At 74.9% G+C, this 55,599-nt stretch carries 52 protein-coding genes (1 of these 52 only partly in view); 31 read left to right on the top strand and 21 right to left on the bottom strand.

Annotated elements, in window-relative coordinates:
- Nucleotides 1-376, top strand: the 3' portion of a protein-coding gene (locus tag AB0P03_RS23455) for a hypothetical protein (RefSeq protein ID WP_363586591.1). Its footprint begins 446 nt before the window's first position; only the last 376 of its 822 coding nucleotides appear in the window; its start codon lies beyond the left edge, outside the window; the stop codon is at nt 374-376.
- 184 nt (nt 377-560) lie between these two features.
- Here AB0P03_RS23455 and AB0P03_RS23450 read toward each other — a convergent pair whose 3' ends face one another.
- Nucleotides 561-914: a DUF6401 family natural product biosynthesis protein gene (locus AB0P03_RS23450; RefSeq protein ID WP_363588504.1), complete on the bottom strand. Its 354-nt coding sequence runs from the start codon at nt 912-914 to the stop codon at nt 561-563.
- A gap of 142 nt (nt 915-1,056) precedes the next feature.
- Between AB0P03_RS23450 and AB0P03_RS23445 the strand changes: the two genes are divergently transcribed.
- The 5 genes from AB0P03_RS23445 (at nt 1,057) to AB0P03_RS23425 (ending at nt 5,422) form a co-directional block, all read left to right on the top strand.
- Nucleotides 1,057-1,983, top strand: a complete 927-nt coding sequence (locus AB0P03_RS23445; protein ID WP_363617569.1) for an LLM class F420-dependent oxidoreductase — start codon at nt 1,057-1,059, stop codon at nt 1,981-1,983.
- A gap of 119 nt (nt 1,984-2,102) precedes the next feature.
- Complete coding sequence (locus AB0P03_RS23440) at nt 2,103-2,771, top strand: AAA family ATPase (protein ID WP_363617567.1); 669 nt, start codon at nt 2,103-2,105, stop codon at nt 2,769-2,771.
- A gap of 77 nt (nt 2,772-2,848) precedes the next feature.
- A complete protein-coding gene (locus AB0P03_RS23435; RefSeq protein ID WP_363630589.1) occupies nt 2,849-3,829 on the top strand; it encodes a zinc metalloprotease in 981 nt (326 codons plus the stop codon).
- A gap of 237 nt (nt 3,830-4,066) precedes the next feature.
- Nucleotides 4,067-4,522 (top strand): universal stress protein, encoded by a 456-nt coding sequence (locus tag AB0P03_RS23430; protein WP_363617563.1) that lies wholly within the window; start codon nt 4,067-4,069, stop codon nt 4,520-4,522.
- Nucleotides 4,523-4,564: 42 nt separating this feature from the next.
- Nucleotides 4,565-5,422 (top strand): DNA-formamidopyrimidine glycosylase family protein, encoded by an 858-nt coding sequence (locus AB0P03_RS23425; RefSeq protein WP_363630588.1) that lies wholly within the window; start codon nt 4,565-4,567, stop codon nt 5,420-5,422.
- Here AB0P03_RS23425 and AB0P03_RS23420 read toward each other — a convergent pair.
- Together AB0P03_RS23420 and AB0P03_RS23415 are read right to left on the bottom strand one after the other, a co-directional pair.
- On the bottom strand, nt 5,370-6,005 hold the full coding sequence (locus AB0P03_RS23420; protein WP_363630587.1) for a uridine kinase: 636 nt from the start codon (nt 6,003-6,005) through the stop codon (nt 5,370-5,372). The two genes, AB0P03_RS23425 and AB0P03_RS23420, sit on opposite strands and share 53 nt — an antisense overlap.
- Before the next feature lie 33 nt (nt 6,006-6,038).
- Nucleotides 6,039-7,337 (bottom strand): PQQ-binding-like beta-propeller repeat protein, encoded by a 1,299-nt coding sequence (locus AB0P03_RS23415; RefSeq protein ID WP_363588490.1) that lies wholly within the window; start codon nt 7,335-7,337, stop codon nt 6,039-6,041.
- Between the two features lie 151 nt (nt 7,338-7,488).
- Here AB0P03_RS23415 and AB0P03_RS23410 point away from each other — a divergent pair, with 151 nt between their 5' ends.
- Entirely contained in the window at nt 7,489-8,055 is a 567-nt protein-coding gene (locus tag AB0P03_RS23410) for a Uma2 family endonuclease (RefSeq protein WP_363588488.1), read from the top strand.
- A 12-nt stretch (nt 8,056-8,067) separates the two neighbouring features.
- On the opposite strand, the gene AB0P03_RS23405 is transcribed toward AB0P03_RS23410, so the two are convergent.
- On the bottom strand, nt 8,068-8,442 hold the full coding sequence (locus AB0P03_RS23405) for a DUF4326 domain-containing protein (RefSeq protein WP_363630586.1): 375 nt from the start codon (nt 8,440-8,442) through the stop codon (nt 8,068-8,070).
- A gap of 93 nt (nt 8,443-8,535) precedes the next feature.
- Between AB0P03_RS23405 and AB0P03_RS23400 the strand changes: the two genes are divergently transcribed.
- The 10 genes from AB0P03_RS23400 (at nt 8,536) to AB0P03_RS23355 (ending at nt 20,884) form a co-directional block, all read left to right on the top strand.
- Nucleotides 8,536-11,118 (top strand): SpoIIE family protein phosphatase, encoded by a 2,583-nt coding sequence (locus AB0P03_RS23400; RefSeq protein ID WP_363588485.1) that lies wholly within the window; start codon nt 8,536-8,538, stop codon nt 11,116-11,118.
- Between the two features lie 84 nt (nt 11,119-11,202).
- Nucleotides 11,203-12,852, top strand: a complete 1,650-nt coding sequence (locus AB0P03_RS23395) for a sensor histidine kinase (protein ID WP_363588510.1) — start codon at nt 11,203-11,205, stop codon at nt 12,850-12,852.
- Nucleotides 12,853-12,974: 122 nt separating this feature from the next.
- The gene (locus AB0P03_RS23390) at nt 12,975-13,643 is read left to right on the top strand and encodes a response regulator transcription factor (protein WP_363588483.1); all 669 of its coding nucleotides are present in this window, start codon (nt 12,975-12,977) and stop codon (nt 13,641-13,643) included.
- Nucleotides 13,644-14,195: 552 nt separating this feature from the next.
- The gene (locus AB0P03_RS23385; protein ID WP_363588481.1) at nt 14,196-14,951 is read left to right on the top strand and encodes a transglycosylase family protein; all 756 of its coding nucleotides are present in this window, start codon (nt 14,196-14,198) and stop codon (nt 14,949-14,951) included.
- Nucleotides 14,952-15,251: 300 nt separating this feature from the next.
- Entirely contained in the window at nt 15,252-16,001 is a 750-nt protein-coding gene (locus AB0P03_RS23380) for an SDR family oxidoreductase (RefSeq protein ID WP_363630609.1), read from the top strand.
- A 195-nt stretch (nt 16,002-16,196) separates the two neighbouring features.
- On the top strand, nt 16,197-16,799 hold the full coding sequence (locus AB0P03_RS23375; RefSeq protein ID WP_363588479.1) for a TIGR03086 family metal-binding protein: 603 nt from the start codon (nt 16,197-16,199) through the stop codon (nt 16,797-16,799).
- A 161-nt stretch (nt 16,800-16,960) separates the two neighbouring features.
- Nucleotides 16,961-18,352 (top strand): DUF2079 domain-containing protein, encoded by a 1,392-nt coding sequence (locus AB0P03_RS23370; protein ID WP_363630584.1) that lies wholly within the window; start codon nt 16,961-16,963, stop codon nt 18,350-18,352.
- A gap of 93 nt (nt 18,353-18,445) precedes the next feature.
- On the top strand, nt 18,446-18,853 hold the full coding sequence (locus AB0P03_RS23365; RefSeq protein WP_063350485.1) for a GntR family transcriptional regulator: 408 nt from the start codon (nt 18,446-18,448) through the stop codon (nt 18,851-18,853).
- A gap of 31 nt (nt 18,854-18,884) precedes the next feature.
- A complete protein-coding gene (locus tag AB0P03_RS23360) occupies nt 18,885-19,841 on the top strand; it encodes an ABC transporter ATP-binding protein (RefSeq protein WP_363588475.1) in 957 nt (318 codons plus the stop codon).
- Entirely contained in the window at nt 19,838-20,884 is a 1,047-nt protein-coding gene (locus AB0P03_RS23355) for a hypothetical protein (RefSeq protein ID WP_363588473.1), read from the top strand. The genes AB0P03_RS23360 and AB0P03_RS23355 overlap by 4 nt, the downstream gene beginning before the upstream one ends.
- A gap of 28 nt (nt 20,885-20,912) precedes the next feature.
- Here the strand turns inward: AB0P03_RS23355 and AB0P03_RS23350 are convergent, their stop codons facing one another.
- A complete protein-coding gene (locus tag AB0P03_RS23350) occupies nt 20,913-22,076 on the bottom strand; it encodes an alpha/beta hydrolase (protein WP_363588471.1) in 1,164 nt (387 codons plus the stop codon).
- Nucleotides 22,077-22,167: 91 nt separating this feature from the next.
- Nucleotides 22,168-23,424 (bottom strand): hypothetical protein, encoded by a 1,257-nt coding sequence (locus tag AB0P03_RS23345; protein WP_363588469.1) that lies wholly within the window; start codon nt 23,422-23,424, stop codon nt 22,168-22,170.
- Nucleotides 23,425-23,689: 265 nt separating this feature from the next.
- Between AB0P03_RS23345 and AB0P03_RS23340 the strand changes: the two genes are divergently transcribed.
- On the top strand, nt 23,690-24,082 hold the full coding sequence (locus AB0P03_RS23340) for a hypothetical protein (protein WP_363588467.1): 393 nt from the start codon (nt 23,690-23,692) through the stop codon (nt 24,080-24,082).
- Between the two features lie 53 nt (nt 24,083-24,135).
- Here the strand turns inward: AB0P03_RS23340 and AB0P03_RS23335 are convergent, their stop codons facing one another.
- Together AB0P03_RS23335 and AB0P03_RS23330 are read right to left on the bottom strand one after the other, a co-directional pair.
- A complete protein-coding gene (locus tag AB0P03_RS23335) occupies nt 24,136-24,600 on the bottom strand; it encodes a (2Fe-2S)-binding protein (RefSeq protein ID WP_363588465.1) in 465 nt (154 codons plus the stop codon).
- A 29-nt stretch (nt 24,601-24,629) separates the two neighbouring features.
- Nucleotides 24,630-26,993 carry a molybdopterin cofactor-binding domain-containing protein gene (locus tag AB0P03_RS23330; protein ID WP_363630583.1) on the bottom strand — a complete coding sequence of 788 codons (2,364 nt, stop codon included), beginning with the start codon at nt 26,991-26,993 and terminating at the stop codon, nt 24,630-24,632.
- A gap of 328 nt (nt 26,994-27,321) precedes the next feature.
- Here AB0P03_RS23330 and AB0P03_RS23325 point away from each other — a divergent pair, with 328 nt between their 5' ends.
- The 4 genes from AB0P03_RS23325 (at nt 27,322) to AB0P03_RS23310 (ending at nt 32,015) form a co-directional block, all read left to right on the top strand.
- Nucleotides 27,322-28,587, top strand: a complete 1,266-nt coding sequence (locus AB0P03_RS23325; RefSeq protein WP_363617533.1) for an MFS transporter — start codon at nt 27,322-27,324, stop codon at nt 28,585-28,587.
- A gap of 237 nt (nt 28,588-28,824) precedes the next feature.
- On the top strand, nt 28,825-29,559 hold the full coding sequence (locus AB0P03_RS23320) for a Mut7-C RNAse domain-containing protein (protein WP_363588460.1): 735 nt from the start codon (nt 28,825-28,827) through the stop codon (nt 29,557-29,559).
- Between the two features lie 150 nt (nt 29,560-29,709).
- Nucleotides 29,710-30,135 (top strand): cupin domain-containing protein, encoded by a 426-nt coding sequence (locus tag AB0P03_RS23315; RefSeq protein ID WP_363588458.1) that lies wholly within the window; start codon nt 29,710-29,712, stop codon nt 30,133-30,135.
- On the top strand, nt 30,132-32,015 hold the full coding sequence (locus AB0P03_RS23310; protein WP_363630581.1) for a CocE/NonD family hydrolase: 1,884 nt from the start codon (nt 30,132-30,134) through the stop codon (nt 32,013-32,015). Before AB0P03_RS23315 ends, AB0P03_RS23310 begins: the two co-directional genes overlap by 4 nt.
- A gap of 57 nt (nt 32,016-32,072) precedes the next feature.
- Here AB0P03_RS23310 and AB0P03_RS23305 read toward each other — a convergent pair whose 3' ends face one another.
- The 4 genes from AB0P03_RS23305 to AB0P03_RS23290 form a co-directional block, all read right to left on the bottom strand.
- Nucleotides 32,073-33,290: a cytochrome P450 gene (locus tag AB0P03_RS23305; RefSeq protein ID WP_363630580.1), complete on the bottom strand. Its 1,218-nt coding sequence runs from the start codon at nt 33,288-33,290 to the stop codon at nt 32,073-32,075.
- Between the two features lie 93 nt (nt 33,291-33,383).
- Complete coding sequence (locus tag AB0P03_RS23300; protein WP_363617523.1) at nt 33,384-34,751, bottom strand: FAD-dependent oxidoreductase; 1,368 nt, start codon at nt 34,749-34,751, stop codon at nt 33,384-33,386.
- On the bottom strand, nt 34,741-34,950 hold the full coding sequence (locus tag AB0P03_RS23295) for a ferredoxin (RefSeq protein WP_363630578.1): 210 nt from the start codon (nt 34,948-34,950) through the stop codon (nt 34,741-34,743). The genes AB0P03_RS23300 and AB0P03_RS23295 overlap by 11 nt, the downstream gene beginning before the upstream one ends.
- Before the next feature lie 146 nt (nt 34,951-35,096).
- Nucleotides 35,097-35,915 carry a hypothetical protein gene (locus tag AB0P03_RS23290; RefSeq protein ID WP_363630576.1) on the bottom strand — a complete coding sequence of 273 codons (819 nt, stop codon included), beginning with the start codon at nt 35,913-35,915 and terminating at the stop codon, nt 35,097-35,099.
- Between the two features lie 107 nt (nt 35,916-36,022).
- On the opposite strand from AB0P03_RS23290, the gene AB0P03_RS23285 reads away from it, so the two are divergent.
- Complete coding sequence (locus AB0P03_RS23285; protein ID WP_363589614.1) at nt 36,023-36,523, top strand: inorganic diphosphatase; 501 nt, start codon at nt 36,023-36,025, stop codon at nt 36,521-36,523.
- 50 nt (nt 36,524-36,573) lie between these two features.
- Here AB0P03_RS23285 and AB0P03_RS23280 read toward each other — a convergent pair whose 3' ends face one another.
- Nucleotides 36,574-37,833 carry a pyroglutamyl peptidase gene (locus AB0P03_RS23280; RefSeq protein WP_363589612.1) on the bottom strand — a complete coding sequence of 420 codons (1,260 nt, stop codon included), beginning with the start codon at nt 37,831-37,833 and terminating at the stop codon, nt 36,574-36,576.
- A 207-nt stretch (nt 37,834-38,040) separates the two neighbouring features.
- On the opposite strand from AB0P03_RS23280, the gene AB0P03_RS23275 reads away from it, so the two are divergent.
- Nucleotides 38,041-39,135, top strand: a complete 1,095-nt coding sequence (locus tag AB0P03_RS23275) for a TerD family protein (protein ID WP_363630574.1) — start codon at nt 38,041-38,043, stop codon at nt 39,133-39,135.
- Between the two features lie 100 nt (nt 39,136-39,235).
- On the opposite strand, the gene AB0P03_RS23270 is transcribed toward AB0P03_RS23275, so the two are convergent.
- Nucleotides 39,236-39,907, bottom strand: coding sequence for a TetR/AcrR family transcriptional regulator (locus tag AB0P03_RS23270; RefSeq protein ID WP_363630572.1), 672 nt, complete (start codon nt 39,905-39,907; stop codon nt 39,236-39,238).
- Between the two features lie 147 nt (nt 39,908-40,054).
- Between AB0P03_RS23270 and AB0P03_RS23265 the strand changes: the two genes are divergently transcribed.
- A complete protein-coding gene (locus tag AB0P03_RS23265; RefSeq protein WP_363589133.1) occupies nt 40,055-41,092 on the top strand; it encodes an aldo/keto reductase in 1,038 nt (345 codons plus the stop codon).
- 50 nt (nt 41,093-41,142) lie between these two features.
- Entirely contained in the window at nt 41,143-41,664 is a 522-nt protein-coding gene (locus tag AB0P03_RS23260) for a GNAT family N-acetyltransferase (protein WP_363630570.1), read from the top strand.
- Nucleotides 41,665-41,678: 14 nt separating this feature from the next.
- On the opposite strand, the gene AB0P03_RS23255 is transcribed toward AB0P03_RS23260, so the two are convergent.
- On the bottom strand, nt 41,679-43,745 hold the full coding sequence (locus AB0P03_RS23255; protein ID WP_363630568.1) for an MDR family MFS transporter: 2,067 nt from the start codon (nt 43,743-43,745) through the stop codon (nt 41,679-41,681).
- A 229-nt stretch (nt 43,746-43,974) separates the two neighbouring features.
- Here AB0P03_RS23255 and AB0P03_RS23250 point away from each other — a divergent pair, with 229 nt between their 5' ends.
- Nucleotides 43,975-45,444 (top strand): MFS transporter, encoded by a 1,470-nt coding sequence (locus AB0P03_RS23250; protein WP_363630566.1) that lies wholly within the window; start codon nt 43,975-43,977, stop codon nt 45,442-45,444.
- A 33-nt stretch (nt 45,445-45,477) separates the two neighbouring features.
- On the opposite strand, the gene AB0P03_RS23245 is transcribed toward AB0P03_RS23250, so the two are convergent.
- Nucleotides 45,478-46,329 carry an ABC transporter permease gene (locus AB0P03_RS23245; protein WP_363589107.1) on the bottom strand — a complete coding sequence of 284 codons (852 nt, stop codon included), beginning with the start codon at nt 46,327-46,329 and terminating at the stop codon, nt 45,478-45,480.
- Nucleotides 46,326-47,237 carry an ATP-binding cassette domain-containing protein gene (locus AB0P03_RS23240; RefSeq protein ID WP_363630564.1) on the bottom strand — a complete coding sequence of 304 codons (912 nt, stop codon included), beginning with the start codon at nt 47,235-47,237 and terminating at the stop codon, nt 46,326-46,328. The genes AB0P03_RS23245 and AB0P03_RS23240 overlap by 4 nt, the downstream gene beginning before the upstream one ends.
- A 132-nt stretch (nt 47,238-47,369) precedes the next feature.
- On the opposite strand from AB0P03_RS23240, the gene AB0P03_RS23235 reads away from it, so the two are divergent.
- Together AB0P03_RS23235 and AB0P03_RS23230 are read left to right on the top strand one after the other, a co-directional pair.
- The gene (locus tag AB0P03_RS23235; protein WP_363630562.1) at nt 47,370-48,584 is read left to right on the top strand and encodes a histidine kinase; all 1,215 of its coding nucleotides are present in this window, start codon (nt 47,370-47,372) and stop codon (nt 48,582-48,584) included.
- Complete coding sequence (locus tag AB0P03_RS23230) at nt 48,581-49,321, top strand: response regulator transcription factor (RefSeq protein ID WP_363630561.1); 741 nt, start codon at nt 48,581-48,583, stop codon at nt 49,319-49,321. The genes AB0P03_RS23235 and AB0P03_RS23230 overlap by 4 nt, the downstream gene beginning before the upstream one ends.
- An 11-nt stretch (nt 49,322-49,332) precedes the next feature.
- Here the strand turns inward: AB0P03_RS23230 and AB0P03_RS23225 are convergent, their stop codons facing one another.
- From AB0P03_RS23225 to AB0P03_RS23210, 4 genes are all read right to left on the bottom strand, one after another.
- Nucleotides 49,333-50,172, bottom strand: coding sequence for an SAM-dependent methyltransferase (locus AB0P03_RS23225; protein ID WP_363589115.1), 840 nt, complete (start codon nt 50,170-50,172; stop codon nt 49,333-49,335).
- Between the two features lie 129 nt (nt 50,173-50,301).
- On the bottom strand, nt 50,302-51,063 hold the full coding sequence (locus AB0P03_RS23220; protein WP_363630560.1) for a hypothetical protein: 762 nt from the start codon (nt 51,061-51,063) through the stop codon (nt 50,302-50,304).
- Nucleotides 51,064-51,182: 119 nt separating this feature from the next.
- Nucleotides 51,183-52,196: a DUF1648 domain-containing protein gene (locus tag AB0P03_RS23215; protein ID WP_363630558.1), complete on the bottom strand. Its 1,014-nt coding sequence runs from the start codon at nt 52,194-52,196 to the stop codon at nt 51,183-51,185.
- Entirely contained in the window at nt 52,193-52,540 is a 348-nt protein-coding gene (locus AB0P03_RS23210) for a GntR family transcriptional regulator (protein ID WP_363589121.1), read from the bottom strand. Before AB0P03_RS23210 ends, AB0P03_RS23215 begins: the two co-directional genes overlap by 4 nt.
- A gap of 136 nt (nt 52,541-52,676) precedes the next feature.
- On the opposite strand from AB0P03_RS23210, the gene AB0P03_RS23205 reads away from it, so the two are divergent.
- Both AB0P03_RS23205 and AB0P03_RS23200 read left to right on the top strand, forming a co-directional pair.
- Nucleotides 52,677-55,076 carry a DUF4118 domain-containing protein gene (locus AB0P03_RS23205; protein WP_363630557.1) on the top strand — a complete coding sequence of 800 codons (2,400 nt, stop codon included), beginning with the start codon at nt 52,677-52,679 and terminating at the stop codon, nt 55,074-55,076.
- A gap of 287 nt (nt 55,077-55,363) precedes the next feature.
- Nucleotides 55,364-55,599 (top strand): universal stress protein (locus tag AB0P03_RS23200; RefSeq protein WP_363630555.1); only part of this gene is annotated, 236 nt, incomplete at its 3' end.

The raw sequence follows: 55,599 nt of genomic DNA, 5'->3' as shown, positions 1-55,599 counted from the left end.
CGCCTCGTACGGCCGGACGGTCGCCACGATCGCCTGGGCATTCATCGTCGCGCTGGGCGTGATCGCGGCGCTCGGCCAGGCCGGGATCGCCACCGCGATCACCGGACCGGTGCTGATCGCGGCGCTCGCCACGATCGCCGGTGTGCTGGTGGTGGGTGTCGGCGGCGGCCTGATCCTGCCGATGCGCCAGCGCTGGGAGCGCTGGCTGGACCACGCCGAGCAGGAGAGCGCCAAACTGCGCGGCAGCGCCTACCAGGCGGGCCGGGCGGACGTGCTGGCCAACCAGCCGGCCCGGCCGACCACCCAGGCCGCTCCGGGCACCACCCCGCCGCCGCCCGGCATCGACCCGGGCCGCCCGGGCGACCGGCCGAGCTAGGGCGTGTTTCATAATTCCCGCCGGGCGCGCGACGCCGGGCATCCCGCCTGGACGCACCGGCGAAACGTCCAAGTACGGCCCAGTACGAGGACGCTTCGCCGGCACGCCCAGCCGGGCGCCCAACGCCGCGCGCTGATCCGACGCGAATTATGAAACACGCCCTAGGCAGCGACCCGCGGCGGGTTCAGGCCCGCAGCAGGCCCTGCTCGCGCACCAGCCAGCAGATCGCGGTCAGCCGGTGCACCGCGTAGTCGTACCCCACCGGCTCCCGCCAGCCGATCTCGGTGAGCGCGTCCAGGAAGCCGAGCGCGTAGTCCGACAGTTCCTCACGGTCCAGGGGCCGGGGCGCCAGCTCCGGCCCCTGTGCGTACAGCAGTTCGCGCAGCATCGCGACGTGCTGGTCGACCATCGCGACGAAGCCGGGCTCGAAGGCGAACTCGGCCAGCCGAGGCGTGAACGCGGCGACGATGCCGGGCAGCGGGCAGCCGGCCGGTTCGTCGGGGGAGCGCCGGAAGGACTCGTCGGGGGTGGCGAACATCCGTCCACGGTAGGCGAGCGGGTCGGCCGGACCGGCGACTCGTGACGGTTCCGTGCTGAGACCTTGGCCACCTTCGGGAGCTTCGGCGGCTTGGCCGGTTCTCTGCGCCGATCCGCGGGTGGTCTGTACCAGAATGGTCCGCATGGATCTCCGCATCTTCACCGAACCGCAGCAGGGCGCGAGCTACGACACCCTCCTGGCGGTCGCCCGGGCCGCCGAGGACCTGGGCGTCTTCAGTGCCTTCTTCCGCTCCGACCACTACCTGAAGATGGGCGACGTCGACGGCCTGCCCGGGCCGACCGACGCCTGGATCACCCTGGCTGGCCTCGCCCGCGACACCCGCACCATCCGCCTCGGCACCCTGATGACCGCCGCGACCTTCCGCCTGCCCGGCGTCACCGCGATCCAGGTCGCCCAGGTGGACGCGATGAGCGGCGGCCGGGTCGAGTTCGGCCTCGGCGCCGGCTGGTACGAGGCCGAGCACGCCGCCTACGGCATCCCCTTCCCGAAGGAGAAGTTCGGGCGGCTGGAGGAGCAGCTGGCGATCATCACCGGCCTGTGGAACACCAAGCTCGGCGACACCTTCGACTTCGCCGGCGAGTACTACACGCTGACCGGCTCGCCGGCGCTGCCCAAGCCGGCCCAGGACCGGATCCCGGTGCTGGTCGGCGGGCTCGGCCCGAAGCGGACCCCGGCGCTGGCCGCCCGCTTCGCCGACGAGTTCAACCTGCCGTTCGCCTCGGTGGAGGACAGCGCCGCCCAGTTCGGCCGGGTCAAGGCCGCCGTCGAGCAGGCCGGGCGCTCGGTCGGCGACCTGGTGTACTCCAACGCCCTGGTGGCCTGCGTCGGCCGCGACGACGCCGAGGTGGCCCGCCGGGCGGCCGTGATCGGCCGGGACGTGGACGAGCTGAAGGCCAACGGCCTGGCCGGCACCCCGGACGAGGTCGCCGAGAAGATCGGCCGGTACGCGGCCGTCGGCAGCGAGCGGGTCTACCTGCAGATCCTGGACCTGGACGACCTCGACCACCTGGAGCTCATCGCCTCCCGGGTCGCCCCCCAGCTCGGCTGACCCGCCCGCACGGCACGCCCTGATCCGGCACCGGCCGACCGGGCCCGGCGACCACCGCTCTTTACTCGCTCTTGGGAATGCGTAATGCTCCGAGGGAGGGAACGGCGCGGGGAGGACCGGTGACCAGGACGAGAACGGCGGAGGCGGCGGCACCCCGGGTGCCGCCGCCCCCTGGACGGGGCCTCGCCGCCGCCCGGCAGGCCTTACGGGTGCAGCCCGGCCTGCACGACCTGCGGGCCGGCCCCGCCCCGGTGGCGCTGCACTACCCTGCCGGCGACCTGCTGGTCGTCTCCGGCCTGCCCGGCAGCGGCAAGAGCACCCTGATGCGCCGCTGCGTGCGCGCCCCGCTGGTCGACTCCCAGCTGGTCCGCGAGGAGTACGCGGCCAGGCTGCCCGGCCGCCTCCCGTACGCCCTCTACCGCCCACTGGCGCGGATCGCGCACTACCGGCGGCTGCGGCGCGCGGTGCTGGCCGGCGGGCCGCTCGCCGTCCACGACTGCGGCTCGCTGTCCTGGGTGCGGTTCTGGCTGACCCGCGCCGCCGCCCGGCAGGGCCGCCGGGTGCACCTGCTGCTGCTGGACGCCGAACCGGCCGAGGCGCGGGAGGGCCAGCAGAGCCGGGGGCAGGGCGTCTCCCGCTACGCCTTCCTCCGGCACCGGGCCGCCGTCGACAGGCTGCGGCGCCGACTCACCGGGGCCGGGCGGCCGCCGGAGGGCTGTGCGTCGGCCGTGGTACTCGACCGGGCCGCCGCGCGCGCCCTGCGGGAGATCGTCTTCGCCGCGTCGTAGTCTCGGCGGGTCCGCGCCGAGCCGGGCGGGCCCGGGGCGCGGCCGACACTCCGTCAACTCCCTTGTCAGGAGCGCAGATGCGCCGTACTGCCCGGGTGCGCTCGCGTGCCCCCCGTCTGTTCCCCTGGGCCGCCGCGCTGGTCGCGGCCACCGGTCTCAGCCAGCTCGCCGCCCCGGCCCCGCACTCCGCCGCCGTGACCGCCGCGGCCGCCGTGACCGCGGCCTGTGCGGGCTCCGACTCCGACGCCGCCGCCCGCAAGCCGGCCGGCAGCCAGGCGGGGCGGGACCCGAACGCCGTCACCGCCGCCGAGGCCCGGGCGATGCAGGCGGACCTCGACGACCGGCTCGCCCAGCTCTCCTCCGCCCACGCCCGGATCGGCGCCCCGACGGCGGTGCCGGTCTTCGTCCACGTGATCCACGCCGGTGACGCCGGCCGGCTCGACGGGGGCGTCGTCGCCGCCCAGATCGACCACCTCAACGCGACCTACGGCGGCCAGGGCGACGGCAACACCCCCAGCCAGTTCCACTTCGAGCTGGCCGGCACCGACTACACGGACAACGCCTCCTGGTACGACGGCATCACTCCCGGCTCCGGGGCCGAGGCGGCGATGAAGAGCGCGCTGCGCAAGGGCGACGCGGGCACCCTCAACCTCTACACCGCCAAGCTCGGCCAGTCCCTGCTCGGCTGGTCGACCTTCCCGGGCGCCTACCGCTCGAACCCCGCCGACGACGGCGTGGTCGTCCTCGACGCCTCCCTGCCCGGCGGCGCCGCCGCCCACTACAACGAGGGCAGCAGCGCCACCCACGAGATCGGCCACTGGCTCGGCCTCTTCCACACCTTCCAGGGCGGCTGCCTGCCCCCGGGCGACTACGTGGACGACACCCCGCCCGAGCGCACCCCCGCCTACGGCTGCCCCGAGGGCCGCCACACCTGCACCGGGCCCGGCCTGGACCCGATCCACAACTTCATGGACTACAGCTACGACTCCTGCATGAGCCAGTTCACCCCTGGCCAGGTCCAGCGGATGGCCGACTCCTGGGCCGCTTACCGGAGTTGAGCCGTCAGGGATGGTCCGGTAAGCGGGCATCCTCGCAGAACCGCAGAACCGCAGAACCGCAGAACCGCAGAACCGCAGAACCGCAGAACCGCAGAACCGCAGATCGGTCAGGCCTATTGCCATCGATCTGAATGTAAAACGCCGATCGCGGCGTGGCAAATATCGACCACACGCCCGATTTGATCTATGTTCGGGGTGTCGGGACCGAGCAGGAACTGAGCGCCAAGGAGTAACGCCATGAGTGCCAACCCCCGGATCGTCGTCGGCGTGGACGGCTCGCCCGCCTCGGAGCAGGCGCTGCGCTGGGCGGTCGACTACGCGCGGGCCGTCGGCGGGACCATCACCGCGATCGCCGCCTGGGAGTACCCGGCGTTCTACGGCTGGGCCGCGCCGAGCGTGCCGTCCGCCGAGGTCTTCAACCCCGAGGAACTGGCCGGCAAGACCCTCTCCGACACCGTCGTCAGGGTCGTCGGCGACGACCCGGGCGTGCGGATCAGCGAGAGCGTGATGCCCGGCAACGCCGCCCAGGCCCTGCTGGAGGCCGCCAAGGGCGCCGCGCTGCTCGTCGTCGGCAGCCGCGGCCTCGGCGGCTTCTCCGGCGTGCTGCTGGGCTCGGTCAGCCGCCACCTCACCGAGCACGCGCCCTGCCCGGTCGTCGTCGTCCGGGAGGGCCAGGTGGCCGAGGCCGAGTAGCGCGCCGCCCCGCCGGGCCGCCGCGCGGTGGAGGATGGAGGCATGCCAGAAGGTGACTCCGTCTACCGCGCGGCGGCCCGGCTGCACGAGGCCCTCGCCGGGCAGGTGCTGACCAGCGCCGACCTGCGGGTGCCCGCGCACGCCACTGCCGTCCTCGCCGGCCGCCGGGTGCTGGAGGTCGCCCCGCGCGGCAAGCACCTGCTCACCCGCCTCGAAGGCGGCCTCACCCTGCACACCCACCTGCGGATGGACGGCCGCTGGGAGGTCTACCGGCCTGGCGAGCGCTGGTCCGGCGGCCCCGCCTGGCAGATCCGCGCCGTCCTCGGCACCGAGCGGGGCACCGCCGTCGGCTACCGGCTGCCCGTCGTCGACCTGCTGCGCACCGCCGACGAGCAACGCGCCGTCGGCCACCTCGGCCCCGACCTGCTCGGCCCCGACTGGGACCCGGTGGAGGCCGTCCGCCGGCTGCTCGCCCACCCCGGCCGCCCGCTCGCCGAGGCGCTGCTCGACCAGCGCAACCTCGCCGGCATCGGCAACGTCTACGCCGCCGAACTCTGCTACCTGGCCGGCGTCACCCCGTGGACCGAGGTCGGCCAACTCCCGCGCCCCGACCGGCTGGTGGAGTGGGCCCGGGAGATCCTCGACGCCAACCGGCTGCGCCCCGGCCACGTCACCACCGGCGACACCCGGCGCGGCCACCAGCACTGGGTCTACGGCCGGGCCGGCCGCCCCTGCCCGCGCTGCGGCACCCTCGTGCGGACCGCCCGCCAGGGCACGCCCCCGCAGGACCGGGTGGCGTACTGGTGCCCCTACTGCCAGCGCGGCCCGGCCCCGGCCGGTACGGGTGTCAGGTCCGCTCGACCAGGGCCGGATGACGCGGGTCGTCCACCCGGACGGTGACGTCGGCGGCCTCGGCCGGGCCGGTCTCCGCCTCGTAGCGGGCGAAGGCGGGCAGCGTCCACTGCTGGTCGGCGGGCGTGCGGCGGGCCAGGGCGGTCGGGGTGAGCGCGAGGTGGACGGCCAGCTCCAGCGGCAGCCACCGGCCGAGCAGCAGCGCGCCGTCCAGCAACAGCACGCCGCCGGGCGGCAGTTCGGCGTACGCGCCGCGGGTCGAGCGGTCCGTCACCGGGTCGCGCAGCGAGGGCAGGACGCGGCCGCTGGCACCGGGCTCCAGCGGGTCCAGTACCTCGCGCAGCAGGGCGCGGTCGTCCAGCCAGAGGTCGTGGAAGGCGTCCGCGTCCTGGTGGCCGTACTCCAGCCGGATCGAGGCCGGGCGCAGGAAGCCCGCCGCCGAGACCCGCAGCGCGGGGCGGCCGCGCAGCCGCAGCGGCTCCACCAGGGCGTCGGCGAGCACGTCGGGGCGGGCGGCGGGCGCGCCGTCCACCGCGACCCGCAGCCACCGGCCGCCGGGGTCGGACAGCGCGGCGATGCGGTCGGCGAGCACGTCGGCCAGCCGGTCGGGGGAGATCGGGTGCACCTGCATCAGGCCATCCTGTCGTGCTGTCGTGCCGGGCGGTCAGGTGAGCGGGAGGGCGTGCAGGACGTCGTCGTGGCCGACGTAGAGGTGGTTCGCGTCGACGGCGAGCGACCAGACGTCCTTGCCGGGGCCCGAGTCGAGGAACGTCCAGCGCGGCGTGCCGCTCGCGGTGTCGATCGCGCACACCCCGGCGGCCGCCGGGCCGGGGACGAACAGCGTGCCGCCGACCACCAGCGGATGGCTGCGGCGGTCCAGCAGGAACGGCAGCCGGTAGGCCCACTGCCGTGCGCCGGTGACCGCGTCGTGCCCGGTGACCAGGCCGTTGTCGCGGGTCAGGTAGACCCGCGGGCCGTCGGAGACCAGGGCCATCGCCCGCCACGACTCGCCCCGGGCGGGAGAGACCGTCCAGGCCGGCTCGCCGCCGGGGCGCAGCGCACGGACGCCGTCGGCGCCGTCGGGGACGTAGAGGTGCACCGGGCCGCAGACGCACCAGCTCAGGCCGCCGGTGTTGGGGGCCGTCCACAGCTCCCGGCCGTCGGCGGCGTCCCGGACCACCAGCTCGCTGCCGTCGCCCAGGTTGCGCAGGCACGGGAGGCGGCCGCCGGTCGCGGTGACCGGGGTGAACGGCCGCTCGTTGCGGTCGATGGAGAGGTGCCACAGCACCGAGCGGTCCGCGACCCGGACGGCGAAGAGCCGGCCGTTCGGCGTCGAGCTCTCCCGCGACCAGTCCCAGACGTACCCGTACAGGGTGCCGTCGTCGAAGCCGGACAACTGGACGGAGCCCTGTAGGTCGTCGGGCAGCGGCAGGCTCCAGTCGGCGGCGGGGTCGCCGAGGTGGCGGGCGTCCAGGTGGCCCGGGGAGGTGGTGAATACCCGGTCCGGCCCGAGCACCACCTGGCCCAGCACCTCCAGGTCGCTCGGCCAGTTCCCGCGCGGTGGGTCGACGGTGAGCAGCCGCGCCGCCTCGCCGGTGGCCGGGTCCAGGACCTGGAGCCCGGCCCGGGACAGGAACACCGGCCGGGTCGGCGGGCCGGTCAGCCGCTCCGGGGTCATCGCCTCCGGCCCCCGGTACGTCCACAGCGGGGTCGGCCCGGACAACGCGGTCGGCTGCGGCTTCGGCGGCGGAGCCGGCTGGTCCACACCCGAACGGCCGAACGCCCACACCGCCGCGCCCGCCGCCAGCACCCCGGCCCCCGCCAGCAGCCCGCGCCGGCTCAGCCGCGGCCCGTCCCCGCCCCCGCCGACCACGTCCACGGGCTCCCGCGCGGCGCCGTCCGCCTCCCCGTCCCACTGCCACGAGGCCTCGCGCACGGGCCCCTCGGACGACGGCGACTGCATACCGGCTCCCACCTCCCCCATGGCGCCCCACGCGCCACCACTCGCCCGGAGGATATCGAACAGCCCCCGAACCACCCGAAACCCCGACCGGGGCGTACTGGGCTGAGGCCCACAGCACAGGCCCGCCCAGCAGCCCCGGGGGAGGTACGGCGTGACGGCCGAGATGATCGCACCCGAGTGGATGCACCGGCAGATCGCCAGCGAGCAGTACGACTCCTGGACCGTGGAGCAGTGCGCGGGCATCGAGATCGTCGACGGGACGGTGGTCGTGAGCCCGAGCGCCTCCAAACGGCACAACCGGCTCGCACGGTTCCTGGCGAACGCCCTGGACGCGGCCGGCGGCGCCGAGTGGAATGCCGACACGGACTTCGACGTCAGGCTCCAGGACGTGCCGCTGAACAACCGTCGCCCGGACGTGGTGGTCTACCGGGCGGACACGATCGACGAGTCGCCCACCAGACCCGCGGACGTGCTGCTGCTCGTCGAGGTCGCCCCACCGGGTTCGGAGACCACCGACCGGGTGGTCAAGCCGGAGCAGTACGCCAAGGCGGGCATCCCGTTCCACTGGCGGGTCGAGCAGGTCTCCGGCGGTGTCCCGATCGTCCACACCTACGTGCTGGACGCGGCGAGCGGTTCGTACCGGGTGGGCGAGTTGTTCACCGGTCAGGTCGAGGCCGTGGTGCCGTACGCGGTGGAGGCCGATCTCTCCGGGCTGTGAGGCGCGCGCCCGTCAGTGCTGCGGTGGGTGGTCGGCGAGGTCGGCGAGGTCGGCGAGGTCGGCGAGGTCGGCGAGGTCGGCGAGGACGGCGAGGACGGCGGCGTGGCAGGGGAGCGGGGCGCACCAGCAGCCGAGGCGGTGGCCCCGCAGGGGCGGGACGAGGGCGAGCAGGTCGGGGCGGGCGAGGAGGTAGGCGCGGTAGTCGGCGACCATCTGCTCGCGGGTGAGGTCGGGGCCGGGGCGGTAGGGGCAGTGCAGCGGGGATTCGGACAGGTGCCAGCCGCCGCGGTGCATGGCGCGGCCGACGTAGACGACGTCGGCGCAGGAGGGGTCGTCGCGGTGGCCCTTGAGGTTGACCACGGTGGTGCGGCCGGAGGTGGTCGGCATGCCGTCCATGCTGGCGCAACCGGGGCCGACGGGCATCCGGGGTCCCGGAGGGCTCGCCTTGACACGCCCCGGGGCCCGGCGTAGCAAAAGAGCATGCGCCATCCGCACGCGGGCGGCCGTGACCGGGCGGCGCCGCCCGGCCCGCACCGGCCGCTGGAGCCCCACGCCGCCCCGGCGGCGGCCGAGCGGGACGACCTGCTGGCGGGCGCCGTCCGCCGGGCGCTCGGCGGCACCGGGGCGTACGGGGCGATGGTGTACCTGCGCTCGCGGGACGGCCGCTCGCTGGTGCTCTGCACGATCGCGGGCGTACCGCTGTCGATCATGAGCCCGTTCCGGCGGATCGCCGCCGCCGGCCCGCTGCCCGTCGCCGTCAGCTTCCGCACCGGGCGGACCGTCACCCTGGCCGACACCGAGGACACCATGCGGCGCTTCCCGCAGCTCGCGGTCGGCATGCCGTACGACTTCGCCTCCGCCTGCGTGCCGGTGGCGGGCGGCGAGGAGCGGTTCGGGGTGCTCAGCGTGTTCTGGCCGGCCTCCGACGATGGCGTCCCGGAGGACGCCCCGTCGCGGCTGGCGGAGGTGGCCGAGCGGCTGGCCGCCGGGCTGGCGGGCCTGGCGGCGGCCGGGCACCCCGTGGAGCCGGGCGGCGACGCGGCCGTGGTCGAGCTGCCGCCGCCGTCCGCGCCGACCTGCCGGGTCGGGATGTTCGACTGGAACGTCGCCACCGGGGCGCTGGCCGCCGACGAGCAGTTCCTCGCGATCTTCGGCCTCGAACCCGACGAGTTCGACGGCACGGTGGCCGCCCTCGGCAGCCGGATCGCCCCCGGTGACCTGCCCGAGTTCCGGGCCGCCGCCCGGACCGCCCTGGCCCGGGGCGAGGTGCTGGCGGCCAGGGTCCGGGTGCTCGGGCCGGACGGCCACCCGTACCCGGTGGAGCTCTGGGCGCGGGTGCCCGCGGCGATCTCGGACGGCCGCACCCATCTGGTCGGCGCCGTGCTGGACGCCCGCACCCTCACCGCGGCCGCGGCCGCCGTCGAGCGACTGCGCGAGGGCGTCTTCTCACTCGACCCGGACGGCCGGGTCAGCTACGCCAACCGCGCCACCGAGCCGCTGCTCCAGGCGCGCCGCGAGGACCTGGTCGGCCACCACCTGTGGGACGTGCTGCCCTGGCTCGCCGACCCCTTCTTCGAGAACCGCTACCGGGCCGCCCTGCTCTCCCAGCAGCCCACCGCCTTCCTGGCCGCCCGCCCGCCGGACGGCTGGCTCGCCTTCTCGCTCTACCCCGACACGCACGGCGTCACCGGCCGGGTGGTGGCCGCCGAAGCCCCGCCGGGCGCGGCCGAACCGAGGGCCGCGCCCCCGCCGTCCGCGGCCCGCGGCGCCACCCCGACCGGTGCCCCCGCCGGCATCGGCGGCACCTACCACCTGCTCCAGCTCGCCAGCGCGCTCACCGAGGCGGTCAGCGTGCGCGAGGTCTGCCGGGCCGTGGCCGAGGAGATCCTGCCAGCCTTCGGCGGCCAGGAGCTCGCCATCTACGGGGTGTGCGACAAACACCTGCACCTGATCTCGCAGACCGGCTACCCGGACGGCTTCCTGGACGGTTTCGAGGGCACCCCGGTCGCCGCCCGCATCCCCGGCGCGGAGACGCTCAGCACCGGCACCCCGATCTTCTTCGAATCGGTCCGCGAACTCGCCGCCGCCTACCCCGGCATCGCGCTCGACGACATGGGCGCCTGGGCCTTCCTGCCGCTGATCGCCTCCGGCCACCCCGTCGGCAGCTGCATCCTCGGCTTCGACCGGCCGCGCCCCTTCACCGCGGAGGACCGCGGCCTGCTCACCGCCCTCGGCGGCTTCATCGCCCAGGCCCTGGAACGGGCCCGGCTGTACGACGCCGAGTTCGCCCTGGCCCGCGGCCTCCAGCAGGCGCTGCTGCCGCACCGCCTCCCGGACGTGCCCGGCATCCGGATCGCCGCCCGCTACCTGCCCGGCACCCAGGGCATGGAGATCGGCGGCGACTGGTACGACGCGATCGTCACCGGCGGGGACGTCACCCTGGTGATCGGCGACGTCGAGGGCCACAGCGTCGGCGCGGCCGCCACCATGGGCCAGCTGCGCAGCGCCGTCCGCGCCTTCGCCACCGGCGGCGACCCGCCCGACCAGGTGCTCGCCCGCACCAACCGGCTCCTCCTCGACCTCGACCCCGGACTGCTCGCCAGCTGCTGCCTCGTCCGCCTCACCCCCGCCGACGGCCGCGCCCGGATCGCCCGGGCCGGGCACCTGCCACCGGTGCTGCGCTTCCCGGACGGGTGGGCCGAGGCGCTGTACGTGCCGGGCGGGCCGCTGCTGGGCGTGGAGGAACAGGCCGAGTACCCGGTCAGCGAGCTGCGCCTGGCGCCCGGCACGGTGGTCGCGCTGTACACGGACGGGCTGGTGGAGGATCCGGCGATGGCGATCGACCAGGGGGTGGACCTGCTGCGGGCCGCGCTCGGGCGCGGCGGGGCGCAGGGGCCGGACGGCCTGGAGCTGCTGGCGGAACGGATCCTGCGCGAGGTCGGCTCCTCGCACCGGGTGGACGACGTGGCGCTGCTGCTCATGGCCTTCGGTGAGGACGACTCCACGGGCGTGTCCACGGGCGTGTCCACGGGGGTGCCCACGGAGGTGCCCCGAACGCCGTGAGCGGCGACTTTCGTCGGGGGCGGGGGCGACGAACGGTGGCGGCGGTCGGGTGGCGCGGCCCGATAGCCTCGACGGGTGGATGCGATGGCGCGGGCCTGGAAGAAGGCGGTACGGACGGCGTTTCCCGGGCCCTGGCCGCCCCGGCGAGTGGTGGGCCAGGGCGCGCTGGCCCTGCTGATGGGCGGGGTCGCGGCCCTGCTGGAGGTGGCCGCCGGTGCCGGCCACCCCGTCCTGGTGGGGCTGGGGGTCGCGCTGCTGTGGGTGCTGCGGCCGGCCTTCCCGGCGACCGTGCTGCTGCTCACCTCGGCCGCGGCCGGCTGGGCCGTCGGCCCGATGCTGCTGCTGGTCTGCGCCGGCTGGTCGGCCGGGGCGAGGCTGCGCCGGGTCACCGCGCTGGTCGGCACCTTCGTGCTGAGCTGGGTGCTGTTCATGGTGACCGGGGTGCTGAAGGACGCCGGCTCGGCCTCGCCCAAGCTGATCGTCGGGCTCTCGCTCGGCGGCTTCCTGCTGGTCGCCGTGCTGCCCGCGCTGTGGGGCCGCTACCGGGCCCAGCGCCGCGCCCTGCTGGACGCGCTGCGCGAGCGCAACGACCAGCTGGTGCGCGAGCGGGTCATGGTGGTGCACCAGGCCCGGCTGCGCGAGCGGCACCGGATCGCCCAGGACATGCACGACAGCCTGGGCCACCAGCTGGCGCTGATCTCCGTGCACTCCGGCGCGCTGGAGGTGGACCGTACGCTCAACGACCGGCAGCGCGAGGCGGTCGGGGTGCTGCGGCAGGCGGCGGTCGCGGCGATGCGGGAGCTGCGCGAGGTGGTCGGCGTCCTGCACGACGAGTCGACGGCGGTGCGGCCGGCGACGGACGCGTCCCCGGCCCGGGGCGGGGTGGACGGGATCGAGGGGCTGGTCGACTCCTCGCGGGCGGCCGGGGCGCGGGTCTCCTTCTCCCGGGAGGGCGAGCCGCGTCCGCTGGCCGCCGCGGTGGACCACGCGGCGTACCGGATGGTGCAGGAGGCGCTCACCAACGCGCACAAGCACGCCCCCGGCGCGCCGATCACCGTCGCGCTCCGGTACGAGCCGGACGCGCTGGTGGTGGAGGTGGTCAACCCGTGCGCCCCGGAGCCCGTGGGCGTGCGCGCCGGCGCGGGCCCGGCGGTCAGCGGCGGCCAGGGGCTGACCGGCCTGCGGGAGCGGGCCCGGCTGGTCGGCGGCATGGTGCACGCCGGGCCGACGCCGGACCAGGGGTTCCGGCTGGCCGGCGTGCTGCCGTACGAGGGGGCGGAGGGCACGGGCGACGGGGCCGCGGCGATCGCCGGGGTCGACGACTGGGTGCTGGACGGCCTGCCGCCGGTCGTCGGGGCGGAGGAGGGGCGGCGCAGTCCGGCGATCGGCTGCGCGGTCGGGGTGGGGGCGGTCGGCCTGACCGTGCTGGGGCTGCTGATCTGGGGCGTGGTGGCCTTCGTCCAGGGCACCGACGACGCGACGGTGCCGAAGTCGGTGTACGACGGGCTGGAGACCGGCACGCCCGAGGCCGACGTGCTGCACCGGCTGCCGCCGGGGAACACCTTCTTCACCGACGACTACCGGGGCAGCGGGCCGAAGCCCCCGGAGGGCGCGCACTGCCGCTGGTACCTGTCCGGTGACCTCAGCGACGCCTGGGGCCAGGACAATGTGATGCGGTTCTGCTTCAAGGACGGGGTGCTGGTGGAGAAGGAGCACTACCTCACGAAGTCCTGACCGCCCTGACCGCCCTGATCGCTCTGACCGTCCTGACCGCTCTGACCGGGTGGGGCGCGGGGTTCGGCCGGATGTGAGGATGGTGTTCCTGCCGCAGCACCGTTCGAGGGGAATGACCAGCCGTGATCCGAGTCCTCGTCGCCGACGACGAGCCGCTCATCCGCGCCGGGATCAGGATGATCCTGGGCTCTGCCGCCGACATCGAGGTGGTCGCCGAGGCCGCCGACGGGCGGGAGGCGCTGGAGCTGGCCCGGGCGCACGGGGTGGACGTGGTGCTGCTGGACATTCAGATGCCGGTGATGGACGGGCTGACGGCGCTCGCGGAGCTGCCGAGGGTCGCACCCGGCGCGCGGGCGCTGATCCTCACCACCTTCGGGGAGCGCGAGAACGTCCTGCGCGCCGTGACCGAGGGCGGCGCCGGATTCCTGCTCAAGGACACGGCGCCGCACGAGCTGATCCAGGCGGTGCGCGCGGCGGCCGGCGGGTACGCCTTCCTGTCCCCGGCCGCCACCCGGCACATCGTCGACTCGCTGGCCTCCGGGCGCAGCGGTTCGGCGGCCGCCCGGGGTGCGGAGGCCCGGCGCCGGCTGGAGGTGCTGACGCCGCGCGAGTTGGAGGTGCTGGCGCTGCTCGGCGAGGGGCTGTCCAACGCGGACGCGGGGGCGCGGATCCACATGAGCGAGGCGACGGTGAAGACGTACGTCAGCCGGATCCTGGCCAAGTTGGGCTGTGAGAACCGGGTGCAGGCGGCGCTGTTGGCGCGGGACGCGGAGCTCGGCGCCCGGGACTGAACGCGTCCGACCGGTCGCGGAGCGTGTCGGGTGTGGCGGATGCCACTAGATGGCCCGACGGAACGGGGAACTCCGGCTTCAGTGGTGACGGTGCGTCAGCTCGTCGTCGCGGTGGGTGGATGGTGTGCTCGGGCTCACAGGTGGACAGAGGTGAAGGGGGGCGTGAAAGTTGATCAGTTGATCTTGAAAATGTGGTCAAACCTGGTCGAACTGGGCGCGGCACCTTGATCAATACCGCCGGTAACAGTCAACTGACCTGCGGAGACCAAGAATTGCTTGCTGCACCCCGAGGTGGCCCGTAGCTTCATTGGCGGTGCAACGAGCACCACCCGGGTTCACCCCGACGCATGGCCCGCCGACCTGACCCCCGGCGCGAGGGCCGTGCCCGCCGACGCGACCAGCTCGAACAGGTCGTCGGCGAGTGGAGGTGGCCGGGGCGGCACGGCGCGTCCCAGACGTGTCCGGCCGCCCGTCGAGCGAGGTGAGCGCGACTATCGGCCCGTCATGGGTCTGGTTCCGCCTGCCCGCCCGGGGCTTGCCGAGAGGACTTATATGACTTCCCGTCACGAGACCGCCGCTGCCACCGACACCACCGCCACCAAGCGCAACCGCGTGCGGATGGCGGTCGTCGCGGGCGCCGCCGTCGCGGCCCTGCCGGTGGCCGGCCTCGTCACGGCCACCTCGGCCTCCGCCGCGCCCACCTCCAGCTGGGACTCCGTCGCCCAGTGCGAGAGCGGCGGCAACTGGAGCATCAGCACCGGCAACGGCTTCTCCGGCGGACTGCAGTTCACCCCCAGCACCTGGAGGGCGTACGGCGGCACCGCCTACGCCCCCCAGGCCCACCAGGCCAGCAAGGCGGAGCAGATCACGGTCGCCGAGAAGGTCCTCGCCTCGCAGGGGCCCGGGGCGTGGCCGGTCTGCTCGGCCAAGGCGGGCCTGAGCAAGGGCGGCGCCCCGGCCGCCGTCGACACCACCGACACCGCACCCTCGAAGCCGGCTGCCAAGCCGGCGCCCAAGGCCAAGACGCCCAAGACCCAGGCGCCGCAGGCCCCGCAGGCGCCGAAGAGCAAGCCGGCGCCGAAGCAGCAGGAGGCGTCGAAGCCGCAGCAGTCGGCCAAGCCGGCGCAGTCGGCGCCGTCCTCGGAGAAGAACACCTCCGGTGGCGGCTACACCGTCAGGAGCGGCGACACGCTGAGCGGCATCGCGGCCAAGTTCGGTACCGACACCGGCAACCTGTACGGCAAGAACGCCCGCACCATCGGCGGCGACCCGGATCTCATCTTCCCGGGCCAGACCCTGACCGTCTGACACCTCCGCACACCCGCGCCGAGCGGCCGCCCCTCCCCGGGGCCGGCCGTTCGGCCCGGCGCGTTTCCGGGGTCGGGTGCGAGAGAGGGCCAGGCACGAGGGGAGGGGGCGTGCGAGCGGGCGTGAGGCCGTGTGCGCGGGCGCTTCGGGAGATAGTTGAAGGTTGAACGCGACGTCTGAATACCGCCGGAGCTTTCCGGCGCCGAGGCCCAGGATCGAGTCATGTCCGAGATCGGAACCGGGGGTTCTGATCGGAACGAGTCGGATCACATCCGAATGAGGAGTTCTGGAGATATGACGATGAACGGTGCGGCGAAGCTCGACGGCAAGGTGGCCCTGGTGACCGGCGGCAGCCGGGGGATCGGGGCGGCGGTCGCGCTACGGTTGGCCGAGGAGGGTGCCGACGTCGCCCTGACCTATCAGGGCGGGGCCGAGCGGGCCGAGGAGGTCGCGGCGAAGATCACCGCGATGGGGCGCCGCGGTTGGGCGGTCCGCGCGGACTGCGCCGACCCGCAGGCGGTGCAGTCCGTGGTCGCGGAGGTCGCGGAGCGGTTCGGGCGGCTGGACGTCCTGGTGAACAACGCGGGCGTCGGTGTCCTCGGCCCGATCGGTGACCTGGCGCTCGACGACGTCGACCGGGTCCTGGAGGTGAACGTCCGGGCGCCGTTCCTGTTCGCCCAGGCCGCCTCCGCGCACCTGGCCGACGGCGGGCGGATCGTCACCATCGGCAGCTGCATCGCCAAGCGGGTCGCCTTCCCCGGCGCCACCGTCTACTCACTCAGCAAGGCGGCGATGATCGGCCTGACCAAGGCGCTGGCCAGGGAGCTCGGCCCGCGCGGGATCACCGCGAACGTGGTCCACCCCGGCCCGATCGACACCGACATGAACCCGGCGGACGGTGAGGCCGCCGAGCTCCAGAACAGCCTGACCGCACTCGGCCGCTTCGGCGCGGGCGCGGACGTCGCCGCCGCCGTCGCCTACCTGGCGGGCGAGGACGGCCAGTACGTCACGGGCGCGGAGCTCGCGGTGGACGGCGGGTTCGCGGCCTGACAGTTCGGGCCTGACAGTTCAGGCCTGACAGCTCGCGGCACGTCGCAGTACGGAGACCGGCCCGGTGGTGCGACCACCGGGCCGGTGTCGTGGCGGGCGGTCGTCGACGGACGCGTTTACGATCGCCCGGTCCGAGCGGTGCTCCCGACCGCACCCGGCCACGCCGGCGACGCGCTCCCGACCGAGAGGTGTGCCATGACCGCAGCGGAAGACCCGATCGACCTGCTCGCCCGGGCGCTCGCGCAGACCGCCGGGCTGATCGACGGTGTCGGCGTCGAGCTGGCTGGGCACCCGACGGCCTGCCGCTCCTGGGACGTCGGCGACCTGGTCAGCCATCTGCTGTTCGACCTGCGGCAGTTCACCGTCCGGGCCGGGGGCGGGCAGCCGGACTGGTCGCAGCCCTTCGAGCGGGTGGAGGAGGACTGGCTGCACGCCTTCGAGGCCGGCGCCGAGGAACTGGTCGACGCCTGGCGGGCGGCGGGCGACCTCACCGGCACGCTGGAGGTCCCCGGCGTCGGCGCCCTGCCGGCCCGCTTCCCGGTGGACCAGCAGATCGCCGAATTCGCCGTCCACGACTGGGACTTGGCCCATGCCACCGACCAGTCCACCGAGGGGCTGGACCATGAGGTGGCTCTCGCCGCCCTGGCCTGGGCCCGCGGCGCCCTCACGCCCGGGTACCGCGGCGCCGAGGAGGAGCAGCACGCCTTCGGTCCCGAGGTCGCCGTTCCGGAGGACGCCCCGCCGTACGACCGGCTCGCCGGCTTCTTCGGCCGCGACCCGGAGGCCGTGCGGTCCTGAGTCCCACGGAGCCGGCGGGCTCCACAGGCTCCACATCAGCCGCCTAGCGGACCGCATCCGGGCAGGTCGGAGGCCCGGTCGGCGCGGTCGGACCGGGGTTGACGGCGGTGTGCCCTTCCACCACCCTTCCACTAATCGAATAGTGAAAGGGTACTTTGCCGATGCGTCTGTTCCGTCCGCCGCGTCGACCTGCCGTCCTGGCCTGGGGCCTGGCCGCGGGGTTCGCCGCGCTCTACACCTGCGTCGCCGTCAACCGCTACCGGCGCGGCCTGAGCAAGGCCTACGACCTGGGCATCTTCGAGCAGGCCATCCGCGCGTACGCGCACGGGCAGGCGCCGATCGTGCCGCTCAAGGGGCCCGGTTACCACCTGCTCGGGGACCACTTCCACCCGCTGATCGCCGTGCTCGCTCCGGTCTACCGGTTGTTCCCGGGGGCCGTCACCCTGCTGGTCGCCCAGGCGCTGCTGATGGCGCTGGCGGTCGTGCCGCTCACCCGGTGGGCGTACGAGGCGGGCGGGCCGCGGGTCGCCCTGGTGATCGGATGCGTGACCGGGGCGTCCTGGGGGATCGTCCGGGCCGTCAGTGACGACTTCCATGAAATCGCCTTCGCCGTACCGCTGTTGGCCTTCGCAGCCGCCGCGCTCGGTCGGCGCCGCCACCTGGCCGCGGCGCTGTGGTCGCTGCCGCTGCTGCTGGTCAAGGAGGACCTGGGCCTGACCGTGGCCACCTTCGGCCTGCTGATCGCCTGGCGGGCCCGCCAGGGCGGGTGCGGCCGGCGCGGCCCGCTGCCGGGGCTCGTGCTCGCGGGCGTCGGGGTCGCGGCCACCGTGCTCACCGTGACGGTGGTGCTGCCCTCGTTCAACCCGCACGGCGGGTTCGACTACTGGCAGCAGTTGGACGGCGGCGGGCGGCCCTCGCCCTGGTCCCTGGCGGCCCGGATCGGCTGGCCCCCGATCAAGTGGCTGCTGCTCTTCCTGCTCGCCGCCACCGCGGGCTTCCTCGGGCTGCGCTCGCCGCTGGTCCTGCTCTGCGTGCCCACCCTGGGCTGGCGGCTGCTCTCGGCCAACCCGCACTACTGGGGCGTCAGTTACCACTACAGCGCGGTGCTGATGCCGCTGGTGATCGCCGCGCTGGTGGACGCCCTGACCCGCACCGACCCGCGCCGGGCGCGGCACGCGCTCGCCGTCAGCGCCCTGGTGGCGGCCGTGACGGTGCCGGTCTATCCGCTGCACGAGGTGGTGATGCCCGAGGCGTGGCGCACCTCGCCCCGGCTCGCGTACACCCGGGCGCTGCTCGGCTCGATACCCGACGGCGCGGCCGTCGCCGCCTCCAACCGCCTCGCCGCGCAGCTGACCGGCCGGGCCACCGTCACCCTGGTCTGCCAGGCGCCGACCGGGCCGGGGCCCGAGTGGGTGGTCGTGGACCGGACGGACCCGAGCGTGCAGGCCCCGTGTGCGACCGCCGACACCGCCCGGATGCTGGTCGAGTACGAGCAGCTCGGCTACCGGCGGGTCGTCGACCAGGACTCCCTCCTGCTGCTGCGACGGCCCTGATCGTCCGCATCGCCGGGCCCCCGGTCCGGCTTGACCCGGGTGCCGCAGTGGGTCACTATTCCACTATTGGACTAGTGAAAGGTCGAATCGCGTGTGATCGAGTACCGCATCGAGCGGCGCAGCGGCGTCTCCACCTACCAGCAGATCGTTCAGCAGACCAAGCAGGCCTTGCGGCTCGGGCTGCTCCAGCCCGGGGACAAGCTACCGACCGCGCGGGAGGTCGTCGAGCTGACCGCGATCAACCCGAACACCGTGCTGAAGGCCTACCGCGAACTGGAACGCGAGGGCCTGGTCGAGCCCCGGCCGGGGCTCGGCACCTTCGTCCGGCGCTCGCTCGCCCGGCCGGAGGCGGCCGCCGACGGGCCGTTGCGCGCGGACCTGGTCGGCTGGGTGGACCGGGCCCGCGAGGTCGGACTGGAGCGTGAGGACATCGCCGCGCTGATGGCCTCCGTTCTGGAGCAGCGATTCGACACCGGGGTCTCCCCGGAAACACCGAGTTAGAGGACAGTGGGGGGACCGGGTGGACGACCCGATGAACACAGCACCGGCACCGGCAGCGGCAGCGGCGGCGGCGGCGCCGGAGGCCCCGGCGGCGCTCGCGGCCGACGCCCTGGGCAAGCGCTACCGGGGCGAGTGGGCGCTGCGTGACTGCACGTTCGCCGTCCCGGCCGGGCGGATCTGCGGGGTGGCCGGCCCCAACGGTGCGGGCAAGAGCACCCTGCTCGGCATCGCCGCCCGTCTGCTCACCCCCACTGAGGGCGAGCTGCGGGTGTTCGGTCAGCCCGCCACCACCGAGGACCTGCGCGCCCGGGTCGCGTACGTGGCCCAGGACAAGCCGCTCTACCCCGGCTTCACGGTGGCCGAGACCCTGCGGCTCGGCCGGGAGCTGAACCCGTCCTGGGACCAGGACCTCGCTCAACGGGTCATAGATCAGGGCGAGTTGAGGATGAGGGTGAAGATCGGTTCGCTCTCCGGCGGCCAGCGCACCCGGGTCGCCCTGGCGCTCGCCCTCGGCAAGCGCCCCGACCTGCTGCTGCTCGACGAGCCGATGTCCGACCTCGACCCGCTGGCCCGGCACCAGCTGATGGGCACCCTGATGGCCGAGGCCGCCGAGCGCGGCACCACCATCGTGGTCTCCTCGCACATCATCCCCGAGCTGGACGGCGTCATCGACTACCTGCTGCTGGTGCAGTCCGGGCGGATCCGGCTCTGCGGCGACGTGGAGGACCTGCTGGACGGACACCAGCTGCTCACCGGCCCGGCCGGCAGCGCGCTCCCCGAGGGCGTCCTGGTCGAACAGCGCTCCACCGGCCGCCGGATCGACGCGCTGGTCCGCACCGGCGATCCGGTGGACGGCCCGTGGGAGAGCGGCCGGCCGAGCCTGGAGGAGCTGCTGCTCGGCTACCTCCGGACCCCGGCCGGCACCGCCCGGGCCGCCACCGGACCGGGCACGCAGGCCCAGACGACCGAGAACGGGATCGCCGCATGAGCACCAACGTCCTGGCCGACCGCGCCACCACCGCGGCGCCACCGCGCGAGCCGCGGACCGCGCCCCGCCCGGGCGGCCTGATCTGGCTGAGCTGGCGCCAGAGCCGCACCGCGCTCTGGGCGATCGCCGCCCTGGTCGTCACCGCGTCGGCCACCCTGCTGTGGCTGCACTTCTCCCTCCAGCCGCTGATGGCGGATCTGCGCCGGGCCGAGTGCTCCGAGATCGTCAGCTGGTCCAACGCCGGCTGCCAGGGCATGGTCGCGCCCATCACCCGCCGCACCTACCTGTACACGATGTGGCTCCAGCCGGCCCTGGCCGCCGTCCCCCTGCTGATCGGCATGTTCCTCGGCGCCCCGATGCTCGCCCAGGAGTACGAGCGCGGAACCGTCCGCCTCGCCTGGACCCAGTCCGTCAGCCCGCTGCGCTGGCTCACCGCGCGGATCGCCCTGCCCGCACTGGCGGTGCTGACCGCCGGTGCGGTGCTCGCCGTCCTGGCGACCTGGGTGTGGCGCGCGGACATCGGCGGCCGCCCGTTCACCTTCGATCCGCCGTTCCAGGGCCTCACCTACCCCGTCCTCGGGGTGGTGCCGGTCGCCTGGTCGCTGTTCGCGCTGGTGCTGGGCCTGCTGGTCGGGCAGCTGCTGCGCCGCACGGTGGCCTCGGTCCTGGCCACCGGCGTGCTGCTGGCGGTCGTCCACGGCCTGCTCCGGTGGAACCGCGCCTCCTTCTACCCGTCGGTCAGGGAGCTGGCCCCGCGCGGCGTTTATTTCGGGCAGCCCAACAACGCGTGGCTGATCGACCGCGGGGTCGTGCTCCAGGACGGCCGGTGGGCCTCGAACGAGTTCTGCTGGGACGGCGATCGGACGAAGGGCTGCGAGGATGCCACGAGCAACTGGATCGAGTACCACCCCGTCGGGCACTTCGTGCCGATCCAGCTCGTCGAGACCGGGATCCTGGTGACGCTCACCGTCGTGGCGCTGACGGTGCTCTTCCTCCGGGTTCGGCGGGACGGCAACTCGCTGCGGGCGACCCGGCGGGCCTGACGTCCGAGGTCGCGGCCCCGGCCGGGCGTCAGTCGCGGCTCCAGCGGAGTTCGACCTCCGGGAAGCGCGGTGACGGGCCGTCGAGGAGGGGCGCGGGGCGGCCGCGGAGGAAGTGGTCGGCGAACGCCCGGGTGTAGGCGCGGGTGAGCGCGGTCGCCCGGGCGGGGGCGATGGTGCCGAGCAGGGCGGCGTAGGTGTCGGCGGGGAGGTGGCCCGGCAGGTTGCCGGGGAGGGCGGCGTGCGGCAGGTCGGTGAAGCTGAGGTGGCCGGCGCCGAAGGTGTGCAACTGCCTCCCCCAGGCGTGCTGGTGGCTGCGCCAGCGCTGCCAGGTCTCGTGGTCGGCGAGGGAGGTGAGCAGGAGGAAGGGCCGGTCCAGGCCGAGGTCAGGAACGGGCGAGCCGAACAGGCCGCCGTCGAGGTTGAGGCCGATCCGGAACCGCTCGTCCTGACGCATCGCCTCGGCGGCAGCCGAGCCGCCCATCGAGTGGCCGAGCGCGCCGATCCGGCCCCCGTCGACGCGGAAACGGTCCTGGCGCTCGGTCAGTTCGGTGGTGACGAAGCGGAGGTCGGCGACCCGGGCGGCGATCTCGCGGCGCTCGGAGGCCTCCCAGTCGGCCGGCTCGTCCTCCAGCACGGTGCGCACCAGCCGGCCGTCCGGGAACTCGACGGCGAGGGCGTCGTAGGTGTGGTCGACCGACGCGACGAGGTAGCCGTGGGCGGCCAGTTCCTCGGCCAGCGCGGTGCAGTTGCTGCGCAAGCCGGTGCGGCCGTGGCCGAGCAGCAGCAGGGGGAGCGGGCCGGGGAGCGCGGGCGCGTCGGTACGGGCGGTGGGGCGGACGGCCGCGATGGTGCCCGGATCCAGCGGCAGGCGCTGATCGATGGCGGCGGCGACCCGGGGCGTGGTGTACGGCGCGCGGGGGCGGCCGGCGGTGGCGCGTGCCGGGTACCAGAGCTGCACCATCAGCTCACGCGGGCCGGCGGCGGGCACGAACGGGTCCGGGCGATCGCGGTCGACCAGGTGCAGGGTGGTCGTGCCGACCGGGCGACCGGTGGTGGGGGCGGGCAGGTCGATGGTGCGCGGCCGGGCGGTCTGAGCGGTATTGGTCTGAGAGGCCTGGGCGGGCCCGGTGGGCAGCAGGGCTGCGGCGCCGCCCAGGCCCGCGAGTGCCAGCAGTGAACGGCGCCTGATCATTCAGCATCCCTCGGTGGTGGGGTGGTTGAGGTGCGGTCAGCCTAAGTGGTCCGGACCGGCCGGGCCAGGGGTGGCGGAGCGGTGGGGGCGGTCAGCGCAGGACGGCGAGGACGGCGCCCCACTGCGAGGTGGTCTGCCCGGTGGCGGCGCAGTGGTCCGGATCCGTCGCGATCCGGTGGGCGGTGGTGAGGCGGTAGGAGGAGAGCCGCAGGGCGGGCAAGTTGGTCCAACTGGTGCCGAACTCGGGGGCGCTGCCGCTGTTGCTGCCGACCGTGCCCACCAGGAGGTCGCCCGGCGCGCAGGCGGCGGCGTTGGCCGCGGTGGAGAAGGTCGTCCCGCCGGCGTCACCGGAGGCGCGGCCGACCGACCGGACGGCGGAGACGCCGCGGAACTCGTCGACGGCGACGTGGTACTTGCTCGCCCGCGGGTGGGCGACGCGGATCGAGTCCTCCGCGGTCAGCGCGGACGCCCCGAAGGCCGCGAGGATCAGCACCCGGTGCCGGAGCGAGTCGGTGACGTCCCCGACGATCCGGAAGCGGTCGCCCCGGCTGTCGGTGACCGTGACCGCGCCGGGACAGGTGCTGGTCAGCATCATCGTGACCACCAGGGCGTCACCCGGGGTGACGGGGGAGAGCACCGGAAGGACGATCTCGGTACTGGAGACGGCCTGCTGGTCGAAGGCGATCCGAGAGGCCCAGGACGGTGCGCCGTCGTCGGCGGCCGTGCGTGCCGCCGCCGGCCGCGGGCCCGGCGCGGGGCGGGCGGCCGCTTCGGCGGGCGCGGACTCGGTGTCCCCGGACGGGCAGCCGTGCGCGGACGGGGGCTGGGCGTTCGGCGCGCGGAAGCCGACCACGCCGAGCGTGCTGCCGACGCCGAGCGCCACGCCGAGGAGCAGGCAGAACGCGTGGGTCCAGATCCGGCGGCGGCTCCGGCCCGGTGCGGCCGGGGGCTCGGCGGCGGAGGCGGCCGTGCGGTCGGCCCTGGCGTCGGCCGGGGTGTCGGCCGTGGTGTTCGCGGCGACCGGCAGCTCCGAGGGCTCGACCGGTGGGATCGGCGAGGCCGGTGGGGCCGCCCCCTCGTCGGCGGCGGCGGTCCACCGGCGGTGCCACTCGGCCTCGTCGCCGCCGCAGGCCCGGACGTAGGCCCTGGTCGTGGTCCAGGACGGGAGGCGCGAGCCGGAGGCCGCCTCGTGGAGCGTGGTGTGGGAGATGGAGCCGGCCGTCTTCGCCATCGTGCGGAACGAGGGCTGGCCCGCCCCCAGGCGCAGCCGGCGCAGGTCGGCGGCGAGGGCCTCCGCCGCGCTCGGGGCCTGTTCGCTCTCCGCGGGTTGTGACTCCTGTTCCGCCATGGCGTCCCCCTGTTGTCAGATGTCAGATCCAACGGCGACCGGTGTGTGCTTGTCGCGTACGGATCATAGTGACGCGTGGCTGCGGCGTTACGTGATCGACGGACTCCGGTTGGCAGGACGGGGTGTTCGGGGCGGGCGTCGGCCGGTGTCAGGTGTTGTCAGTTTCCGTCAGGCGGTACCGAACACCGTGGGAAGTCGGGTCAGCTGTCCCAGTCGCCGCGGCCAACGGGGCGGCGCAACGGTCCGACCGAACAGGGGAATCGACATGGCCAAGGGCATCCTCAAGAAGATCGGCCGCCGTGGCGCGACCGCGGCGGCCGTGGTGGCGCTGGCCGCCGGCGCGGTGGGCGTCTCGGAGGGCAGCGCGTTCGCCGACGGCTGGTACGCGCTCCGCTACCACGCGAGCGGCCACGGTGTGGGCGTCTACGCGCAGCAGTACTCCTGGACGGCCAAGGTCGCCGGCGACCTGGGGTCGTACACGTGGTCGTCCGACGAGATCTACATCGAGTGCTGGATCAGGGGCGAGGACATCAACAGCCAGGGCAACGTCTGGTACCAGGTGGGCGGGACGAACGGCAACTTCTTCGGACCGGCCTACGTCTACGGCGCGTACGCCGACGGCAACTGGTACTTCCACAACGGCCTGCGGGCGTGCTGACGACCGGCTGAACCCGTCCGCCCCGCCCGCGCCCCGGGCGGGGCGGCGTGCCGTCAGCCGGACACCTGCCGGGCCGCCGCCTGTTTGATGGCCTCGCGGATGCGCGGGTAGCTGCCGCAGCGGCAGATGTTCTGGATCTGGTCGATGTCCGCGTCGGTCGGGTTCGGGGTGCGGCGCAGCAGGGCGACGGCGGTCATGATCTGGCCCGGCTGGCAGAAGCCGCACTGGGCGACGTCGCAGCCGAGCCAGGCCTCCTGGACGGGGTGCAGGGTGTCGCCGTCGGCCAGGCCCTCGATGGTGGTGACGCGGTGGCCCTCGCAGTCCTTGACGGAGCGGGTGCAGGGCTGGAACTCCTCGCCGTCCAGGTGGCTGGTGCAGGCGCGACAGACGCCCACCCCGCAGCCGTACTTGGGGCCGGTGACGCCGAGCTTGTCGCGCAGCACCCAGAGCAGCGGCATGTCGTCCGGGGCCTCGACGGTGACGGGGTGCCCGTTGAGGGCGAAGGTGTGGGTGGGCATGGGGTGGTGGAGTTCCTTGGCTGGGGGAGTCAGAAGTTGATCGGGAAGGAGCGCGGGCTGGTGCCGGTCGCGCGCGCGTAGGCGTTGGCGACCGCGGCGGAGGCCGCCGGGACGCCCAGCTCGCCGGCGCCGCCGGGCGCTCCGCTCGGCGGCATGAGGTGGATCTCGACGGCCGGCGGGGTGTGCCGCTGCCGGGCGTACCGGAAGTCGGAGTAACTGCCCTCGCGCACGGCCCCGTTGTCGATGTGGTTGCCGGCTTGCAGGATGACCGAGATGCCGTCGATCAGGGCTCCGGTCAGCTGGGCTTCCAGGCCCCGGGGGTTGATGACCCGGCCGACGTCGGCGGCGATCACGGCCTTGGTGACCCGGGGGTCGGCCGGGTCGGTGGCGTCGAGCTCGACGAGGTAGGCGGCGCACCCGCTGTTCTCGTCGTGGTAGCCGATGCCCTGGGCGTGGCCGGGGGGCATCGGGCGGCCCCAGCCGCCGGCCTTGGCGACGGTGTCGAGGACGGCCCGGCCGACGGCGCTGCGCAGCCGGGCGCGGCGGAACGCGACGGCGTCCTGGCCCATCCGGCGGGCGAGTTCGTCCATCATGATCTCGTCGGCGACCCGGACGGTGCCGGAGTAGACCGACCGCCAGCTGCCGGTGGGAACGTCCAGCGGCACTTCGGCGAGCAGCTGGGTGGGGATGCCGACGTTGTACGGGTTCTTCTCGCTGAGCAGGAAGAAGGCCTGGGCGAGGCTGAGCCCGGCGAGCGAGAGGTTGAAGCCGGCGGCGGTGAGCATCTCGCCGAGGCCGTGCCGGAAGTCGGTCTTGACGGTGGCGACGCGGTGCTCGTAGCTGAGCACCTGGCCGAGCGCGTAGGTGGCCCGGATCCGGTGGTGGCTGGCCGGGCGCATCCGGCCGTGGCGCATGTCGTCGTTGCGCGTCCACATGAGTTTGACCGGTCGGCCCGCGGCCTTGGAGATCTGGGCGGCCTCCAGGGCGGCGTCGAAGAACAGCCGCCGGCCGAACGAGCCGCCGCCGCGCACCACGTGGACGGTCACGGCGTCCTGCGGGAGGCCGAGTTCGGCGGCGATGGCCTGCTGGGCGACGATCGGCGTCTGCGCGGCGAACCACAGCTCGGCCCGGTTCGGCCGTACGTCGGCGATGGCGGTCAGCACCTCCATCGGCGCGTGGTTGACGAAGGCGAAGTCGAATTCGCCGTCCAGGTACTGGGTGAGCAGCGGGGGGATGAGGAACGGCGCGTGGGCGGCGCGCAGTTGGGCGCGGATGTCGGGGGTGGAGAGGTTGGCGACCGGGCCCGGGTTCCAGGAGGTGCGCAGCGCGTCGCGGGCCTTGAGCGCCTGGTCGAAGGTCTCGGCGAGGACGGCGACGCCGCTGGGGATCCGGACCACGCCGAGCACGCCGGGCATGGTGCGGGCGGCCGAGGCGTCCAGGGTCCTGAGCGTGCCGTTGATGGTGGTCGGGCGGGCGACGACGGTGGGGACGGCGCCCGGGATCGCGAGGTCCCCGGCGTACTTGGCGCGGCCGGTGACGATGTCGCGGGCGTCGATCCGGCCGGTGGGCCGGCCGACCAGGCGCAACCGGTCGGCGGTCTTGGGGGAGCTGGACACGGCGGGGAGGGCGACGGCGGCGGCCTCGGTGGCGAGGTCGCCGTAGCCGGCGCGGCGGCCGTCGGGGGCGAGGACGGCGGAGTCGGCGGTGCGCAGGGTGTCTGCCGGAACGTTCCAGCGCCGCGCTGCGGCGGTCACCAGCCGGGCGCGGGCGGCGGCGGCCGCGGCGCGCACCGGGTCGTACAGCGAGCGCACCGAGTTGGAGGCGCCGGTCAGCTGGTTGAAGAGCAGTTCGGGGCGGCCGTCGGAGAGCGGCACGTCCACGTCGCCGATCCGGGCGTCGAGTTCCTCGGCGACGAGCATCGCGATGGCCGTGGTGAGACCCTGGCCGACCTCCAGCCGGGGCAGGTGCAGCAGGGCGCGCCCGGCGGCGGTGAGTTCCAGGACGAGCAGGTGCGAGGTCGGCAGGCCGGCGACGATCAGCGCGTCGCCGAGGTCGAGGATGTCCGGGATGCCGGGCAGGCCGATCAACTGCGAGGGGGCGGCGGCGTCCTGGGCGGCCGCGGCGGCGCGGACGGCGGCCCGCGCGGTGGCGGGCGCGGCGGCGTCGAGGCCGAGCCGGGCGCCGACGGTGAGGGTCGGGGCGGCCAGCAGGTAGGTGAGGAAACGGCGGCGGCGGGTGCCGGCGCCGTCCCGTGCGTCGCCCGGGTGGCCGGTGTCGTCCGAGCGGGCGATGGAGGTGCTGATGGGAAGAGCCCTTCGAGCCGATGACGGCGGCGGATCGGGCGGGCACGGCGGCGTCGGGCCCGGTGCCGGATCGCGAATGCCGTTGAGCATAGGAGGGCGTTACTGACCGGTCAATACGGCAAAACTTGGCCCTTCGGCGGGGTCGGTGACGCCCGAAGGCCGCTGGGCGAGGCGGATTCGGAGCGGGTACGGAGGGCGCGGCGGCGGTACGGCCGGGGCCGGTTCCGGGCCCGCGGGAGGAGCGATTCGCCGCCGTCGTACGGGGGTTCAGCGCTCGCCCGCCGGTGCGGTGGGGCCCGGAAGTGGACCAAGGAGTTCCGCGATCACTGGACCTTACCGCCGGTCCGCCTCCTGCCTAGGCTGGGCCGCGAACCGTTGCGAACACCCGGCCCGCGCGCCGCCCCCAGCCAGGAGACCCGTGTCGACCAGCAGCGCCCCGGCGCCCGCCCTCATCCCGCCCCCGGGGCCCCAACGGACCCTCGCCGCAGCCCAGTTGGCCAGCTCCGTCGGCGACGGCGCCTACTACACCTGCTCCGCGCTCTACTTCACCCACGTCGTCGGCATGTCGGCGACCGCCCTCGGTGCCGGCCTCGCCGTGGCCTGGGCGCTCGGCGCGCTGGCGGGCGTCCCGCTCGGCGCCCTCGCCGACCGCCGCGGCCCGCGCCGGACGGCCGTGGCGCTCGCCCTGGCCACGGCGGTGGTGGTCGCCGCCTTCCTGGTGGTCCGCTCCTACGGGCCGTTCCTGGTCGCGGTCTGCCTCTACGCCACGACGCAGTCCGGGCTCACCGCCGCCCGGCAGGCGCTGGTCGCCACCCTGGTGCCGCCCGCCCAGCGCACCGGGCTGCTCGCCCACCTCCAGTCGACCCTCAACGGGGGGCTGGCCGTCGGCGCCGCCATCGGCGGCATCGCGCTCACCGTCGGCACCCGGGCCGCGTTCCTCGGCGCCTTCGTGGTGACGGCGCTCGGCTTCCTGGCCGGTGCGCTGATCCTGCTGCGGCTGCCCGAAGCCCCGCCCGCCCCGGCCCGGTCGGGCGCCGGGCCCCGGCTGGCCGTCCTGCGCGACCGCCGGTACGCCGCCGTCGCGCTGGTCAACACCGTGCTGCTGCTGCGGATGCCGCTGCTCAGCCTGGTCATCCCGCTCTGGATCGCCGACCGGGCGCCCGGGATCGGCTGGCTCGGTTCGGCCCTGTTCGTCCTCAACACCCTGGCCGTGCTGGCCTTCCAGGTCCGGGCGGCGCGCGGCGTCACCGGCCTGGGCCCGGCCGCACGGGCCGTCCGCTCGGCCGGGCTGGTGCTGCTCGCCTCCTGCGCGGTGTTCGGCCTGTCGGCCCTGGACGTCCCGGTGTGGGCGGTCGCCGCGCTGCTGGTGGTGGCCTCCGTCCTCCAGGTGATCGGCGAGATGCGGCAGTCGGCGGGCTCCTGGCAGATCAGCTTCGACCTCGCCCCGCCCGAGCGGATCGGCCAGTACCAGGGCTTCTTCGGCACCGGCGTGGCCGTCGCCCGCACCCTCGGGCCGCTGCTGCTGACCACCCTGCTGCTGGACGGCGGGCTCGCGGGCTGGCTCGTCCTGGGCGGCCTCTTCCTGGCGGCCGGGTACGCGATGGGGCCGGTCGTCCGCTGGGCCGAGCGGGACCGCGACCGGGGCCGCCCGGCGCCGGTCACCTCCGCTGTCGCAGTCCCGTAGCGGCCCCCCCGCACCGGCCTTCTCCGCCGGCCCGGTGCCCTTCGCACCGGCTTTCCCGTCGACCCGGCGCCCTCCTCGACGCCCCTCCTCGACGCCCCTGCGCGCCGCCCCGAACCGGCTGCTCAGCCCCGGTCGGGGCCCGCGCCGGCCGCCGCCGCCGCGAGCCCGCCCGAGAATGCTCCGACGGCTGACCGGAAACCGGTGGCCCGGGCCGCCGCCCGCTGGCATGCTGGCCGCGTGGACCGACCCCAGATCTGGCTCGACTTCGCCCCCGAGCTGCACCTCTTCGTCTCCGGGCCCCGGCGGGCCGGCCGCTCGGCGCTGCGCACCGACGGCACCTCGACGCTCGGCCATGTCGTCGAGTCCCTGGGCGTCCCGCTCACCGAGGTCGGCACCCTGCTGGTGGACGGCCGGCCGGTGCCCGGGTCGCACGTGCCGGTCGACGAGGAACACGTCACCGTCCGGGCCGTGGACCGGCCGCAGCCCTCGCCCGCCCCGCCGCGCTTCCTGCTGGACGTCCACCTCGGCACCCTCACCCGCCGACTGCGCCTGCTCGGCGTCGACGCCGCCTACGAGAACCCGGACATCGGCGACGCCGCGCTCGCCGCCCGCTCCGCCGCCGAGCAGCGCGTCCTGCTCTCGCGCGACCGGGGCCTGCTGCGCCGCCGCGAACTGTGGGCCGGCGCCTACGTCTACAGCCACCGCCCCAACGAGCAGCTGCGCGACGTGCTCTCCCGCTTCGCGCCCCCGCTCGATCCGTGGAGCCGCTGCACCACCTGCAACGGCACGCTGCGCGAGGCCGACAAGACCTCGGTGCGCGAGCAGCTGCGGGACGGCACCGAGCGCTCCTACGACGTCTTCGCCCAGTGCGTCGACTGCGGCCAGGCCTACTGGCGCGGCGCCCACCACGCCCGGCTGGACGCGATCGTCACCGACGCCCTCCGCGAGTTCGGCACGTCCGCCGGCGGCTGAGACCGGCGCGGGGCCACCGTCGGACCGGCGCGGGACCGGCGCGTCGAACTACGGGACATCTCAGGGTGGCGGCCGGGCGCCGAGGCGTGTTCTCATCGGCGGTGGGGGGCGGGACCAAGGTACTCCGTGACGTGAGAGAGGCCGGGTCGGATGAGCAGTCAGCCAGTGCAGCAACCGTTCCAGACAGCGGACGTCGGTGACGTCCAGGTGGTGACCGCACCGGACGGGGCCGCGGTGTTCCCGCTGCTGGTCCTGGACGGACAGGGGAGCCTCGCGGTGTTCGAGCTCGCCCCCGGGCAGGTGTCGCACGCGGTGTCGCACGCCACCGTGCAGGAGCTGTGGCAGGTCGTCGAGGGCGCCGGGGAGCTGTGGCGCCGCCAGGGCGGGCGGGAGGAGACCGTCCGGCTCGTGCCCGGGACGGCGGCCTCGATCCCGCTCGGTACGGCGTTCCAGTTCCGGGCCGACGAGGACGCCGACCGGCCGCTGCGGATCGCCGCCGTCACCATGCCGCCCTGGCCCGGCACCGACACCGAGGCCAGGCCCGAGGACGGCCCCTGGAAGGCGACCTCCCGGTGAGCCGGGCAGGGGGGATCCCGCGCCGCCCGCTGGCGGCGCTGGTCGCGGCCGCGGCCGTGCTCGGACTCGCCGTGGCGCCCGCCGCGGCCGCCCCGGCCGCCGAGCCGCACCTCCAGTCGCGCTACGTGACGATGCCCGACGGCGTCCGCCTCGCCGTCGACGTCTGGCTGCCCGAGGGCACCAGGGACGGTGCGAACCTGCCCACCGTCCTGGTCACCCAGCGCTACTGGCGGGCCCGGGTCTACCCCGGCGCACCCGGCAACGGCGGCCGCAGCAGCGACGCCGACGGCTGGAACGCCCATGGCTACGCCTACGTGGTCGCCGACCTGCGCGGCACCGGCGCCTCCTTCGGCACCCTGAGCTCCGAACTCGGCGCCGACACCGTCGCCGACAGCGGCCCGCTCAGCGACTGGATCGCCGCCCAGCCCTGGTCCAACGGCCGGGTCGGCACCACCGGCGTCTCCTACGGCGGCGACACCGCGATGCTCGCCACCGCCCTCGGCAACCACCACATCACCGCCGCAGCCCCGATCTCCTACGACTTCGACCCGTACGAGGACCTGGTACGCCCCGGCGGCCTGCTCATCGAGCCCCGGATCGCCCCGTACGCGCTGCTGCTGCGCATCCTCGACCAGGCCGGCGGCACCACCTGCGACACCGACGAGCAGACCCGGCAGGCCTGCGCGGCCACCGGCCTGACCGGCGCCGTGCCCCGGCCGGTCGACGGCCCGGACGGACCGGCCCTGCTCGCCGCCGCGCGCGCCGAGCACACGGGCAACGCCAACCTGGTCGACATGGCCGAGGCCGGCGTGTACCGCGACTACCAGGACGGCCCGAAGAGCTGGACGGTCGGCAGCGTCGGCGAGAAGGCCGACGCCGTCGAGGCCGGCGGCGTCCCCGTGCTCACCGACGCCGGCTGGCTCGACGCGGGCACCGCCAACGGCGTGCTCTCCCAGTTCACCGGCCTCTCCAACACCCAGGACGCCTGGATCGGCCCGTGGAGCCACGGCCAGGGCTACCTCGCCGACCCCTTCCAGCCCGCCCGCCACCTCACCGACCAGGAACGCGCCCAGATCGCCCAGCGGACGTTCGACTTCTTCGACCGCTACGTACGGGCCGACGGCCGCCCCGACGGCACCCGGCACCTGCACTACTACACCTTCAACGAGGGCGTCTGGCGCACCACCACCCGCTGGCCGCTGCCCGGCACCCGCCCGCAGCGGCTCTACCTCGGCGAGGACACCACGCTCAGCCGCCGACGGCCCGATCCGGACGACCGCCCCGGCGCCGACCTGCTGCGCCTCGACCCCACCGCCGGCACCGGCCCGCTGGACCGCTGGAACACCAACCTCACCGGCAACCAGGTCAGTTACCCCGACCGGGCCGCCGTGGACGCCAAGCTCCTCAGCTACACCACCCCGCCGCTGACCGGCGACACCCGGGTGACCGGCAACGGCCGCGTCACGCTCGACGTCACCGGCCTCGACGGCACCGCCCAGGGCGCCCTGCACGTCTACCTGGAGGACGTCGCCCCCGACGGCCGGGTCACCTACCTGACCGAGGGCCAACTCGCCCTCGCCGACCGGGCCGTGGCCGACCGGGACGACAACCCCGACTGGCGCCGGCTGCGCACGCCCCGCAGCTACGCGGCCACCGACGCGGCGCCCTTCCCGCAGGGCCGGGCCCGTCGGGTCACCATCGACCTGCAACCCGTCGCGGTGCTCTTCCGGGCCGGCGAGCGGATCCGGCTCACGGTCGCCGCCGCCAACCCGGACTCCTTCCAACTGCTCCCGGCCGACGGCCGGGCGAGCTACCGGATCGGGCACGGCGGAGCCGACCCGTCCTTCCTGGAGCTGCCGGTGGTGCGCGGCACCCCGTAGCGCCGCCGAACGCGCCCGGGCCCGGGAGGCCGATGCCGCCTCCCGGGCCCGGGCCGCTCAGTCCCTGACCCCGGACAGCGCGAGCGGCAGGTGCCGGGGCCCGCGCAGGACGGGGCTGCGCCGGTACTCGGGCGGGTCCTGGAGCAGCCGGGGGCCGTCCAGGCGGTGGATGAGCGCGGTGAGCGCGAGCTGCGCCTCGACTCTGGCGAGCGGTGCGCCGAAGCAGCTGTGCACGCCGCTGCCGAATCCGAGGTGCTGGTTGTCCGGGCGGGTCGGGTCGAAGCGGTCGGGCTCCTGGAACCGCAGAGGGTCCCGGTTGGCGGCGGCGAGCACCAGGATCAGCGGCGCGCCCTTGGGGATGGTGACCCCGGCGACCTCGATGTCGGTGAGCGCGGTGCGCTGCGGCAACAGCTGGACCGGGGGTTCGTAGCGCAGCAGCTCCTCCACCGCGCGCGGCATCAACTCCGGCTTTTCGCGCAGCAGTTCCAGGCTTTCCGGCTGGCGCAGCAGGGTGAGCACGCCGTTGGTGATCAGGTTGACGGTCGTCTCGTGCCCGGCGATGAGCAGCAGGACCGCGGTGGCCATCAGCTCCGTCTGGGTGAAGCCGCCCGACGGGCCGGGGTCGTTGACGAAGGCGGAGAGCATGTCGTCGGACGGCTTGCCCCGGCGGCTCTCGGCGAGTTCGCCGAGGTACAGCCCCATCTCCATCCGGGCCTGCGTGGCCGCGCGCTGGCGCTCGGCCGGATCGCTGTCGGGAGTGGGGTCGAAGCCCGCGATCAGCGTCTCGGACCAGGCGTGGAACCGCGGCTCGTCCTCGCGCGGCACGCCGAGCAGCCGGCAGATGACGGTGACCGGCAGCGGGTAGGCGAAGTCCTCGACCAGGTCGATCCGGTCGCGGCCCCGGAGCCCGTCGACCAGTTCCCCGGTGATCCGCGCGATCTCGTCGTGCATGGCGTCGACCCGGTCGGGCGCGTGGGGCGGGCCGAAGGGCCGCATGGCGATGTTGCGCAGCCGTTCGTGCTCGGGGTCGTCCCGGCCGATGAAGGCGACCGGGACGCTGCCCTGCATCTCGTCCGGGACGGTGCGGTTGCGGCGGTCCGAGCTGATCCTCGGGTCGTGCAGCAGCGCGGCGACCTCGTGGTAGGTGCCGACCAGGTAGCTGCCGTCGTCCTGGCGGGCCACGCCGTGGTCGCGGAGCTCGGCGTACAGGGGGTAGGGGTCGGCGCGGTTGGCGTAGTCGGTGATCCGGCGGAACAGGGTGTCGGCGGCGGCCATGCGCGGTGGCTCCTCGGAGGTGGCGGAGGTGGTGGTCCTCGACGGGCGGCGGGGCCCGGTGGGCGTGCGCCCGTCGAGCGGTGGCGGGTGGGCTCAGCCGCCCCAGCGCCGCAGGGTCAGCCGCCGGTCGGGCAGGTGGCCGGTGAGGGCGACGGTCGGGCCGTGCGAGAGCACCTTCGGGTCGGGCACGTCGGAGGGGACCGGGATGCGGGAGGCGGGCGGCTCCACGCCGTCCCAGTCGGGCGGGAACGGCGCGGCGGCCTCGATCAGCCGCTGGTAGTGCTCCAGCCACTTGGCCCGGTTCACGCTGACGGCGGCCGTGATCCGGCCCCGGTACCCGTAGACCGCGACGAGCCGGCGCTCCTCGACCGAGCCCTGGGCGAGGACCACGTGGTCGGAGAAGGTGGGCACGCCGACGGACTTGATGTTGAGCCCGAACTGGCTGGACCAGAAGGAGGGGACGCTCAGGTGCGGCCGCCGTTGCGGCCCCGGGCTGACCATGTTGTGCGCCGCCACCTCGGCCTGCGCGACCGCGTTGCCCCAGTGTTCGAGGGAGAGCAGCTGGTACTCGAAGAGGGGGTGCGGGAAGCGGGCGACGTCGCCCGCGACGAAGACGTCGTCGGTGACGATCCCGTACATGTTGAAGGCGCGGCAGCCCGCGTCGCAGGCCACCCCGCGCGGACCGGCGGCGAGCCCCGACTCGGCCAGCCATTCGGTGTTGCGGACGGCGCCCAGGGCGACCACGGCGACGTCCGCCTCGATCCGGGTGCCGTCGGAGAGCTCGGCGCCGGTGAGCCGGCCCGCTCGGCCGGTCAGCGCGGAGACGGTCACCCCGCAGCGCAGGTCGACGCCGTGGGCGAGCTGGACCTTGGCCGCGAGGGCGCCGAAGGCCCCGCCGAGGGCCCCGACCAGCGGGGCGGGGCCGCGCTCGGCGACGGTCACCGCCAGGCCGCGCTCCCGGCAGGCGGAGGCGATCTCGGAGCCGGTGAACCCGGCGCCGATCACCAGCACCCGCTTCGGGCCGGCGTCCAGCCGCTCGGCCAGGCCGGCCGCGTCCTCGGCGGTGCGCAGGGTGAACACCCCGTCGAGTGCGGCCTGCTCGGCCTTCGGCCAGGGCCTGGCCCGGGTGCCGGTGGCGATCAGCAGCCGGTCGTAGGGCAGCTGCTCGCCGTTCGCGAGCAGGACCTGCCTGCCGGCCCCGTCCACACCGGTGGCGCGGACGCCGAGCTTCCACTGCGCGTCCACTTCGCGGCGCCGGGGCAGCGCGGTCTCCTCGGCGCGCACCCGCCCGAGCAGCACCTGTTTGGACAGGGGCGGCCGGTCGTACGGGGGAAGGCGTTCCTCGCCGACCACGGTCAGCTGCCCGGCGAAGCCCTCGTCCCGTAGCGTCTCGGCGGCGCGCAGGCCGGCCAGCGAGGCGCCGACGATGACGATCCGGCCGTTCTTGAGGTCATCGGACATCGGACCGGCCCTCCTCCTCGACCAGGATGGCCTGCACCGGGCAGGCCGCGACGGCCCGTCGGACGCGGTCACGCTGGTCCTCGGCGGCCTGCGGGGTGTAGAGCAGGGCCTCCTCCCCGTGCAGCTCGAACACTCGGGGAGCGAGGAACGCGCATTGCGCGTAGCCCTGGCAGCGGTTGAGGTCGACGACGATCTTCACGGTCTCTCCTCCCGGGCACGTCTGTGTCCGTCCTACCGCCGCCGGAGCGGCCGCGCGCCCGGTACTGCTCCGTGGGAGCGGTCGCGGAGAGTGGCCGCCGGGGAACGCCGGGGGCCAGGAGAGCAGTTCGCCCGGCCGGACACGGCCTAGTTCGGCGACTCCAGCCCGAGGGCCCAGCGGTGGGTGGTGTAGCCGCCCATCCGGGTCGGGTGGCGCTCCACGAGCGTCACGGTCAGGCCGTCGGCCGTGCGGCGCAGCGTGCCGGTGAACCGGCGCAGGTCGTCGCCGGACAGTGGGAGCAACTCGGCGAGCACGGTGGCGCCGAGGTCGCGCCCGACGGCGCGCAGCACCCCCGCGTCCAGCACCAGGACGGTGCCGTCGGCCAGCACCACCGGCGCGGGGGCCTGCGGGTCGGCGAGCAGCGGGCCGTTCTCGATCCCCCCGCCGGGCAGCAGCCGCACCACCCGGCTCCCGGTCGGCCGGCGGCGGTCGGTCTCGACGACGCGCAGGCCGCCGCCGACCACGTAGTGGCCGTAGCTGCGCCAGGAGTCGACCAGGGTGGCGTCCCGGTCGTAGGCCCAGGTGTCGAAGGCGCCGTAGCCCTCCAGGCCGAGCACGAAGCGGCCGCCGCCCAGGGCCGTGCCGCGCTCGCCGCGCAGTTCGGAGACCAGGGCGCCGTCGTCGAGGTCCAGCAGCAGGGCCGGGCCGAGGTGGCCCCAGGCGGTGTACTCGAAGGAGTCGGTGGTGACCAGCGCCCGGCCGCCGGAGAGGTGGGCTGCGTTCGGGCGCCCCGCGCAGGGGCGGCGCCAGCGGACCAGGCCCTCGGTGTCGACACAGCTGATCTCGCCGTCCCGGCCGTACAGCGCCAGGCCGCCGTGGCGGGCCAGCGGCCCCTGCGGGCGCCCCTGTGGCCGCCCGCCGCTGCGGCGGTGGTGGTCCTGGACGGTGACACGCCAACTCCCCATGATCCGGATGCTAACGGACCCCAGCGGGCCGTGGAGGGCGTTTGCGGAGGGTGCCCGGACGGCCGGGACGGCGGACAATCTCCCCAGGCGCAGAGGAGGAGGCGGCGGTGGAGTTCGAGGTGTTGATCGAGACCCCGCAGGGGTCGCGGAACAAGTACGTGATGGACTTCGCGGCGGGCCGGATCCGCCTCGACCGCACCCTGTTCACCGCCACCCGCTACCCCGCGGACTACGGCTACGTCGAAGGCACCCTCGGCGGCGACGCGGAGCCGCTGGATGCGCTGGTGCTCGGCGGCGAACCGGCCGTGCCGGGGTGCGTGATCACCTGCCGGGCGGTCGGCATGTGGGTGATGCGGGACGAACGCGGGCCGGACCAGAAGGTGCTGTGCGTCCCCGCCCACGACCCGCGCTACGGCGACCTGCGCGACATCGGCGACCTGCGCGAGTTCGACCTGCTGGAGATCACCCACTTCTTCCAGGTCTACAAGGACCTGGAGCGCGGCAAGTCGGTCGAGGGCTCGCACTGGGCGGACCGGGAGGCCGCGTACGCGCAGATCGCCGAGTCCCGGGCGCGCGCGGCGGGGACGCGCTTCGCCCGGCCGGTGTAGCCGTCCCCGCCGCGCGCCCGGGGCTCAAGAACCGGGCGCGGCACCGGGGCTCAGAACCGGGCGTGGCGCAGGATCTCGCGGACCTGGTCGGCGATGGCGGCCTCGTTCTGCTCGAACTCCGGGGCGGTGAGGCGGTCCTGCTGGGCGGGCAGGCCGGTGAGCACGGGGGTGTGCAGGTGGCCGCCGGGGAGGTCGGGGGCGAGGTCGAGGCGCAGGCGGTTGGAGCGGTAGGCGACCTCGTTGGAGAGGTACCCGCCGCCGCCACCGGCGACGGCGCGGGAGCCGGGGGTGGGGCCGTCCGCGCGGTCGACGGGGTCGACGCCGCCCTCGGGGATCTCGGTGACGGTGGTGTTGAGGCGGACGGGGTAGGGCTGCTGGACGGCCGTCATGGCGTCGGTGGGCAGGGTGGTGCGGATGAACTCCGGGCCGTCGTCCAGGCCCGGGGCGGTGACCGGGTGCTGCCGGGTGCCGCCGGAGAGGGTGCCGGTGTTGTCGGTGGCGGGATCGGCGGAGCGGGCCCGCCCGGCCCAGGCCTCCAGGGTGAACAGGCCCGGGTAGCCCTGGCTGATGCTGGTGATCAGGTCGGCGGCCTGCGGGCCGGGGGTGAGGTGCGGGCCGAAGGCGCGCTCGACGACGCCGTCGTCGAAGTCGCCGTAGCGGACCGGCAGCAGGACGGCCCGGACTTCGGCGGGGCTGCCGTCGGCGAGGGTGATCCGCCGTCCGTGCAGTTGCAGCACGGCCGCGCCGGAGGGGTTGGCGCGGCGCGGCTCGGTGTCGAGGCCGTACGGGTCGAAGCCGCTGACGAAGATCCGCCGGACGCCGGGGGCGGCGGTGAAGCCGTCGTCGAGGCCCCGGGAGGCGTCCTCGAAGCGGGCCCGGAGGTCGGCCGGGTCGACGTCGAACCCGGGCTGCCAGCGGGCCAGTTGGACGGTCATCGCGAGCCTGGTCCAGTACAGCGGGCGGTCGTCGCGGGCGGGGAGTTCGCCGCTGGGCCGCCGGCCCTGGGCCCGGTCCACCCCGGCCTGCCAGAGCGCCCGGCCCCAGGCGCCCGCCACCCGTTCCGCCTGCCGGGTGTTCCGGGCGGCGCACAGGGCGGCGGGGAAGCCCCGGAGCAGGTCGCGCAGGCCGGAGCGCTCGGTGAAGGCGGTCGTCCGCTGGTCCTGGAGCCGGGCCTGTTCGGTGTCCACCGCGGCGGTGCCGACGACCTGGCAGGCGGCCGGGCCGGCCTGGGCGGCGGCCGGGGCGAGCAGGGCGGCGAGGGTGCCGGTGAGGGCGGCGGCCAGGGTGGCGGCGCGACGAAGGCGTGTCATGTCACCTGACAATAGGTCGGGAGCCGACACCCCGCCAGGGCACCCCGCCCGAGCGCCCCGGCCGGCAAGGCCGCGCCGCGGGCCTGTGGCCTGCTGGAACGTCCCGTCCAGTACTGACGGGAAGTCGGGAACCGGCGCGAGCTCTACAGCGTTGTCGTGGTCGAACAGCGGAAACAGCGGTAATTCGAACGGTTGCGGAGGAGTCCCATGAGTGTGGCCCTGACGAAGGGCGGCAACGTCTCCCTGGGCAAGCAGGCCCCCGGGCTGCGGGTCGTACGGGTCGGCCTCGGCTGGACGGCCGGCGCCGGGTACGACCTGGACGCCAGCGCCCTGCTCTGTGACGCCTCCGGGAAGGTCGTCTCGGACCAGCACTTCGTCTTCTTCAACAACCTGCAGAGCCCGGACGGTTCGGTCCGCCACCAGGGCGGCGCCGGTGGCGGCGACGACCAGGAGCGGATCGACGTCCGGCTCGCGGACGTCCCGGCCGGGGTGGAGAAGATCGTCTTCGCGGTCGCGGTCTACGACGCGGTGCAGCGGCGCCAGAGCTTCGGCCAGGTCCGCGGCGCGTACATCCGGCTCACCGACCCGGAGGGCGGCGCCGAGACGGCCCGCTACGACGTGGCGGCCGAGGCGGGCAGCGAGACGGCGATGGTGTTCGGCGAGCTGTACCGGCACGGTGCGGACTGGAAGTTCCGGGCCGTCGGGCAGGGGTACGCGTCGGGGCTCGCGGGCATCGCCGCCGACTTCGGGGTGGATGTCCTGCAACCGGCGCCCGCCGCCCCCGCGCCCGCCGCGCCTCCGCCGGCTCCGGTCGTGCCCGCCGTGCCGGCCATGGCGCCCGCCGTGCCTGCCGTGCCCGCCGTGCCCGCCGTGCCCGCCGTGGCGCCCGCTGTCCCGATGACCCAGCCAGGACCAGGGAGTTCCCCCGTGACGTGTTTCTTCGACCCCTCGCACGGCCTCGGCTCGACGGCGGTGCTGTGGTCGCCGCAGTGGGGCGTGCCGCGCCAGATCGAGACCTGCGCCGCCTGCGCCCAGCGGGTGCAGACCACCGTGCCGCCGTTCTACACCCCGCAGCAGGGCTACCCGCAGCCGGTCCAGCAGGGCTACCCGCAGCCGGTCCAGGGCCAGCCCGCTCAGGGCCAGCCGGGCCAGGGCGGGCGCCGCTTCGGCACCGGCGCGCTGATCGGCGCGGGCGCGGCCGGCCTGGTCGGCGGCGCGCTGCTCAACGAGGCGTTCAGCGACGACACGCCCGAGGTGGTTGTGAACAACTACTACGAGGGCGACGACGACAGCTTCTTCTAGGCCGCTCCCCGGGTCGCCCCCGGACCGCCCGCCCTCCCGCCGGCCGCGCAGTTCGACGAACTGCGCGGCCGGCGGCGTTCCCGGACGTTCTCGGGCGCCGTCAGACGCTCTCCCGCCGGTGCGCCCCCGCCTGGGCGGCCGCCTCGGCGGCGGCCGCGGCGCGGTCGGCGGCGGCCTCGTCGAGCGGCTCGGCGGTGGTGAGCATCCGGTAGTAGAGCGGCGCGGAGACGGCCCGGACCACCTCGAACGCGTCGGTGTCCGGCGGGAGTTCGCCGCGTTCGACGGCCTCGGCGACGCACGGCGCCCACTCCTCGACCCGGCGCAGGTAGAAGTGCCGCAGCGCCTCGGCGGCGTCAGGGTCGCAGGTGGCGGCGACGATCACCGCACGGAACAGCGCTCCCTGCCGGGGGTCGGCCAGCGTGCGCTGGACCAGCCGGGCGTTGGCCCGCAGGTCCTCGGCGAGGGAGCCGCTGCGGGTGCGCGGCAGTGACTGCTCGGCCATGTCCGCGAGCAGGTCGGCGACCAGCGCGCTGGTGGTGCCCCAGCGCCGGTAGACGGTGGTCCGGCCGACCTCGGCCCGCTGGGCGACGTCGCCGAGGTCGAGCCCGCTGAAGCCGCGCTCGACCAGGGCGTCCTCGGCGGCCCGCAGGACGGCGGTGCGGACCCGGGCGGTGCGGCCGCCGGGGCGCCGCGTCCCGGGCGTGGGGGTCTCCGGCGCGTCCGGAGTGTCCGGTGCGTCCGGTGCGTCCGGTGCGGAGGGCTCGGCAGTCATTAACGGGATTCCTGTTCCATTAGGTCGATGGGCCCTGCTAAGGTCGAACCATCCTAACGGAATGGGAGTCCCGTTAAGGGCTCCGAGGGGAGAACTGCCATGGAAAGCAGCACGACAACCAGCACGACAACCAGCACGGCAACCGCCATGGAATACCGCCGACTCGGCTCGTCCGGCCTCAAGGTCCCCGCGCTCAGCCTCGGCACCGGCACCTTCGGCGGCCGTGGACCGCTGTTCGGCGCCTGGGGCACCACCGACGTCCAGGAGGCCCGCCGCCTGCTCGACATCGCCATCGACGCCGGAGTCACCCTCTTCGACACCGCCGACGTCTACTCCGACGGCGCCTCCGAAGAGGTCCTCGGCCAGGCCATCCGCGGCCGCCGCGACCAGGTGCTCGTCTCCACCAAGGCCGGCCTGCCGACCGGCGACGGCCCGCAGGACGCCGGCACCTCCCGGGCCCGCCTCACCAAGGCCGTGGACGACGCGCTGCGCCGCCTCGGCACCGACTACCTCGACCTCTTCCAACTGCACGCCTACGACGCCGGCACCCCGATCGAGGAGGTGCTGGCCACCCTCGACGACCTCGTCCGGGCCGGCAAGCTCCGCTACACCGGCGTCTCCAACTTCTCCGGCTGGCAGCTGATGAAGTCCCTCGCCGTCGCCGAGCGCTACGGCCGCCCCCGCTACGCCGCCCACCAGGTCTACTACTCGCTGGTCGGCCGCGACTACGAGTGGGAGCTGATGCCGCTCGCCCAGGAGGAGGGCGTCGGCGCCCTGGTGTGGAGCCCGCTCGGCTGGGGCCGCCTCACCGGCCGGATCCGGCGCGGCCGGCCGCTCCCGGCCGACAGCCGGCTGCACGACACCGCCGACTACGGCCCGCCGGTCGAGGACGAACTGCTGTACCGGGTGGTCGACGCGCTCGACGGGATCGCCGCCGAGACCGGCCGCACCGTCCCGCAGATCGCCATCAACTGGCTGCTGCGCCGCCCGACCGTCTCCTCGGTCATCATCGGCGCCCGCAACGAGGAGCAGCTGCGGCAGAACCTCGGCGCGGTCGGCTGGTCGCTGACCGACGAGCAGGTCGCCCGGCTCGACGCGGCCAGCGCCCGCACCGCGCCGTATCCGTACTTCCCCTACCGCCGGCAGGAGGCCTTCGCCCGCCTCAACCCGCCGCTCGTGGGCTGAACCGGGTAATCCGCTTGCCGTGCCGCCCGGCCTGCGGCAAGGTCCGCACCATGTCCGAACTGCACGAACCCGAACTGCACGAACCCGAACTGCGCCGGCTCGGCTCCGACGACTGGGTGCTCTGGCGCGAGCTGCGCCTGGCCGCGCTGACCGAGGCGCCGTACGCCTTCGGCTCCACCCTGGCGGACTGGCAGGGCGCCGGCGACCACGAGGCCCGCTGGCGCTCCCGCCTGGAGATCCCCGGCGCCCTCGACCTGGTCGCGGTGCTGGACGGCCGCCCGGTCGCGATGGCCAGCGGAGTCCCGGCCGACGAGGGCGGGGCGGTCGCCGAGCTGATCTCCCTGTGGGTCGGCCCGGCGGCGCGCGGCCGGGGCGTGGGGGACCGGCTGATCGGCGCGATCGCCCGCTGGGCCGCCGAGCAGGGGTTCACCACCCTCAAGCTGGCGGTGAACCCCGACAACGACGCGGCCATCGCCCTCTACCACCGCAACGGGTTCGCCGAGACCGACGAGCCCGGCGACCTGATGGCCGACGGCGTGCGGCGCGAACTGATCCTGGCGAGGAAGCCCTAGGTCCTGGCGGCGGCCTAGGTTCGCGCCGCGTCCTTCGAACGCGCGTGGGCCGGAAGGCCGTTGGCGAGGTCCTCGACCATCAGGCGCCAGGCGATGGCGGTCGCCGCGGTGCGCAGCTGGGGGCTGCGCGGGCGGCCGGCGTCGGCGTCCAGCCGGGCGTTGAGCCAGTCCGACCAGGCCTGGGCGAGGACGCGAACCTCCTGGGAGCCGGTCTCGGTGGGGGAGAGTCGGTCGCCGTCGCGGGTGAGGTAGCCCTCGGCGGCCATCCGGTCGAAGACCGGCTCCAGGACCTCGGGCGGCACCCGCTTGCGGGCGGCGATGAGGTCCAGGGAGGCCTGGCCGACGGCCTTGGTGTGGCCGGCGACCTCCATCAGCGCCCAGGCCCCGGCCAGGTCGACCCGGGTGTCGGCGTCGTCGACGATCGAGCGGACGGTGTCGAGGTCCACGCCGCGCACGAGCTTGCCGACGGCGTACTCCAGGTGCGGGTCGGAGTCGCTGGTGGTCGGCTGGGCGAAGCCCTCGCCCATGTCGGTGGAGCCGGCCCGGGCGGTGTCCCGCAGCTGCACCTGCTTGAGGAAGAGCGCGACCACGAACCCGACCAGGGCGACCGGCACCGTCCACAGGAACACGGTGTGCAGGGCGTCGGAGTAGGCCTGGACGATCGGGGCCGCCTGCGCGGCGGGCAGCCGGTGCAGGCCCTGCGGGCTCTCGGCGGCCCGGGTGAGCAGCGCCGGGTCCGCGCCGGTGAGGCGGGCCGAGGAGGCCACGCCCTGGGCGAGTTCGGTCTTGAGGCTGTTGGCGTAGATGGTGCCGAACACGGCGGTGCCGAAGGAGCTGCCGATGGTGCGGAAGAAGGTCACCCCGGAGGTGGCGGTGCCGAGGTCCGCGTAGTCGACGGTGTTCTGCACGGCGATGGTGAGCACCTGCATGCTCAGCCCGATGCCGACGCCGAGCACGAACATGTAGAGGGAGGCGAGCGCGGTGCCCGTGCCGGGTTCGAGCCGGGAGAGCAGGTAGAGGCCGACGGCCATCACCAGGGTGCCGACGATCGGGAACACCCGGTACCTGCCGGTCTTGCTGACGGCGTTGCCGCTGGCGATCGAGGCGAGCAGCAGCCCGATCACCATCGGCAGCGTCCGCACGCCGGAGACGGTCGCCGAGTCGCCGTCGACGTACTGCAGGAAGGTCGGCAGGAAGGTCAGCGCGCCGAGCATCGCGAAGCCGACGATGAAGCTGAGCACCGAGCAGACCGCGAACACCGGGTTCCGGAACAGCCGCATCGGCAGCATCGGTTCGACGGCCCTGCTCTCCACCCAGCAGAACAGCCCGAGGGCGACGGCGCCGCCGGCGAACAGGGCGATGATCACCCCGGAGCCCCAGGCGTACTCGTTGCCGCCCCAACTGGTCGCCAGGATCAGTGCGCTGGCGCCGATCGCGACCAGTGCGATCCCCAGGTAGTCGATCACCGGGCGCACCGCCGAGCGCACCGAGGGGATGGTCCGGGCGGCCGCGATCACCACCAGGATCGCGATCGGCACGTTGACGTAGAACGCCCAGCGCCAGGACAGGTGGTCGGTGAACAGCCCGCCCAGCAGCGGCCCGATCACCGTCGCCACGCCGAACACCGCGCCGATCGCGCCCTGGTACTTGCCGCGCTCGCGCAGCGGGATGACGTCCGCGATCAGCGCCATGGCCGTCACCATCAGGCCGCCCGCGCCGATGCCCTGGAGCGCCCGCCAGGCGATCAGCAGCGTCATGTTGGTCGCCAGGCCGCAGAAGAACGAGCCGGTGATGAAGACGACCGCCGAGATCTGGAAGAGCAGCTTGCGCCCGTACAGGTCACCGAACTTGCCGGCCAGCACGGTGGCCACCGTCTCGGCCAGCAGGTAGGCCGTCACCACCCACGACATGTGCGCGGCCCCGCCGAGGTCCGCGACGATGGTGGGCAGCGCGGTGCCGACGATGGTCTGGTCGAGCGCGGCCAGCAGCATGCCGAGCACGATGGTGCCGAAGACGACGTTGCGCTGCCGGGCGTCCAGCACCGGCGGGGCGGTCGGCGGGGTTTCGGTGGCGGCGTTCATGTCCTCAGCCTCCGGGGCGCCGGGGGAGGCCGCGATCGGGTTCGGCCGTCCGGGTGAGCGGCGGCGCGGGCGGCGCAGCCCGGCTGGCGGCTCCGGGGCCGCGCCGTCCACGATGGCCGTTCGGAGGGGGGCCGCGCGCGGCGGGCGGGCAGCCGGACCGGGAAGCCGGACGACGGCCGGCCGCCGGACGCGAAGCCAGACGACCGCCGGACGCCCGGAAGGTGCTCCCATGACGGCCCAACCCCCGTGCAGCACCCCGGAACAGCAGCCCGGCGCCTCCGCCGCGGGCCGGCGGGCCGAGGCGCGGCGCTGGCGGGCGCTGACGGTCTGCCTGGTCGCCGGGTTCATGACGCTGCTGGACGTCAGCATCGTCAACGTCGCCCTGCCGACCGTGCGGGCCGGGCTGCACATGTCCGACAGCGGCCTGCAGTGGGTGCTCAGCGGCTACGCGCTCGCCTTCGGCCTGGTGCTGGTCCCGTCCGGGAGGCTCGGCGACGCCCGCAGCCGCCGGGCCGTCTTCCTCACCGGGCTCGCCCTGTTCACCGCGGCCAGCGCGCTGGCCGGGGCGGCGCAGAACCAGGAGTGGCTGGTGCTGGCCCGGCTGTTCCAGGGCGCGGCCGGCGGGGTGCTGGTGCCGCAGGTCTCCGGCTTCATCCAGGTCCTGTTCCAGGGGGCCGAACGCGGCCGGGCCTTCGGCGCGCTCGGCGCCACCATCGGTCTGTCCACCGCCGTCGGCCCGCTGCTGGGCGGCCTGCTGATCCACCTGTTCGGCCCGCAGAACGGCTGGCGCTGGGTGTTCCTGGTCAACCTGCCGATCGGCGTGGCCGCCCTGCCCATCGCCTACCGGCTGCTCCCGCCGCCCCCGCCGGCGGCCTCGCGGGCCGGGCACCGGGACTTCGACCCGGTCGGGGTGCTGCTGCTCGGTGCCGGGACGGTCGCGCTGCTGCTGCCGTTCGTCCAGGCGCAGCAGTGGCACGGCTCGACGCGCTGGCTGCTGCTGCCGCTGGCGGCGGTGCTGCTGGGGGCCTTCGTGGGCTGGGAGCGGTACTACGCGCGGGGCCGGGAGCCGCTGGTGAGCATGGCGCTGTTCGCGGTGCGCCCGTACGCGGCGGGAGTGGCGCTGTCGCTGGTGTACTTCGCCGGGTTCACCGCGATCTTCTTCATCTTCACGCTCTACCTCCAAGCGGGCCTGCACTACTCGGCGCTGACGGCGGGCCTGGCGGTCACGCCGTTCGCGGTGGGCTCGGGCGTGTCCGCGGCGATCGGCGGACGGCTGGTGCACCGGCTCGGCCGCCGGCTGGTGCTGCTCGGCCTGGTGCTGGTGCTGGTCGGCCTGCTGGCCTCGGCCCTGGCGGTGCAGCTGTGGTCGGGGTCGGCGATCGGCTGGGCGACGGTGGCGCCGCTGCTGGTCGCCGGGGTGGGCAGCGGGCTGGTGATCGCCCCGAACCAGACCCTGACCCTCCAGCGGGTGCCGATCGCCCGGGCGGGCAGCGCCGGCGGCGTCCTGCAGACCGCCCAGCGGGTCGGCTCGGCGGTCGGCATCGCCATCGTCGGCTCGGTCTTCTTCGCCCACGCCCAGGGCCCGCACCCGGACTGGGCGCTGGCCTTCCAGCTGGGCGTGACGGTCGCGGCGGGCCTGGTCCTGGCGGCGCTGCTGGTGGCGCTGGCGGATGTGGCGGCGGGCCGCCGCGACGGGTGAGCACCGCTCCCGGCGCCGCCGCCGGACGGCGGGTCAGTGGTCGCGGCGCTGGACGACGGCCACGGCGACCACCACCGAGGCGAGCGCCCAGAGCGCGAACGTGGCCCAGGATCCGGCGACGGTGGCCGGGTGCGCCGAGGGCAGCGAGTGGGTCAGGTCGACCTGGGCCAGCCGGCGCCAGGCCTGGAGCGGCATGGCGTGCAGGAGGTCGGCCGACCAGCGGTAGCGCTCGTTGAAGAACGCCGGCAGGAAGAACAGCACCAGGACGGTGCCCACCACGGCTCCGGCGGTGTGCCGGATCAGCGCGCCGAGGGCGAATCCGGCGAGGGCGCAGACCGGGGCGAACAGGGCGGCGGCCGCGACGAAGCGCAGCGCGGCGGGGTCGGTGACGGAGACGCCGATGTGCGTGTCGGCGAGGACCGCCTGGCAGGCGCCGAAGGAGACGCCCGCGGTGACGGCGCCGTAGCCGAGCATGACAGCGGTCAGTACGCAGGCCTTGGCGGCGATCACGGCCCGGCGGTCCGGGACGGCCACCAGCGTGGTGCGGATCAGCCCGCTCGCGTACTCGCCGACCAGGACGAGCGCGCCGACGCTGCCCGCGACGATCATCACGACGTCGGCGGCGATCATGGTGAAGGAGTCACCGAGCGCGACCTGCAGCATGGTCGCCGGATCGCCGTCGCCGACGGTGTAGTGGTCGTAGGTGTACCGGGCCGCCTTGAGGTTGGCGGCGATGACGAACAGGGCGCTCAGGCCCAGCACCCAGACGGTCGAACGCAGGGACCAGAACTTGATCCACTCGGCGGCGAGCAGGTCGCCGAAGCGGGCGCGCGGCCGGGGGAGGGGCCGGGGGCGGGACTGGGGGGCGGTGGTCGCGGTGCTCATCGGGGCTCTCCGGCCTGGTAGTCGACGCTGTCGGCGGTCAGTTCCATGAACGCCTCCTCCAGGGAGGCGGCACGGCTGGTCAGGGCGTGCAGCAACAGGCGCTGCTCCAGGGCGAGTTCGCCGATCCGGGTGGCGTCCAGGCCGGTCACGGCGAGCGCGCCGTCCGGGCCGGGGCGGACGGTGGCGCCCGCGGCGGTCAACACGGCCGCCAGCCGGTCGGGTTCGGCCGCCCGGACGGTGACGCCGGTGCGGCCGGCCCGGGCGGAGAACTCCGCCAGGCTCTCGTCGGCGATCAGCCGGCCCCGGCCGATCACCACCAGCCGGTCGGCGGTGTGTTCCATCTCGGCCATCATGTGGCTGGAGACGAAGACCGTCCGTCCCTCCTCGGCGAGGCGGCGGAACAGGCCGCGGACCCACAGCACGCCCTCCGGGTCGAGGCCGTTGAGCGGCTCGTCGAACAGCAGCACCGGCGGGTCGCCGAGCAGCGCGCCGGCGATGCCGAGCCGCTGCTTCATGCCCAGCGAGTAGCCGCCGATCCGGCGCCCGGCGGCCTTGGTGAGCCCGACTTCGTGCAGCACCTCCTCGACCCGCGCGGCCGGGATCGCGTTGGCGCGGGCCAGTGCCCGCAGGTGGGCCGCGCCGGTGCGCCCGCCGTGGACGTCGCCCGCGTCGAGCAGGGCGCCGACGTCGCGCAGGCCGCGCGTCCGCGCCCGGAACGGGCGGCCGTCGACGGTGGCGGTGCCGCCGGTCGGGTCGTTGAGGCCGAGGATCAGCCGCAGGGTGGTGGACTTGCCCGCGCCGTTGGGGCCCAGGAAGCCGGTCACCTGGCCGGGCCGGACGGTGAAGGTGAGGCGTTCGACGGCGGTGGTTCGGCCGTAGCACTTGGTCAGCTCGGTGACTTCGATCATGGGCTCCACGGTGCCGGGCGGGGCCGGGCCGCCGCATCGGACCGGCGCTGACACCGCGCGCCCCGGCTGTCACCCCCGGTCGTACAACCACGGTCCGATGACGGCGATTCAGGCCGCCGATACGATCTTCGTATGCTTGCGACGCCCTCTCCGCCCCTGTTCCGGCGCATTCCGCCCGAGGTCTGGGTCGGGCTCGCCTGGTGCGTGGCCGCCGCCTACCCCGCCGTCCTGCTCGGCGGCAACGCCCGGTACCACGGCGGGGCCGCCGCCCACGGCGGACTGGCCTTCACCCTGGCCACCACGGTGGTGGCCTTCGCCGGCGCCGCGCTGGTGCGCCGCCTTCCGGTGCTCGCGGTCGCCCTGCTGTTCGTCGCCGCCTTCACGGAGACCGACGGCTGGGCCGCCGACACCCAGGTGCCGCCGGCCTCCCTGCTGGCCGTGGACGTCGCGCTCTGCCTGATCACCGCCACCCGGCCGCGCCGCAGCTCGCGGACCGCGTTCGCGCTGGTGATGAGCCTGCTCGTGCTGCACATCGGCCTGGTGCACGGCAACACCGTCGGCATCTTCACCGGCACCCACATCGGCTCCGCCGACGGCGCCGCGCTGCTCGCCCTGGTCGCCTGGCTGGTCGGCCGCTCGATGCGGCAGAACCGCGAGCACGCCCGGGCGTTGAGCACCCGGGCGGCCACCGAGGCCGTCACCGCCGAACGGCTGCGGATCGCCCGCGAGATGCACGACACCGTCGCCCACACCATCGGCATCGTCGCGCTCCAGGCCGGCGCCGCCCGCCGGGTCATCGACACCCGCCCGGAACGGGCCAAGCAGGCGCTCGGCGAGATCGAGAACGCCGGCCGGGACACCCTGGCCGGGCTGCGCCGGATGCTCGTCGCGCTGCGCCAGGCCGACGGCGAGACGTCGGCGACCACCCCTCAAGGTCTGGCGAACCTCGACCGGCTGGCCGCCGCGACCACCGCCGCCGGCGTCCGGGTCGAGGTCCGGCGGCGGGGCGAACAGGGCCCGCTGCCACCGGAGATCGACCTCTCGGCGTTCCGCGTCATCCAGGAGTCCGTCACCAACGTGGTGCGGCACGCGGACACCCGCTCCTGCGAGGTCCTGGTCGACCGCCGCACAGCGGGTGAGGTGGCCGTGGAGATCACCGACCGGGGCCGCGGCACCGGCACCGACCGGGACCGGGGCACCGGCACCGGTCGGGGCGGGGGCTTCGGCCTGGCCGGGCTGCGCGAACGGGTCGGCCTGCTGGACGGCGAGTTCGAGGCCGGGCCGCGCCCCGAGGGCGGCTTCCGGGTCGCCGTCCGACTGCCGATCCCCGGGGAGGTGACCGCATGACCCGCGTCCTGCTGGTCGACGACCAGCCGCTGGTCCGGGCCGCGCTGGAGATGGTCATCACCGAGACCGCCGACGTCGAGGTGGTCGGCGAGGCCGGCACCGGTGCCGAGGCCGTCCGGCTGGCCGGTGAACTGCGGCCCGACGTCGTCGTGATGGACCTGCGGATGCCCGGTATGGACGGCATCGAGGCCACCCGCCTGATCACCGGCGGCGGTGGGCCGACCAGGGTCGTCGTGCTCACCACCTTCGACGACGACGACCACGTGTACGCGGCGCTGCGCGCCGGGGCGTCCGGCTTCCTGGTCAAGGACATGGCGCTGGACGACATCCTCGCCGCCGTCCGGGTGGTGGCCGCCGGGGACGCCCTGATCGCACCGAGCGTCACCCGCCGGCTGATCTCCTCCTTCGCGGACCAGCGGCCGGCCCCGGGCCCGGCGGCGGCTTCGGGCCCGGCCGCCGCGTCACCGACCGCCGCGTCACCGACCGGTGCGCCGGTGCAGGCCCCCGCGCCGACACCGGCCGCCCGGCGGCTGGGCGCGATCACCGGCCGGGAGCGGGAGATCCTCACCCTGGTCGGCCGGGGCCTGTCCAACACCGAGATCGCCGCCGAACTGGTCCTCAGCATCGCGACCGTGAAGACCTACATGACCCGGCTGCTCGCCAAGCTCGACGCCCGCGACCGGGTCCACCTCGTCATCCTGGCCTACGAGGCGGGCCTGGTCGTCGTCCCCGGCTGACGTCGGCAGGCTCAGCGCTTGATCGCCACGCCCGCGTACATCGCGATGTCCTGGTCGCGGATCGGCGCGGCCCCGGCGTCCGGGCGCCAGTGGTGGACCAGGGTGACGCCGGGGTCGAGGAGGTCGTAGCCGTCGAAGAAGGCCGCGGTCTCCTTCTGGTCGCGGATCTGCAGCGGGATGCCGCGCGCGTTGTACTCCCGGCCGACGCCGCCCACGCCCACCGGGTCGGTGTCCCCGGTGAACACGGTCAGGGCGAGGAAGCTGCCCGGTGCCAGGGCGTCCATGAAGCGGCGCACGATGCCCTGCGGGTCGTCCTCGTCGAGCACGAAGTGGACGATGGCGATCAGCGACAGCGCCACCGGCTGGGAGAAGTCGAGGACCTCGCGCAGCCGGGGGTTCTGGATGATCGACTCCGGGTCGCGGAAGTCGGCGTCCACGTAACAGGTGCGGCCCTGCGACGTGCTGGACATCAGGGCCCGCGCGTGGGTGAGCACGATCGGGTCGTTGTCGACGTAGGCGACCCGCGCGTCCGGGGCGATCGACTGGGCGATCTCGTGGACGTTGGGCGAGGTGGGGATGCCGGTGCCGATGTCCAGGAACTGCCGGACGCCGTACTCCTCGGTGAGGTGGCGGACGGCGCGCTGCATGAAGTCGCGGGTGGTGCGCATGGAGATCGGCAGCGACGGCCAGGCCTGCACCGAGGCGTGCGCGGCGACGCGGTCCGCCTCGAAGTTGGTCTTGCCGCCGATGAGGTAGTCGTAGACCCGCGCCGAGTGCGGTACGTCCATCCGCAGATCCACCGACGGGTACTCCTCCTGCGGACCGCGCCCTGCCCGGACCTCGTTCGACATGCTCGTCCTCCCGTTGCTGGGGTTCCGTCACCGGCCGCCCTGGTGGCGGGCCTTGGTGCGCATGGTAACGGTGTTTCGGGACGACAAGATGACTATCTCTTGGGGTTAAGGTCCCCTTGAGGACGCATCCTAGGGCTGGGCCGCCGGGCTGCCGGTGGCCGGGGAGCCGCTCTGCCCCGGGAGGAGCGGATGGTGTCCGTACGACCGACCGGCGGCGGCGAGTTCGAGCGCGGCGCCGGTCCAGGCGGCACCGAAGGCCCAGGTCGAGAACCACTCGCACAGGTACAGCGGGCGGACGGCCCAGTCCGTGCCGACGCCGGCCACCCCGGCGACGACGGCGAGCAGCAGGAGCGCCAGGATCAGCACCCCGGCCGCCAGGTAGGCCCGGCTGACCCAGGACGGCTGGGTGGAGCGCGGGTTGCGGAAGGAGTAGACGCAGAACATCGCCAGCACGAAGAGCAGCAGTCCGGCGAAGGCGTAGTGCAGCAGGCCGACCGCGCTCTGGAACGCGGTGGCGCCCTGCGGCGCGGTCGGGCACAGGGCGACCCCGAGCGCGAACACGCCGGCGGCGGTGCTCCAGCGGTCGTCCCGGCGGTCGAAGCGGTAGCAGATCAGGAACACCCCGAGCGCGCACAGGCCGCCCACGAAGAGGTTCCGGGTGCTGGTGTAGTACGAGCCGCTCATCGAGGCCGGCCAGAATCCCGCCGTGCTCTGGCCCCTGAGCTCGGCGAACAGCCAGTTCCCCAGGGGTAGTGCGAGCGGCAGCAGGATGCCGATCAGTCCGACGCCGAGTCGTAGGAAGGTGATGGTCCGTTCGTCCTGGTTGGTGCCTCCCCGGGCGTCGACCGCGTCGCGCTCCGGGTCTTCCGCCGTCCGCCGTTCGTGGGTCACGGACGCCTCCTTGCCCTCTGCACTATGAGCAGCTGTCAGCTGGTGTACCCACGGTGCGGCCCCTGTCCACACCACCGGAACGGGCGGTTTGAAGACGGGCCCCAGCGGCGTGACGGGGGTCAGCCGGTGGGACTGGCGGACCTGGCGATGAGGGAGTTGAGCAGGGCCGCGCCGCGCTCGGCGTCGTCGACGCTCACGGCGAACTCGCGCCCGCGCCGGGTGCGGACCACCAGGCAGACGCCGCGGCGCAGCATCACGGTGGTGCCGAGGCCGTTGACGCGGTAGCCCCAGCCACCGGCCTGGGCGGGGGTGCGCAGCTCGGCGCGGGCCGAGTCGAGGTCGGCGGGGGACCAGCGCCGGCTGGGCCAGCCGAACGGGCCGAAGCCGACGGACAGGCCCTGCGCGGTCACCCGGGCCTTGACCGAGGCCGAGCACAGGACGATGGGGGAGGTGGTGACGAACGGCACGACCGTCGCCCAGCTGAACCCCATCAGCCCGCTGGCCGGGGCCAGCACGCCGACCAGCGCGCCCAGGGCGAGGACGGAGGCGCCCAGTTGCAGCCACGGGTTGGCGGCCTGGGAGAGCCAGACCAGCTGCTCGCCCGGCGCGGTCGCCGGCGCCGGGATCCGGTCCGCCGGGCTCGCCCCGGTCGGGGAGTCGATGCGCGGGCGGACGGCCAGCCAGGTCAGGAGGCCGGCCAGGCCCGCCGCCACGACCAGGACGACCACCTCGAAGCCCATCGGCGCGGCCTCCTGCCAGCGCGTGCGGTCCAGGTTGGCGTGCACGATGGAGGTCTGTGCCCCCGTCAGGAGCACCCCGACGGCCGCCAGTGCCGCCCCGGTGGCGCCGCCCGCCGTCCCGGCCCGGAACCGGCGGGCGGCCGCGGCGGCCAGCACCAGCACCAGCCAGACCCCCGCCGGGAACAGCGCGGACGCCGTCAACGACATGGAGCCGTCCGGGTCCTGCCCGCTCCAGTGGGTGGCGAGCGGGTCCGGCAGCCGGTGGCGCGCGGCCCACGGCAGCGCGATCAGCAGGGCCAGGACGCCCGCCGACCAGGCCACCGCGCCCCAGAGCGCGCCGCGCCCCGCCCCGGGCTCCCGGCGCTCCTTCGCTATGAGCTTCCCGTCCGTCACGACATCCCCCTGATCATGTCCACGAGATCGTTCCTGCTGTAGCCGGCCCGGGCGGCATCGGCGACCAACTGCCTTACCCGATCGGCGAGTTCGGAGCGCGCGTCGGCGCCTTCGGCGACCGTGACGCCACGGCCCCGGCGGAACTCCAGCACGCCCTCGTCGCGCAGCGTGCGCAGCCCGCGCAGGACGGTGTTGGTGTTCACGCCCAGTGCCCGGGAGAGCTCTCGGGCCGGTGGCAGCCTGTCGCCGGGGGCGCACTCGCCCTCGGCGACGGCCCGCCTGATCGCGCCCGCCACCTGCTCGTGCAGGGGACGGGCGTCACCGGTGTCCAGCTTCAGCAACATGGTGCTAATGACGATAGCACCATCCGGATCTTGCGGCGGTCCCCTCGTGCCCCCCGGCACCCGCCGGAGCGCCCGTCCCCTCGCGCACCCCGGCGTCCCGGCGGAGCATGGACACCGAGGAGGTGGCGGCACGGCGGTGAGCGGACGACTGCGGGTGTTCCTGGGGGCTGCGCCGGGGGTCGGCAAGACGTGCGCCATGCTCGCCGAGGGCCGGCGGCTGCGCGACGACGAAGCCCTCGACGTCGTCGTCGGACTGGTCGAGACCTACGGCCGCCGGGGCACCGAGCACCAGCTCGGGGACCTGCCCGTGCTGCCCCGCCGCACCGTCGGCCACCGCGGCACCACCCTCACCGAACTCGACGTCGACGCCCTGCTCGCCCGCCGCCCGCAGCTCGCGCTCGTCGACGAACTCGCCCACACCAACGCCCCCGGCGGCCGCCACCCCAAACGCTGGCAGGACGTCCGGGAACTCCTCGACGCCGGCGTCGACGTGGCCACCACCGTCAACATCCAGCACCTGGAGAGCCTCAACGACGTCGTCGAACAGATCACCGGCGTCGCCCAGCGCGAGCGGATCCCCGACGAGGTGGTCCGCGCCGCCGACCGGATCGAACTCGTCGACCTCAGCCCGCAGGCCCTGCGCACCCGGATGGCCCAGGGCGCGATCTACCCGCCCGACCGGATCGACGTCGCCCTCGACCACTACTTCCGGGCCGGCAACCTCGGCGCCCTGCGCGAACTCGCCCTGCTCTGGCTGGCCGACCGGGTCGAGGAGGAACTCGCCGACTACCGCGCCCGGCACGGCATCCGGGCGCCCTGGGAGACCAAGGAACGCATCGTCGTCGCCCTCAACGGGGCCCCGCAGGGAGAGCACCTGATCCGCCGCGGCGCCCGCACCGCCACCCGGGTGCACGGCGACCTGATCGGCGTGCACGTCCGGCCCGACGACGGCGCCACCGTCCACGAACCGCCCGCCCTCGCCGGCCAGCGCGCACTGCTGCACGAACTCCACGGCGGCTACATCGAGGTCGACGGCAACGACGCCGCCCGCGCCCTGGTGGACTTCGCCCACGCCGAGAGCGCCACCCAGATCCTGCTCGGCCCGACCAGCCGCAGCCGCCTGCGCGAACTGGTCTCCGGCTCGGTGATCAACCGCGTCATCCGGATGGCCGGCCCGATCGACGTCCGGGTCGTCCCCCCGCCCCAACCCGGCCTGCTGGCCGTCCCGCCCGCACCCCGGCGCCGCCGCCCGGCCGCCGTCCCGCCGCGCCGCCGGCGCCTGGCCTGGCTGGCCGGCCCGGCCGCAACGGCCGCCCTGGCCTGGGCGCTCTCCCCGCTGCGCGACTCGCTCGCCCTCCCCGGCGCCCTGCTCTGCCTGCTGCTGGCCGTCGCCGCCACCGCCCGGCTCGGCGGCCTGCCGCCCGCCGCCGCCAGCACCGCCGCCGGGGCGCTCGCCGCCGACTACTTCTTCACCGCGCCCTGGCACAGCCTCGCCGTCACCCGGGGCGCCGACCTCGCCGCGCTGCTGCTCTTCCTCGCCGTCGCCGGGATCATCGCCCACCTCATCGACGGCCTCACCCGCCGCTCCCAGCAGGCCGACCGGGCCCGCGCCGAAGCGGCGGTGCTGGCCCGGCTGGCCGGGGCGGCGGCCGAATCCGGCGCCCGCGCAGTGCCCGACCTGGTCGCCGACCTGCGCCAGGTGTTCGGCCTGGAGGGCGCCGTCGTCCTGGTCCGCACCGGCCGGCTGTGGCGCCCCGCCGCCGCGTCCGGCACCGCCCTCCCGCAGCGCCCCGAAGAGGCCTCGCTCGCCGTCGACCTCGGCCCGGACGCCGTCCTGGCCCTGCGCGGACCGGCGCTCACCGAGCAGGACACCCGACTGCTCGGCCCCTACGTCACGCAGCTGCGACTGGCCCGGGAACGCGAACGGCTGGCCGCCCAGGCCGCCGCCGCCGAGACCCTCGCCCACACCGACGCCCTGCACACCGCGCTGCTGGAGGCCGTCGGACAGGACCTGCGCGCCCCGCTCGCCGCGCTGCGCCGCGAGGCCGCCGACCTGCCGGGGCCGCCGGGGCGGCGGATCGCCGCCGAGGTGCGGCGGATGGAAGGCCTGGTCGCCGACCTGCTGGACCTCGACCGGCTGCGGGCCGGCGAGCAACCGGTGCTGCTGCGGCCGACCGCCCTGGCCCCGGTGCTCGCCGCCGCGCTGGCCGCCCTGCCCGCCGAGCAGAGCGGCGAGCAGCGCGACGTGCGCCTCGCGCTCCCGGACGGCCTGCCGCCCGTGCTCGCCGACGCCGGCCTGCTGGAACGCGCCCTCGCGGACGTCCTGGCGGGGGCCGCCGGGCCCGCCCTGGTGGACGCGGGCGCGGTGGCCGGGCGGATCCACCTCCGGGTGAGGGCCCCGGGCCCGGCCGCCGACGGCACCGGCCTCACCGTGGCGCGGGGCTTCGTCGAGGCGATGAACGGCGAGCTCACCGTCGAACCGTCTCCCGCCGGCGGCACCGCCTACACCCTCGACCTCGCCCGCGCCCCGGCCTGACGTTACGGCTGATCGCCCGTGATCCGGTATCCGGGGTACCGCGTCGCCTCCCGGTTCCTGTCTCCTGCCTCCCGGCTCCCGTCCGCCGAACGGGTGAAACCAGGTGCCGGCGGGAGGCAGGCGTATGGAGCGCGTTGGGAAGGCGGCCCGGCGCGTCAGGAAGGCGTCAAGGACGGGCGGCGGCCGGCCGGCGCGGCGGTTGGGTGGAGGACGACACACCAGGTGACGCGCCAGGTGACACACCGGGCGACACGCCGGGTACCGGAACGACGACGCGAGGACGGACCATGCACGGCAACGGGCGGCACCAGGGCAGCGGCACCGGCAGGGTAGTGGTCGGGGTCAGCGGATCGCTCGGCAGCCTCGCCGCCCTGCACCGCAGCGTGGCGGAAGCCCGCGGCCGTGGCGCCGAACTCGTCCCGGTACTCGCCTGGGAGCCGCCCGGCGGTGAGTTCGGGTATCGCCGGTCGCCGTGCCCGCCGCTGCTCGCGGCGGTGCGGGAGGCGGCCGAACAGCGGCTGCG

It is taken from the genome of Kitasatospora sp. NPDC088779 (assembly GCF_040685395.1).
GTDB lineage: Bacteria > Actinomycetota > Actinomycetes > Streptomycetales > Streptomycetaceae > Kitasatospora.
This window is presented reverse-complemented; position numbering and strand designations above follow the sequence as displayed.

Excerpts from the sequence above, each read along its gene's own strand:
- AB0P03_RS23210 (WP_363589121.1), bottom strand. The coding sequence starts at position 52,540 with ATGTTGCTGAAGCTGGACACCGGTGACGCCCGTCCCCTGCACGAGCAG.
- AB0P03_RS23350 (WP_363588471.1), bottom strand. The coding sequence starts at position 22,076 with ATGATCAGGCGCCGTTCACTGCTGGCACTCGCGGGCCTGGGCGGCGCC.
- AB0P03_RS23375 (WP_363588479.1), top strand. The coding sequence starts at position 16,197 with ATGACCGCAGCGGAAGACCCGATCGACCTGCTCGCCCGGGCGCTCGCG.
- AB0P03_RS23385 (WP_363588481.1), top strand. The coding sequence starts at position 14,196 with ATGACTTCCCGTCACGAGACCGCCGCTGCCACCGACACCACCGCCACC.
- AB0P03_RS23430 (WP_363617563.1), top strand. The coding sequence starts at position 4,067 with ATGAGTGCCAACCCCCGGATCGTCGTCGGCGTGGACGGCTCGCCCGCC.
- AB0P03_RS23305 (WP_363630580.1), bottom strand. The coding sequence starts at position 33,290 with ATGGCCGCCGCCGACACCCTGTTCCGCCGGATCACCGACTACGCCAAC.
- AB0P03_RS23340 (WP_363588467.1), top strand. The coding sequence starts at position 23,690 with ATGGCCAAGGGCATCCTCAAGAAGATCGGCCGCCGTGGCGCGACCGCG.
- AB0P03_RS23280 (WP_363589612.1), bottom strand. The coding sequence starts at position 37,833 with ATGACACGCCTTCGTCGCGCCGCCACCCTGGCCGCCGCCCTCACCGGC.
- AB0P03_RS23255 (WP_363630568.1), bottom strand. The coding sequence starts at position 43,745 with ATGAACGCCGCCACCGAAACCCCGCCGACCGCCCCGCCGGTGCTGGAC.
- AB0P03_RS23270 (WP_363630572.1), bottom strand. The coding sequence starts at position 39,907 with ATGACTGCCGAGCCCTCCGCACCGGACGCACCGGACGCACCGGACACT.
- AB0P03_RS23415 (WP_363588490.1), bottom strand. The coding sequence starts at position 7,337 with ATGCAGTCGCCGTCGTCCGAGGGGCCCGTGCGCGAGGCCTCGTGGCAG.
- AB0P03_RS23235 (WP_363630562.1), top strand. The coding sequence starts at position 47,370 with ATGCTTGCGACGCCCTCTCCGCCCCTGTTCCGGCGCATTCCGCCCGAG.
- AB0P03_RS23370 (WP_363630584.1), top strand. The coding sequence starts at position 16,961 with ATGCGTCTGTTCCGTCCGCCGCGTCGACCTGCCGTCCTGGCCTGGGGC.
- AB0P03_RS23355 (WP_363588473.1), top strand. The coding sequence starts at position 19,838 with ATGAGCACCAACGTCCTGGCCGACCGCGCCACCACCGCGGCGCCACCG.
- AB0P03_RS23345 (WP_363588469.1), bottom strand. The coding sequence starts at position 23,424 with ATGGCGGAACAGGAGTCACAACCCGCGGAGAGCGAACAGGCCCCGAGC.
- AB0P03_RS23275 (WP_363630574.1), top strand. The coding sequence starts at position 38,041 with ATGAGTGTGGCCCTGACGAAGGGCGGCAACGTCTCCCTGGGCAAGCAG.
- AB0P03_RS23395 (WP_363588510.1), top strand. The coding sequence starts at position 11,203 with ATGGCGCGGGCCTGGAAGAAGGCGGTACGGACGGCGTTTCCCGGGCCC.
- AB0P03_RS23380 (WP_363630609.1), top strand. The coding sequence starts at position 15,252 with ATGAACGGTGCGGCGAAGCTCGACGGCAAGGTGGCCCTGGTGACCGGC.
- AB0P03_RS23335 (WP_363588465.1), bottom strand. The coding sequence starts at position 24,600 with ATGCCCACCCACACCTTCGCCCTCAACGGGCACCCCGTCACCGTCGAG.
- AB0P03_RS23450 (WP_363588504.1), bottom strand. The coding sequence starts at position 914 with ATGTTCGCCACCCCCGACGAGTCCTTCCGGCGCTCCCCCGACGAACCG.
- AB0P03_RS23360 (WP_363588475.1), top strand. The coding sequence starts at position 18,885 with ATGAACACAGCACCGGCACCGGCAGCGGCAGCGGCGGCGGCGGCGCCG.
- AB0P03_RS23405 (WP_363630586.1), bottom strand. The coding sequence starts at position 8,442 with ATGCCGACCACCTCCGGCCGCACCACCGTGGTCAACCTCAAGGGCCAC.
- AB0P03_RS23315 (WP_363588458.1), top strand. The coding sequence starts at position 29,710 with ATGAGCAGTCAGCCAGTGCAGCAACCGTTCCAGACAGCGGACGTCGGT.
- AB0P03_RS23300 (WP_363617523.1), bottom strand. The coding sequence starts at position 34,751 with ATGTCCGATGACCTCAAGAACGGCCGGATCGTCATCGTCGGCGCCTCG.
- AB0P03_RS23330 (WP_363630583.1), bottom strand. The coding sequence starts at position 26,993 with ATGCTCAACGGCATTCGCGATCCGGCACCGGGCCCGACGCCGCCGTGC.
- AB0P03_RS23425 (WP_363630588.1), top strand. The coding sequence starts at position 4,565 with ATGCCAGAAGGTGACTCCGTCTACCGCGCGGCGGCCCGGCTGCACGAG.
- AB0P03_RS23400 (WP_363588485.1), top strand. The coding sequence starts at position 8,536 with ATGCGCCATCCGCACGCGGGCGGCCGTGACCGGGCGGCGCCGCCCGGC.
- AB0P03_RS23225 (WP_363589115.1), bottom strand. The coding sequence starts at position 50,172 with ATGTCGAACGAGGTCCGGGCAGGGCGCGGTCCGCAGGAGGAGTACCCG.
- AB0P03_RS23260 (WP_363630570.1), top strand. The coding sequence starts at position 41,143 with ATGTCCGAACTGCACGAACCCGAACTGCACGAACCCGAACTGCGCCGG.
- AB0P03_RS23445 (WP_363617569.1), top strand. The coding sequence starts at position 1,057 with ATGGATCTCCGCATCTTCACCGAACCGCAGCAGGGCGCGAGCTACGAC.
- AB0P03_RS23265 (WP_363589133.1), top strand. The coding sequence starts at position 40,055 with ATGGAATACCGCCGACTCGGCTCGTCCGGCCTCAAGGTCCCCGCGCTC.
- AB0P03_RS23250 (WP_363630566.1), top strand. The coding sequence starts at position 43,975 with ATGACGGCCCAACCCCCGTGCAGCACCCCGGAACAGCAGCCCGGCGCC.
- AB0P03_RS23290 (WP_363630576.1), bottom strand. The coding sequence starts at position 35,915 with ATGGGGAGTTGGCGTGTCACCGTCCAGGACCACCACCGCCGCAGCGGC.
- AB0P03_RS23245 (WP_363589107.1), bottom strand. The coding sequence starts at position 46,329 with ATGAGCACCGCGACCACCGCCCCCCAGTCCCGCCCCCGGCCCCTCCCC.
- AB0P03_RS23435 (WP_363630589.1), top strand. The coding sequence starts at position 2,849 with ATGCGCCGTACTGCCCGGGTGCGCTCGCGTGCCCCCCGTCTGTTCCCC.
- AB0P03_RS23230 (WP_363630561.1), top strand. The coding sequence starts at position 48,581 with ATGACCCGCGTCCTGCTGGTCGACGACCAGCCGCTGGTCCGGGCCGCG.
- AB0P03_RS23420 (WP_363630587.1), bottom strand. The coding sequence starts at position 6,005 with ATGCAGGTGCACCCGATCTCCCCCGACCGGCTGGCCGACGTGCTCGCC.
- AB0P03_RS23240 (WP_363630564.1), bottom strand. The coding sequence starts at position 47,237 with ATGATCGAAGTCACCGAGCTGACCAAGTGCTACGGCCGAACCACCGCC.